Genomic DNA, 57,214 nt, shown 5'->3' with positions numbered 1-57,214 from the left:
CTGGCGGGCCTTCGCACCCGAGCGCACCCACTCGAGCTCCTCCTTGAGCCGCTTGGCGCGCTTGGCGTCCTTGGCCCCCTCGACCTGCAGGCGGGCGGCCTTGGTCTCCAGGTAGGTGGAGTAGTTGCCCTCGTAGGGGTAGGCCCGGCCGCGGTCGAGCTCGAGGATCCACTGGGCGACGTTGTCCAGGAAGTACCGGTCGTGGGTGACGGCGACGACGGTGCCGGCGTACTTCTCCAGGTGCTGCTCCAGCCACGCGACGCTCTCGGCGTCCAGGTGGTTGGTGGGCTCGTCGAGCAGCAGCAGGTCCGGCGCCTCGAGCAGCAGCTTGCACAGCGCGACGCGGCGGCGCTCACCACCGGAGAGGACCGTGACGTCGGCGTCCCCCGGCGGGCAGCGCAGCGCGTCCATGGCCTGCTCGATGCGGGCGTCGAGCTCCCAGCCGTCCTGGTTCTCGATGATCTCCATGAGCTCGCCCTGCTCGGCGAGGAGCGCGTCGAAGTCCGCGTCGGGCTCCCCCATCGCCGCGCTGACCTCCTCGAAGCGGGTCAGGGCGTCGCGCAGCGGCTTGACCGCCTCCTCGACGTTGCCGCGCACGTCGAGGGCCTCGTTGAGCGGGGGCTCCTGCAGCAGGATGCCGACCGTGGCCTCGGGCGCGAGCGTCGCCTCGCCGTTGGAGGGCTGCTGCATGCCGGCCATGATCTGCAGGACCGTCGACTTGCCGGCGCCGTTCGGGCCGACGACGCCGATCTTCGCGCCGGGCAGGAACGACAGGGTGACGTTGTCGAGGATCACCTTGTCGCCGTGCGCCTTGCGCGCGCGGACCATCGTGTAGATGTACTGAGCCACTGGGCTTCGGAGCCTTCCGTCGTGTCGCGTGCGGGGGCGGGCCGGCGTCCCCGGCCCGGCCCCCTTGCGTTCTCACCCCCGATCCTCCCAGCCCGGGCAACCGCTATGCGTGCGCGGGCACCAGGGAGGACTCGGCGGCGTCCATCCCTTCCAACGCCGCGCCGTCCCCGTCGTAGTCCCGGCCGGGCCGCGGTTCGGCCGACGCGCTGGTGAACGGGTCGTCCTGCGGCTCCCCGGCCTGCGGGGTGATCTCCCCCGTCGTCCGGTCGACGTTCTCCGCGGTGCGGCCGGACCTGTCCCGCTTGAAGTCGGCCGTGCCGCGCGACAGGTTGGGCCCGACGGCGAAGGCGCGGATGCGCGGCTTGCTGCGCGGGCCGCTCTCGGACTCCCAGCTGTGCGTGGTCAGCGCACCCTGCACGATGACCGGGTCGCCCTTGCTGATGCTGGCCGCGACGTTGCCGCTCAGCGAGCCCCAGCACTCGACGTCGACCCAGAGGGTGCCGGAGTCGACGTACTGCTGGGTGGCGCTGTCGTAGCGCCGGGCGGTCGAGGCCATGCGGAAGTTGGTGACGGCGCCGTTCTCCAGGCTGACGCGTCGGGGTGAGTCGACGACGTTGCCGACGACGGTGACGGTGGTGTCGTTCACGGTGCTCCTCGGAGGTGCTGCGCCGGAGGGCGCGACCGGCGCGGTGCCGGCGTGCTCCGACCCTGCGGCGCGACGAGGCAGGACGGTGCCCCTCCGGAGGATCTGTGGACCCGCGCCACCCCTGTGGACGACGCCGGGCCCGCACCCGGCGCCCGCCGCGTCCCGGCGATGCGATGATCGGCCCCCGAGCGCCCGTAGCTCAGCGGATAGAGCACCGGACTTCTAATCCGACGGTCGCAGGTTCGAATCCTGCCGGGCGCGCCAACTCCTGAGGCCCGTGTGATTAGGACCACGCGTCACGGGTATCCGCGCCCTGCCACGGGGACGGGTACGACGACGCCACAGGAGTGACGAGGTGCGGAAGCTCATGCGCGTGCGGGGAGCAGACTCGCAGCAGCCGGGGGGCGGGGCACGCAACAAGCACCGGGCCGTGCTGGTGGCCGCGGTGGTCATCGGGTGCGCCGGGCTGGTGAGCGGGGTGAACGCCTCCACCGGCGGCGACGACGAGCTGGAGGAGGTCGACGCCGCCACCAGCACCGAGCGGCAGGACGCGAACGCCCTCTCGCGGGGCGCACCCGACGGCGCCGTCGTCCTGCCCGCGCTGCCGGTCTCGGTCGCCCAGCCGCAACCGGCCACGCCCGCGGTGATCACCGGCCTCGCGGACAACGGCATCCCGAACGTCGCGCTCAACGCCTACCGCGTGGCCGCGAGCCGGATGAACGCCTCCGACCCCGGGTGCGGCATCGACTGGTCGCTGCTGGCCGCCATCGGCCGGGTCGAGTCCAACCACGGCCGCTTCGCCGGCGCCGTCCTCAACGCCGACGGCACCTCGAGCCCCGAGATCCGCGGCCCGGCGCTCAACGGCGTCAAGTTCGCCTTCATCGCGGACTCCGACGACGGCGCCTTCGACCACGACTCCCAATACGACCGCGCAGTCGGCCCCATGCAGTTCATCCCGACCACCTGGCGCTCCTACGCCGTGGACGCCGACGGGAACGGCATGACCGACCCGTTCGACATCGACGACGCCGCGCTGGGCGCCGCCAACTACCTGTGCACCGCGGGCGGCGACCTCCGCTCCGAGGCCGGACAGCGCCGGGCCGTGTTCGCCTACAACCACTCCGACGAGTACGTGGCCCAGGTGCTGGCGCTGGCCCGCTCCTACGCGTCCGGCATCCCGGTCGACTCCCTGCCGCTGCTCGGCGACACCAGCAGCCCCGTGCCCGCGCCGTCAAGCGACTTCCGCAACCCGGCGGCACCCGGGCCGGCCCTCGGGGTGGACGACAGCACCGGCGCGTCCGGCGACACGGTGCTGGTCGGCAGCAGCGCCCCGGCGGCCCCGGCGCCGGCCCCGGCACCGGCTCCGGCACCGGAGAGCGGGAACGACGCACCGGCGGACGACGGCGGTGCCAGCGCGCCGCCGGCTCCGGCCCCCGCCCCCGACCCCGCGCCGGCGCCCGCCCCTGAGCCGGCACCCGACCCGGTTCCGCCGCAGGCCGCCGCTCCGGCGCCCGCGCTGCCGGCCCCGCTGCCCAGCCTCCCGCTCCCGGCAGCCCCGCAGCCCCCGGCACCCGGACCGGCGCCCACGGTCGAGCTCATCCCGGGCGAGACCTGCACCCGCCTGGGGCCCCTGGGGCAGGCGCTGCTGCCCGACCTCCCGGCCTGCCCGGCGGGCACGTGACCCAGCCCTAGGACGACGACGAGCCCCCGACCGCGTCAGGCGGTCTGGGGCTCGTCGCATCTGCGTGCCGGGCGGTGCGGCGCCCCCTGGGGAGCGCCGGTCACCGGCCGGTCAGTACCAGACTTTTCGTCCTCCGACCGCGCGCCCGGTGGCACCGAGCACGTAGAGGACCGCACCCACGACGAGCAGGATGATCCCGATCGTCCAGAGGATGGAGATGTCGAGGAAGAAGCCGAGCAGGAGCAGGATCAGTCCGAGGATGAGCATGCGTCTCTCCGTCCGGGTCTAGAACAGGTGGGCGGACGGTAGCCAGCGGAGCGGAATCGACACCACGACCCGCCGATGATCACCCGTTCGGGCTGGTCCCCACGCCACCCCGGCCCCGGGATCAGGCCTCTGCCTCGTCGTCGCGTCCCCGTCGCGCCGGTGGGCGGAACACCGCGAAGGGGTCGGTCACCGACAGTTCCGGCGTCACGAACCGGTAGAGCGCGGCCGGCCGGCCACCGGCCCGTCCGGGCGGCGCCTGCTCCCCCGTCGGCTCCAGCACGCCCCGGCGCAGGAGCACCCGCTGCAGGTTGGTGGCGGTGACGTCGTAGCCCAGCGCGGCCACGTAGAGCTCGCGCAGCTCCGCGACGGTGAACTCCGGCGGCGCCAGCGCGAACCCGACGTTGGTGTACGAGAGCTTCGACCGCAGCCGGGCCAGCGCCGAACCGACGATCGAGCCGTGGTCGAAGGCGGTCGGCGGCAGGGCGTCGACGGGATGCCAGGCGGTGTCGTCGGGCAACGCGGGGTCGACGTGGGTGGTCACGAGCCCCAGGTAGGCGGTGGCCACCGTCCGCCCGCGGGGATCGCGGCCGGGATCGCTGCGGGTCTCCAGCTGCTCGAGGTGACCCAGGTGCGAGACCTCCACCTTCGCGGCCAGCTGGCGGGCGACCGAGGCACCGAGGGTCTCGTCGGGCCGCAGCGGACCACCGGGCAGCGCCCAGGCGCCGGCGAACGGCTCGTTGGGGCGCTGCCAGAGCATGGCGTGCAGCCGCCGCTCCCGGACCTGCAGCACCACGGCCAGCGCCTGGTGCGGATAGGCCGGGCGATCCGGCGACGACCAGACCGAAACCATGCCGGGAATGCTAGGGTCTTCCCACGAGGTTTTCGCCTGATAGTCAGAAACCCACTCGCCTGGAGGTCCCCGTGACCGCGACGCTCCCCGCCCCCACCGCAGCCGGCTGGACCCCCGCCGAGTGGCAGGCCTGGCGCGACGAGGTGCGCCGGCTCGCCCGCGAGAAGGACGTCGTCATCCTGGCGCACAACTACCAGGCGCCCGAGATCCAGGACGTCGCCGACCACGTGGGCGACTCCCTCGCGCTGTCCCGCCTCGCGGCCGCGAGCGACGCCGGCACGATCCTCTTCGCCGGCGTCCACTTCATGGCCGAGACGGCGAAGATCCTGGCTCCGGAGAAGACGGTCCTGGTCCCGGACGCGAACGCCGGCTGCTCGCTGGCCGACACCATCACCGCCGACCAGCTGCGCGCCTGGAAGGCCGAGCACCCCGGCGCCGTCGTCGTCTCCTACGTCAACACCTCCGCCGAGGTGAAGGGCGAGACCGACATCTGCTGCACCTCGTCCAACGCCGTCGAGGTGGTCGAGTCGATCCCGGCCGACCGGGAGGTCCTCTTCCTCCCCGACCAATTCCTCGGCGCGCACGTCCAGCGGGTCACGGGACGTGCGAACATGCGCATCTGGATGGGCGAGTGCCACGTGCACGCCGGCATCTCCCCCACCGACCTGCGGGCCAGCGTCGAGGCCGCGCCCGACGCCGAGCTGCTCGTGCACCCCGAGTGCGGCTGCGCCACCAGCGCGCTCTGGATGGTGTCCGACGGTCAGCTGCCCAGCGAGCGGGTGCACATCCTCTCCACCGGCGGCATGCTCGACGAGGCCCGGCGGACGACGGCGAAGCGGGTGCTGGTCGCCACCGAGATCGGCATGCTGCACCAGCTGCGGCAGGCCAACCCGACGACGGCGTTCGAGCCGGTCAACTCCCGCGCCGCCTGCCCCTACATGAAGATGTCGACGCCGGAGAAGCTGCTGCGCGCCCTGCGCGAGGGCCGCGACGAGGTCACCGTCGACCCGCAGGTCGCCGCCCGCGCCCGCGCCGCCGTCGAGGCCATGGTCGCCATCGGCACGCCGTCGCCGGTCGGTGAGTGAGGTGCGCACCCTCGTGCCCACCGTCGTCGCCGCCCTGCCCCTCCCCGCCGCGGAACGGGAGCAGGTCACCGAGGTCGTCGTCGTGGGCAGCGGGGCCGCCGGGCTGATGACCGCCGTCGCGCTGGCCGAGGCGGGGCGCACGGTCACCGTCGTCACCAAGGGCCGGCTGGGCGCGGGCAGCACACCGTGGGCCCAGGGGGGCCTGGCCGCCGTCCTCGGTGCCGACGACGACGCCGAGCTGCACGTGCGGGACACCCTGGTCGCCGGCGCCGGGCTCTGCGACGAGCCGGCCGTCCGCACCCTCGTCGCCGAGGCACCGGAGGCGATCGCGCAGCTGCAGGGGCTCGGTGCCCGCCTCGACCTGGACGCCGGGGGCCGGCCCGCGCTCACCCGCGAGGGCGGGCACAGCCGCGACCGGATCGTGCACGCCGGCGGCGACGCCAGCGGTGCGGAGGTCACCCGGACGCTCGCCGCGGCGCTGCGGGCCCGGGGCATCGCGGTGCTCGAGCACACCGTCGCCCTCGACGCGCTGCTCACCGCGGACGGCCGGGTCGGCGGCCTGCGCACCGCGCGGATCGGCGACGGCGGTGCGCTGCGCGACGTCACCGATCTGCGTGCCCGCGCCGTCGTGCTGGCCACCGGGGGCTTCGGCCAGGTGTTCACCGCCACCACCAACCCGGCCGGGGCCACCGGCGACGGGCTGGCCCTCGCGCTGCGCGCCGGCGCGGAGGTCGCCGACGTCGAGCTGGTGCAGTTCCACCCGACGGCGCTGTGGACAGGTTCCGGCGCCCGGGGTCAGCAGCCGCTGGTGTCCGAGGCGGTGCGGGGCGAGGGCGCCGTGCTGGTCGACGCCGACGGCGCCCGGATCATGGCCGGCGCCCACCCACTGGAGGACCTCGCGCCGCGCGACATCGTCTCGGCCACCATCGCCGCGCACCTGCGGGCGACCGGCGCCGACCACGTCCTCCTCGACGCGCGGCACCTCGGCGCGGACTTCCTGGAGCGGCGCTTCCCCGGCATCGTCCGGTCCTGCCGCGACGCCGGGCTGGACCTCGCGCACGAGCCGGTGCCGGTCGTGCCCGCGGCCCACTACGTGTGCGGCGGGGTGCTGGCCGACCTCGACGGGCGCACCTCGGTGCCGGGGCTCCACGCCGTCGGCGAGGTCGCGTGCACCGGCGTCCAGGGCGCGAACCGGCTGGCGTCCAACTCGATCACCGAGGGCCTCGTCGCCGCCCGCCGCTGCGCCGGGGTGCTGGCCGCGGAGCTGCCGGCGCCGGCCGACGTCGTGGCACCGGCGTCCGGCGGCGAGGCGATCGCGCCGGCGGCCCGCGCCGCGATCACCGCGGCCACCACCCGGCACGCCGGCGTCCTCCGCGACGCCGAGGGCCTCACGGAGCTGGCGCGGGCCCTCGCCGCCGTCGACCGGAGCAACGCGCCGCTGGACGTCGCGGCGGTGGAGGTCACGGCGCTGCACACCGTGGCGACCCTGCTGGCCTCGGCCGCGCTCGCCCGCACCGAGAGCCGCGGCTGCCACCGGCGCCTCGACGCCCCTCAGCCCCGCCCGGAATGGCAGGTGCGGCTGGTGCACCGGCTCAACCGCACCGGCCACGTCCGCACCCGCACCGTGCCGGTGCTGGCCGGCGCCCCGGAGCTGGTGGTCGCATGAGCCTGCGCCCCGAGCTCGCCGCGGCGCTGCAGGCCGACGGGCTCGACCCCGCCGCCGTGGAGCGGGTGCTGCGCAGCGCCCTGGACGAGGACCTCGCGTTCGGCCCGGACGTCACGACGGACTCCACCGTGCCCGCCGACGCCGTCGCCACCGGTGACGTGACGCCGCGCCGCGTCGGCGTCCTGGCCGGGGTGCACGTGGCCGCCGCCGCCTTCGACCTGGTCGGTGGTGCGGCCGTGGAGATCCTGGTGCACGAGGCCGACGGCGCGGCGACCGAGCCCGGGCTGCCCGTCCTCACCGTCACCGGGCCCACGCGCTCCCTGCTCACCGCCGAACGGACCGCCCTGAACCTGGTCTGCCACCTCTCGGGCGTCGCGTCGCTCACCCGGCAGTGGGCCGACGCGATCGCGGGCACCGGGGCGGCCGTGCGCGACACCCGCAAGACCACGCCCGGGCTGCGGGCGCTGGAGAAGTACGCGGTGCGCTGCGGCGGCGGGGTCAACCACCGCATGGGGCTGGGCGACGCCGCCCTCGTCAAGGACAACCACGTCGCCGCCGCCGGCGGCATCACGGCGGCGGTCGTGGCGGTGCGGACGACATCGCCGGACGTCCCGCTCGAGGTCGAGTGCGACACCCTCGACCAGGTGCGCGAGGCCGTCGACGCCGGGGTGCAGCTCGTGCTGCTGGACAACTTCTCCCTCGCCGACACCCGCACCGCGGTCGACCTGGTGCGCGGCACGGGGGTGCGGCTGGAGGCCAGCGGCGGGCTCGACCTCGCGCGGGCGGCCGAGGTCGCGGCCACCGGCGTCGACTATCTGGCCGTCGGGGCGCTCACCCACAGCGCGGCGGTGCTCGACCTGGGCTTCGACCTGCGCTGAGCCGGCCGGGCGACGCCGCTTCGGGAGGGTTTCTCGTGCTCTGTGGGTCCTGCAGAACCCGCAGAGCACGAAGAACGCCCGCAGAGCGGGTGCTTGGGTCAGGGCGCGGGCGCCACCTCCACCAGGTCGAGGCGCTCCAGCTTCTCGCGGGACATGTCGCGCACGTCCGCGACGATGTCCTGCTGCAGCCGGCCGATCCGCTCGTCGAGCACCCCGCACAGCCGGAACGCCATGGCGCCCGCGCGCCGGACCGCCGCCGGGTCCACCAGCGGCGTCCGGACCGAGGTCACCGCCACCCCGTTGACCGAGCCCGACGACGCGTCCTGGGCGATCCCGACCGTGTAGCTCTCCCGCGGGCTCCCGCTGGAGTCCGCGTGGTGGTCGCGCAGGTGCAGCATCAGCTGGTGCCAGCGCCGGACGTCCTCGCCGTCCTCCTCCGCGCCGGCGAGATCCCGGGTGCCCAGGGCCGGCCCGCCGTCGCCGTCGGTGAAGGCGCGGGCGTAGGACAGCAGCACCAGCGTCCAGAGCGCCTCCACCGCCACCTCGTCGGAGGTCTCCCCCTCCTCCCCCAGCAGCGTCATGAGGCGCTCGCAGCTGCCGAGGACCGTCTGCATCCCGTCGTAGGCCATCACCAGCCGGGCCAGGCGGGTGGCGTCCTTGGTGTCCAGGCGCCGGATCGAGGTCGGTGCGCTCGGGGTCTCGGGCATGTGCGTCGACTCCTCAGGACGTGGACGGGGGTCGGTCGGTCAGCGGAGGAACGTGTCCCAGAGCAGGTACACGTTGAGAGCGATGATCACGCCGGCCACCGTCGACATCAGGACCGTCGTCCGACGCCGGTTGACCAGGCCACCCATGACGTCGACCCGCCGGCCGAGCAGCAGCAGCGGCACGAGCGCGAAGGGGATGCCGAAGGACAGGACGACCTGGGAGACCACGAGCGTGGTGGTCACCGGCAGCCCGAGCGCGAGCACCGTGAGCGCCGGCACCATCGTCACCGCCCGGCGGGCGAACAGCGGGATGCGCCGCTGGATGAACCCCTGCATGACCACCTGGCCGGCGTAGGTGCCGACGCTCGCCGACGACAGGCCCGACGCGAGCAGGGCGACGGCGAAGGCGATCGCCGCACCACCGCCGGCGAGCCGGAGCAGCCCGTCGTGGGCCGATTCGATCGAGTCGGCCCCGCCGCCGCCGACGCTGTGGAACACCGACGCCGCGACCACCATCATGGTGACGTTGATGAGCCCGGCCGTGCCGAGCGCGACCACCACGTCGACCCGGTAGACCTTGAGCAGCGAGCGGCGCTCCCCGTCGTCCGCGCAGCTGACCCGGTTCTTGGTCAGCGCCGAGTGCAGGTACACGACGTGCGGCATCACGGTGGCGCCGATGATGCCCGCGGCGAGCATCACCGCCCCCGAGTCGGGCAACTGCGGGACCAGGCCGGCCGCGAACTCCGCCGGGCTCGCCCCCACCGTGGCCAGGTCGTAGGCGAAGCCGAGGAGCACCAGGCCGAGCAGCCCCACGATCACGAGCTCGAACTTCCGGTGGCCCCGCTGCTCGAGCGCCAGGATCGCGAAGGCCACCACCGCGGTGATCAGCCCGGCGGGGAACAGCGGGATGCCGAACACCAGGTACAGCCCGATCGCCGCGCCCACGAACTCGGCGATGTCGGTCGCCATGGCCACGATCTCGGCCTGCACCCACAGCGTCCGCGACACCGGTCGGGAGTAGCGGTCCCGGCACAGCTCGGGCAGGTCCCGGCCGGTCGCCACCCCGAGCTTCGCCGACTGGTACTGCACCAGCATCGCCATGAGGTTGGCGCCGACGACCACCCACACCAGGGCGTAGCCGTACTCCGCTCCCGCGGCGAAGTTGGTGGCGAAGTTGCCCGGGTCGATGTAGGCGACGGCGGCGACGAACGCCGGACCGCCGATGAAGAACGCTCCCGGCACCCGCCCTCGGCGCCGCAGCGCACCGAAGGCGGGTGCCGCCGTGGTGGGCGCCTCGGCGACCACGGACGGTTCAGCCGACCGACGGGCCGAGGCCCAGCGACTGCGGCGTGCTGGAGTCCGGCGACGGCTGGTGCAGGCCCTCGTCGAGCTGGCCGAACTCGGTCATCAGGGCCCGGCTGCCACCCCAGGGCGTCTGCTCCTCCGCGATGAGCGTGTTCGTGGTGAGCAGCAGCCCGGCCACCGATGCACCGTTCTCCAGGGCCGAGCGGCACACCCGCAGCGGGTCGACGATGCCCATCTCCAGCATGTTGCCGAACCGGCCCTCGAGGGCGTCGAAGCCGTCGTCGACCCCCATGCCGGCGACCCGCTCGACCACCTCGTGGCCGGCGTACCCGGCGTTGGCGGCGATCAGGTAGGTGGGCTCGCTGAGCGCCCGGCGCACGATGTCCACGCCCACCGCGTAGTCCTTGCCGACGTCGATGTCCTCGAGCGCGGACGCCGCGTGCACCAGTGCGGCCCCTCCGCCGGCGACGATGCCCTCGGCCATCGCGGCCCGGGTGGCGGACAGGGCGTCCTCGACGCGGTGCTGCAGCTCGGTCAGCTCGGCATTGGTGGGGGCGCCGACCTTGATCACGGCGACCTTCCCGGTGAGGGCGCCGATCCGTTCGCTGAGCACGTCCTCGTCGATCCCGAAGGTGGCCCGCTGCAGCTCCGCGCGCAGCTGCGCCACCCGGAACTCCACCGCGTCGCTCGAGCCAGCGCCGCCGATGATCGCCGTCCGGTCCGCGGTGACCTGCACCTGCCGGGCGCGGCCGAGCTGGTCGAGGGTCACCGTCTGCAGGCTCGCACCGGAGTGCCTGCTGATCACCGTCCCGCCGGTGATGGCGGCGATGTCCTCCAGCTTGCGCAGCCGGCGGTCGCCGAAGCCGGGCGCCTTGGTGGCCACGCACTGAATGACCCCGTTGACGTGGTTGTGCACCAGCATGCTCAGCGCCGAGCCCTCCACGGTCTCGGCGATGATCAGCAGCGGCCGCGGGTCGCGCATCACCTTGTCCAGCAGCGGCATCAGCTCCTGGACCTTGGTGATCTTCTCCGCGCACAGCACGATGTAGGGGTCGTCGAGGACGGCCTCCAGGCTGGCCGGGTGGGTCACCAGGTACGGCGACACGTAGCCGTTGTCGTACTCGAACCCCTCGACGAAGTCGACGCTCAGCCCGTGCTCGGCCGCCTCCTCGACGGTGACGATCCCGGCGTCGCCGACGGTGTGCAGCGCCTTGGCGAGGACGGCGCCGACCCGGTCGTCGTCGTTCGCCGAGATCGCGGCCACCCGCGCGTAGTCGGCCTCGGACTCCACCGGGTGGGCGACGCCGTGCAGGTGGGCGACCAGCCGGCTGACGGCGAGGTCGACCCCGCGCTTGACCAGGACGGGGTTCCCGCCCGAGCCGATCGCGATCATGCCCTCGCGGATGATCGCCTGGGCGATGACGGTCGCGGTCGTGGTGCCGTCCCCGACGATGTCGTTGGTCTTGATCGCGGCTTCCTTGACCAGCTGGGCGCCCATGTTCTCGAACTGGTTGCCCAGGTGGATCTCGCGGGCGATGGTCACGCCGTCGTTGGTGACCACCGGCGACCCGGTGATCTTCTCCAGGATCACGTTGCGCCCCTTGGGGCCCAGCGTGGACTTGACGGCGTCGGCGAGCTGGTCGACCCCTGACAGCAGCAGGGTCCGGGCGTCCGCCCCGAACCGCAGTTCCTTGGCCATTGCGTTACTCCTGTGTCTCAGAGTTCCGGGGTTCGGGAGGGGGTCAGGGGACGAGGATCGCCCGGCCGCGCACGAGCCCCGCATCGAGGTCGTCCAGCGCCTGCACCGCGTCGTCCAGCGGGTACGTGCGGGTGTGCAGGGTGACCCTGCCGGCCTGGGCCAGCACCATGAGCTCGGCCAGCTCGTTGTAGGTGCCGACGATGTTGCCGACGATGTTGCGCTCGGTGGAGATGATGTCCAGCGTCGGCACGGTGAGGGTTCCGCCGTAGCCGATCACGTAGTACGAGCCGCCCGGACGGGTCATCGCGAAGCCGTCGTTCTCCGCGCCCTGCTCCGCCACGAAGTCCAGGACGACGTCGGCCCCGGCGCCGTCGGTGAGGGCCTGGACGGCGGCCACCTGCTCGCCGTCGGCCACCACCGTCGCGTGCGCCCCGAGCGACTCGGCCAGCTTCAGCGCCTCGGGGTTGCGGTCGACCACCACGATGCGGGTCGCGGTGAGCGCGGCCAGGCACTGGATGCCGATGTGCCCGAGCCCGCCGGCGCCGATGACGACGCAGGTGGTGCCCGGGTACAGGAGCGGCACCGCCTTGCGCACCGCGTGGTAGGCGGTGATGCCGGCATCGGCGAGCGCGGCGACGTCCTCCGGCCGGGTCGACGGGTCGAGCTTCACGCACGCCCGCGCCGACGTCAGCAGGTAGTCGGCCATCCCGCCGTCGCTGTCCAGCCCCGGGAAGCGGCTGTTGCTGCAGTGCATGTCCTGCCCCGCCCGGCAGGCGCGGCACAGCCCGCAGGTGGGCGTGGGATGCAGGATCACCGTGTCGCCGACGGCGACGTTGGTGACGCCGGCCCCGACCTCCTCCACCCAGCCGGCGTTCTCGTGCCCGATCGTGTACGGCAGACCGGGATCCATCGCGGCGTCCCACTGGCCCTCGATGATGTGCAGGTCGGTGCGGCACACGCCGGCGCCGCCGATCCGCACGATCACGTCCAGCGGACCGGTGATCGTCGGCTCGGGGACCTCGTCGATGACCGGCTTCTGGTGGTAGCCGTGCAGGCGTACCGCTCTCATGACTGCTCCTCGTCGGTCTGGCCCTGACCGCGGGTGGCATAGCGCTCGCGCAGCATGCCGCGGCACATGCTGCTGTTGGCGTCGGCGCCCACGCGGGTCAGCCGGGCGCGCCCGAGGTGCAGCGGGAGCGCGTCCACCCCCACCGCCTCGCCCGTCGTCGGGTCGACGAGCAACGGGTCGGCGAGACCGGAGGGCAGTCCCAGCTCGGCCCGGCGCTGCCGCAGTCGCTCCCGCTCCGGGGACGCCGGCACGTCCCCGAGGGTGAGCGCCGCCAGCTCCTCCGGCCGCCGCCCGCCGGCCAGCAGCGGCCGGCACACCCGGTCGGTCCCGGCCATCACCGCCTTGCGGACGAAGTCGGCGCGCAGCTCCCCCAGCTCGCGCTCGGCCAGCCCGTCGAAGGAGGCGACGAAGCCCGCGCGCGCGGCGACCCCGGAGTTGATCGCGTCGGAGGCGAAGTGGTCCTCCAGCACGACGTCGGCCCCGGTGACGCCGTCCACGGCGATGACCGCGTCCTGGGCGTCGGCGACCATCAGGAAGGCGAAGTTCGGCGCGCAGAAGTACGTCGGCAGCCGGAGCCGCACGTGTGCCACGCCGTCGGAGGAGACGGTGCAGGAGGAGACGAACCCCAGCGTCGTGACCGGCTCGTCCAGCTCCGGGTCCCGCACGGAGCCGAGGGCGGCGAGCACCTCGCCGACCTCGGCCCCGGTCCGCGTCCCGGCCGTCACACCCCGGCCTTGTCGTCCACCAGCTGCGCCTCGTCCCGGGCCGCCGGGATCCCCGCCTCGGGCGGCAGCTGCAGCTCCGCCGGCACCTCGATGTCGTAGAGCTTCGCGGCGTTCAGCCCGAGGATCTTCTTCTTGGTGGCCGTGGTGACCCGCGGGTAGTCGGAGAACTCGTCACTCGGGTAGTCCCAGTCGACGAAGCCCTCGATCTGCCACTTCGGCTCCCAGATGCCGTAGTCGCTCCCGAAGGTCATCTTGTCCTCGCCGACCCAGAAGAGCAGCTCCCCCATCACCTTGGCGAAGAACTTCGGCCGGGCGTGCATGAGGCCGCCGATGACCACCGACAGGCCCGCGTAGACGTTGGGCTCCTGCGTCGCCATGAAGCAGAAGTCCTCGATCCGCGGCAGGCCCACGTGCTCGACGATGAAGTTGAGCTCCGGGAAGTCGGTCGCCGCGTGGTCGACGTCGGACACGTCGAAGGCGTCCTTGTCCAGCGGCCAGATCGTCGGCCCCTTGTGCACGTGGACGTTCTTGATCCCGAGCTCCTGCGCCTTCTCCAGGTAGCGGTAGGCCTCCGGGTCCTTGAGCGTCCAGCCGCGGGAGTCGTCCTTCCACTCCGCGGTGTAGAGCTTCAGGCCGCGGGAGCCCCAGCGCGCCACGTTCTCCTCGAGCTCGCGGAGGCCGGCGTCCCCGTCGCGGGGGTCGAAGCGGGTGTTGACGATGAACTTGCCCGGGTGCTTGAGGGCCAGCTCCCCGTTGCGCTCGGTGGTGTTGAAGCCCTCGGCGTACCACTCCTTGAGGTACGTCGGCTGGAAGACCGCGACGTCGACGTAGCCGTCCTCGAAGACGTCCTTCATCAGGTCGGCCTCGGAGTACTTCTGGAAGTGCTCGAGCGTCCAGTGCGTCTCCGGCGGTCCCAGCCCCTGGTAGGCGTGGAAGCACTCGATCCAGCCCTTGGCGTAGTTCTCGTGGCCGGCCACCCAGTTCGCCGGGCTCGCGTCCCAGTAGTGCATGTGGCTGTCGACGACGAAGTACTTCTCACCATTCTTCTCGTACACGTGTGCTCCTCCGATTCTTGAGAAGGCGGGAACGCGCCGGGTTCAGCGGGACGCGGTGAGGTCGAATCCGAGGTAGGCGGCGGCGTCCTCGGGATTGGCGAACATGATCGTCCGGTCGTCCTCGTGGATCATGCGGCCGTAGTGGGTCGACATGTTCTCCTCGAGCGCGGCGGCGTCGAAGAAGCCCTCCTCCTCGCCCAAGGCCTCGGAGAGCTCGGCGTAGTCGAAGTCCATCCGGTGGATCGCGTCCACCCGGATCATCGACGGCAGCGGCAGGATCGTGACGCCCGGCTTCGTCGCCATGACCTCGGCGATGACCTTGCCGACCTGGTTGTTCATCAGCGTGACGCCGCACTTGTTCGACGACGTGCTGTCGGACTTGAACGGGCTCTCGGCGGTCGTGAAGACGCTCACTGGGTCAGCTCCTTGGGGGTCTGCAGGCGGAGGTCGGACAGGATTCCGGCGAAGCGGTTCTTGGCCCGGTCGAGTCCGTCCTCGAACCGCGGCGGCTTGGCGTCGGGCTGGGACCACAGCGGCTGCAGCTTCCGGGCCGCGGTGATGCACCGGGGCGTCCACTCGGAGAGCCACCGGTCCAGGACGGCCACGTTGTGGTCGGCGAACTCCCGGTCGTCGGTGAGCAGCTCGAACATCGCCCGCGTGTAGCGCAGGTCCCGCTCGGCGTAGTCGTGCTCACCGGCGCCGACGACGGTCGGCGTCACGAAGTCGCCGTTGCCGGGCGCGGCCTGCTGCACGAGGTGGCTGCGGAACAGCTCGCCGACGAGGGGTTCGAAGACGACGTTGGCGACGAAGACCGCCTCGGCCCAGTCGTCGATGGTGGTCATCGCCTCGGCCACCTCGCGCACGCCCTGCCAGGCCGGGTCGGAGTTCCAGGTGGCCACGTGGGCGGTGCCGTCGAAGCCCTCGATCTCCTCGCTGAGCGTGAGGTTGTAGAGCGCCAGGTCCTGGGCGAACCGGATGCGGTGCATGCTGTTCACCGAGATCGCGTTGTTGTGCATGTTGGTCGGTGCGCGGCGCTGCGCGTTCGCGAAGACGTACAGCCCCAGGCCGTGCTCGACGTGCATCCAGGCGCCGACGTTGCGCTCGACGAAGGTGACCCAGTTCGGGGTCCACTGCTCGAACGCCTTGGTCTCGCGGGCGGTCTCGACGTTCTGGTTGATCTGCCGGACGACGTTGCTGTTGTACCGGTAGAAGGTGAGCTCCCACTCCTCGTTGGGGTCGCGGAACTCGTGCCAGCCGTGGGCCGGCCAGTCGTAGCCCTTGCCGCCCGAACCGGGGAAGCGCTCGGGCACGGGGCGGTCACTGCCCCAGGCCTTGAGCTCGGTCCACTCCAGCGGGTAGCCGCCCCGCCCGTCGGAGAACCCGTACAGCCAGCCCTGGCTCAGGTAGTGCCGCGGGTCGGGCTGCACCTCGACGGTGACGTCCTCGTAGTGCGACTGCCGCCGCTTGGCCGGCGTGAAGTAGTTGTACCGGCGGGCGTTGGAATCGGGGAACTCCTGCGCCCCGGCCTCGGCGTCGGTGAAGGCGGGGTGGGGGGCACTGCGCTCCGCGGTGGTGGTCATCGTCGGATCTCCCTCTGGTTCTGTCCGGGGCTGGGTCAGGACGGGCCCGCGCTCGTGGGTCAGGGCGTGCCGGTGGTCGTGAACTTGTCGTAGTAGATGCGCTTGTCAGGGGCGCCGAGGGCGGCCAGCACCTCCATCGCCGCCTCGACCATCGGGGGCGGACCGCAGACGTAGCAGTCGGCTTCGGACAGGTCGGTCTCGTGCGCCTTCACCACGTCGGTGATCAGGCCGACCTCGCCGTCCCACGGGCCGTCGTCGGCGTCCGGCTCGGAGAGCGCCGGCACGAACCGGAAGTTCGGCAGCGCCTCCTCCAGGGCGCGGAGCTCCTTCTCGAAGCACAGGTCCCGTTTGCGCCGGGCGCCGTAGTAGTAGGTCGCCGTGCGGGTGCTCCCCCGCTCGGCGAGCGACCGGAGGACCGAGAGGATGGGCGCCATCCCGGCACCCCCACCGACGAACACCAGGTCGGACTCCCGGCCCTCGCGCAGGGTGAAGACCCCGAACGGGCCGACCACCTGGAGCCGGTCCCCCACCGCGAGCTCGCGGTCGAGGAAGGTGGAGAACAACCCGTCGGGATAGACCCGGATGACGAACTCGAGCCGGCCGCCGCCGGCGGTCGGGGTGCAGGCGACGGAGAACGACCGGCTCTCCTCGGTCCCCGGGACGGTGATGTCGAAGTACTGCCCGGGGAAGTACGCCACCGTCTCCGGCTCCACCAGCTGGAGGACGAGGTGCCGCATGTCGTGGGTGACGGGTTCCTTCGACGTCACCTGGGCCACGGCGTGCTGGATGGGCAGGCCGGAACGGATCATCTCCTCGTCGTAGTTGAGCAGCTCGATCCGCACGTCCTCGTAGACGTGCGCCCGGCACAGGAGGGTGAAGCCCTCCTCGCGCTCGAAGTCGGGCAGCGCGAAGGTGGAGTAGCGCTCCAGCTCGATGTCGTCGCCGTCGAGGACGAAGGACTTGCAGGCCGCGCACTGGCCCTCCTTGCAGCCGTGCATGAGCATCAGCCCCTGCTCGGCCGCCGCGCGCAGCACGGTCTGCGTCTCGTCGACCTCGATCTCGATGCCGACCGGCTCGAACCGCACGACATGTCTGCTGTCGCTCATGGCTCCCTTCCGCACTGCGTCGGGGGACGGCAGGACGGAGGCCCGACGGGCACGTCGGACCTCCGTCCGGAACCGGTCGATCAGGCCGCGGGCGCCGGCCGTCCGGCGGGTCCCTGCCGCACGTAGTCGGCGTGGAAGGCCGCCTGCTGCTCCGGGGTCATCTCGTTGAGCAGCACGTTCGGGCTCTGCAGCGGCGGGCAGCGGCGCAGGTGGTCCAGCGTCCACATCTTCTTGGGATCGAGGTCCAGATGCGGCTGGGCGACCAGCGTCTTGCCGTCGTCGCGGACGTACCCCATGTCGGAGACGACGTCGGCCCAGTTCCAGCCGTGGTACAGCGTCTCCCACTCCCGCTTGCCGATGAGCTGACCCATGTTGGGCGTCTCGCGCCCCTGGTAGGTCGGCCGGAACGCGACCGTGTCGGTCCAGCGGCACGCCTCGTGGCAGTAGGTCCGCATCTGCCCGTCGACCTCGGCCATGACCATGTCCTCACGGACCAGGCAGGGCACCATGCAGGTCCAGCAGCGCGCCGGGTAGACGTAGTCGACGTCCTCGAGGGCGATCGGGTTGTGCCCGTTCGCCACCGACAGCCGGGCGTAGTTCTCCCACCAGGCGCCGTACTTGCTGTACCAGCCCGGGTACTTGTGCTCGAACCACTCGAAGTCCTCGTCGGTCATCGGGTCGATGCGCCAGTAGTTGGCCAGCCAGCCGGTGGCGAAGAACTGCGCCACCTCGTGCACGTAGCCCTCGTTCCAGATCTGGTTCCAGGACTCCTCGATGAGGTCGTGCGGGATGACCAGGCCGTACTTCTCCAGCGGGACGAGGTAGCTGCGGTAGTAGTCGTCGTAGATCCACCGGCGCCACATCTCGGCGTAGCTCTCGCGGTCCTTGCGGCGGTCCTTCGTGCCGTACTCGATGAAGGTGCCGATCGCGGCGTCGACGACGCGGTGGTTGTTCCACCACGCGTAGCGCAGGTCGCGCTCGAGCAGCTGGTGGTTGCCCTCGTCCGAGAGCGCCATCAGCAGGGTGGCGTAGCCGTTGCTGATGTGCCGCGACTCGTCGGACTGGACCGAGTGGAAGACGGTGGGGAGCAGGTAGTCGCCGTTGGCGGCCGCCTCGGCCGGCATCGCGACGAACAGCGTGTTGGTGAACGCGGTCTCGGCGACGATCGTGAGGTAGATGCTCGCCGCGGTGATGGCGTCACCGGTGATGAAGCCCTCGGCGAACTGCCGGCCGATGGTGCCGCAGTAGTCGTTCTGGAAGTTGCGCAGACTGCTGTTGAAGCCGGCCGGGTCGATGTAGTTGTTCATGTACAGGCGCTTGAGGTTCTGCTGGATCGTCGAGTGCCGGACCTCGTCGATCATCTGGATCGCCTGGCCGTTGTGCAGCTCCGGGTTCGGGACCGTGTTGAACAGCAACGGCATCGCGCGGGCGGCGGAGATCTCCGGCAGCGGGATGATGCTCAGGAAGAGCTTCTGCCACTCGAGCCAGCGCGGCTGGACCTGGCGGAACATGTTGCCGCGGATGGCCCCGTCGGACGCCCCGTAGACGCGGTTGTCCTTCTCCTCCTGCATCGGGAAGTAGGACCGCAGCACCTGCTTGAGCGGGTCCTTCTTCTTCGCCTTCTGGAAGGTGTAGTCGGTTCCGTACTGGGACACCGGCGAGTGGTACAGGGGGTCCCACGCCAGCTCCTGGATCTTCTCGTGGGCTTTGGCCACGCTCTGACGGCTCATCGAAACTCTCCTCGAGTCGGCTCGTCGGTCCTCCGTGATCCCACTCCCGGAGGGCTGGAGCGCACGTCTCACTACGAGACAGTCGAGGGCTCAGTCGTCGTCGTCGTCGTCGAAGGCGGTGCGGATCTCGGCCAGGCGCTCGTGCACCTGCTGCCGGACCGCACGGTTGCCCTCGGCGGAGGGCTGGATCCCCAGCGCGGTCAGCAGCGCGCGCGCCGGGACGCCCGGATCACCGCCGTCACCGAGGACGGGGTGCAGCCCCTGCTCGGCCAGATGGCCGAAGACGAGGTTCACGATCGTCCACGGGTTGTAGGTCTCGGCCTGCCCGGCGTCGTCCACGGTCGCCCCCCTCCGGGATGCCCTCCCGCCGGTCTATCCCCCGGGCGGACGCCGTGGCGATCTCACTATGAGACAGCGGCCGGACGCCGCCCCCTCTCCGGGCCTTCCGCCTCTAGGCTGGCGGCGCTTCCGGTCGTCGGCGGTCCGCACCCCGCCGCCGATCCTTCGAACTGTCGAGAGCACGGCGCGACGAAGGCGAGGCGCCATGACCCGAGCCCGTGGCGCCGACGACGACGTCCAGCCGGATGCGCACGGCCTGGCGGACACCAGGATCCGCTTCCTCACCGCCGAGGAGCCCCGGCCGCCGGAGGTGCGGCCGCCGATCCTCGCCTCGTGGCGCCGCTCGCGGTCGCTGAAGGTCGCCGCGGACCGGATCGAGCTCCCCTACGAGCGGGATCCCGATCTGGACACCCCGCTCTCCCGCAGTGCCGACCAGATCCTGCACCGGCTGCACGAGCAGATGTCCGGCCAGCCGATCAGCATCGTGCTCACCGACCCCACGGGGCTGGTGCTCAGCCGGCGCACCGGCGATTCCGGACTGGAACGGCACCTGGACGGCGTCCTGCTCGCCCCCGGGTTCAACTACGCCGAGCAGTTCGTCGGCACCAACGGCATCGGGACCGCGCTCGAGGCCGGCTCGGCGACGCAGGTCTTCGGGCACGAGCACTACGCCGAGAACCTGGAGGACCTGGCCTGCGCCGGGGCCCCCATCCACGACCCGATCTCCGGCCGGCTGGTCGGGCTGGTCGACCTGACCTGCTGGCGCAGGGACGCCGAGACCCTGCTGCTGACACTGGCGAAGAACACGGCCGACCAGATCCAGCACGCACTGCTCGTGCACTCGGAGATGCGGGAGTTCGCCGTGCTCCAGGCCTACCGGCAGACCTGCCGGCGGACCAGCGGCATCGTGTTCGCGGTCTCGCCGGACGCCGTGACGATGAACGACCACGCACGCGCCGAGCTGCAGCCCTCCGACCAGGCGGCCCTGCTCGCCCAGGCCGTCGAGACCGGCGGGACCCTGCCCGCGGGCCGTCGGCGCTCGGTCGAGATCCAGCTGCCGACCGGTGCGCCGGCCCGGATGTACTGCCAGCAGGTCGACGCCGACTCCGAGCTGGCCGGCCTGGTGGTCCACGTCAAGATCGGCAAGCGGGCGTCCGGCTCCCCCGGGCGGTCCGCGTCTCCCGGCCGGATGCTGCTGCCCGGGCTGGTCGGTGCGGCGCCGTCCTGGCAGCGCGCGTGCCGCGAGGTGGAGGCCGCCGCGACCACGGGGACGTGGCTCGCGCTCCAGGGCGAGCCGGGCGTGGGCAAGTCGGCGCTGCTGCGCGCGGTGCAGCTGCGACGGCGGCTCCCGGGGCGGCACACCGTGCTCGACGCCGAGCACGCCCGCGTCGACCCGACGTGGACGGCGACGCTCCGGCAGTCGCTGGTCGGCGACGCGATGGTGGTCATCGCGCACCTGGACGCGCTGGACGCGGGCGAGGTCCGGTCGGTGACGGCCGCCCTGCAGGAGGCGCGCCGGGCACCGGAGGCCGATCGTCCCCAGGTTGCGGTGACCGTGCGGCCCGGGGCGGACCGGGTGCAGCTGGCCCCCCTGCTGTCCTACTTCCCGACCTCGGTGCCGGTCCCTCCGTTGCGGCTCCGGCTGGACGACCTCGCGACCCTGGTCCGCTTCTTCCTCTCCAAGGTCGGTTCGCCCGGGCAGCAGCTGTCCTGCTCCCCCGAGGCCATGCGGCTGCTCATGCGGCACTCCTGGCCGGGGAACGTGCAGGAGCTGCAGACGCTCCTGCACCAGGTGGTCCAGCACCGGCGCAGCGGCTCGATCGAGGCACGCGACCTGCCCCCGGGCCTGCACTCGACCAGCCGCCGCGTGCTCTCCGCACTGGAGTCCATGGAACGCGACGCGATCGTGCGGAGCCTCGCCGACACCAACGGCAACAAGGTGCAGGCGGCCCGCTCGCTCGGCATGTCCCGGGCGACGATCTACCGCAAGATCCACGAGTTCGGGATCATCACCCCGACCTGAGCCCGCGACCGGTCGGGCGGGGAGCGCTCAGCCGAGCAGGAGAGCACCCTCGGCGCACAGCACGCCGGCCACCACGACACCGGAGGCCACGTAGACGTTCGCCGAGTTGGCCCGGATGCGGTCCACCCGCCGTCGTGCGCCCGCCGGGATGAGCAGCGGATCGACGTGCGCCACCACCTGGGTCCAGACCCAGTGCGTGAGCGCGACCAGGACGGCCAGCCCGAGCAGCGCTCCTCCGGTCTGCGTCACCGAGCACCTCCGGTCCTGGCCGCGGCGGACGGGGGCGCCCGCCTGCGGCCACGGTGGCGCCGGACCGGCGGGCGGTGGGTCTCACTTTGAGATTTCGCGTCGGCCGGCGGCGGGCGGTGGCGTCGCAGAGTGAGACGGCGCGGGAGGAACCCCGCGACCACCATGGCTGCCCGTACCCGCCTGCCGACCGCCGGAGGACCACGTGCGATGAGCGAGGAGACGACGTTCCGGTTGATCTACCGGAGCCGTATCAGGATCGCCCCCCAGCAGCGTCCGGCCGAGCTGGGGAAGCTCTTCACCACCGCCCGGTCGAACAACAAGCGCGCCGGGATCACCGGGGCCCTGCTGCTGTCCGACCAGCGGTTCGTGCAGACGCTCGAGGGGGACGAGGCGCGGGTGCGGTCGGTGTTCGCGACGATCGAGCGCGACTCCCGGCACGACGAGGTGTCGGTGCTCGAGGCGGGCCCCGTCGACGGGCGGGCGTTCCCGCACTGGGCGATGGCGCGCGTGTCCCAGGACGGTTCGGCGCCCGACACCTACCTGATCGCCCGCGAGGCGTCGGTCACGCCAGCCACCAGCCGCGGGACCTCCGAACGCCAGGAGGCCGTGCTGCAGGTGATGCGCCAGGCCGCACGGGGCCCGGCACCCGTCGTCTGACCGTCAGCGCCGGTCGGGGTGCACCCAGCCGATCGCCGGGGCGACGTGCTCGACGACGGTCTGCAGCAGCCGGGCGTTGTACTCGACGCCGAGCATGTTGGGCACCGTGAGCAGCAGGGTGTCGGCCTCGCGGACGGCGGCGTCCTTGGCCAGGTCCTCGGCGAGCCGGTCGGGCTCCCCGACGTAGCTCTTGCCGAACCGCGCGCGCACGCCCTCGAGGATGCCGATCTGGTCCTCGCCGGGGTCGCCGCCGAAGTACTGGCGGTCGAGGTCGCTGACGATCGGCAGGACGCTGCGGCTCACCGACACCCGTGGCTCGCGCTCCCACCCCGACTCGCGCCAGGCCTGGCGGAACCGCGCGATCTGCTCGGCCTGGAGCTCGTCGAAGGGCACGCCGGTGTCCTCGACCAGGAGCGTGGAGCTCATCAGGTTCATGCCCTGCCCCGCGGTCCACTCCGCCGTGGCCCGGGTGCCCGATCCCCACCAGATGCGGTCGGCCAGGCCGGGTGACTGCGGCTGGACGGACAGCCGCCCGGGGCGCCCGCCGGTCATCGCCGGGTCGGCGTCGACGACCGGCTCGCCGGAGATCGCCGCCAGGAACAGCCCGGTCTTCTGCCGGGCCAGCTCGGCGTCGTCGCTGCCGGGGGCCGGCACGTACCCGAAGGCCTCCGAGCCGCGCAGCGCCGTCTCCGGTGATCCCCGGCTGACGCCGAGCTGCAGCCGGCCGCCGCTGATCAGGTCGGCCGCGGCGGCCTCCTCCGCCATGTACAGCGGGTTCTCGTAGCGCATGTCGATGATCCCGGTGCCCAGCTCGATGCGGGACGTGCGCGCGGCCATCGCCGACAGCAGCGGGAAGGGCGAGGCGAGCTGGCGGGCGAAGTGGTGCACCCGCACGTAGGCACCGTCCAGGCCGATCTCCTCGGCCGCCTCGGCGAGCTCGACGGTCTGGAGCAGCGCGTCCCGGCCGGTCCGCACCTGCGAGCCGGGGATGGGCTGCCAGTGCCCGAAGTTCAGGAAGCCGATCTTCTTGTCCACGCAGCACCCAGCGCCGCCGCCGCGCGCCGTGTTCCCGGGATGACCCGGGCCCGGGGCGGCGTTGCGCCCGGCAGCGACCGCAGCGGGCGGTCCGACGGGAGGAGATCCCCATGCGCGCCACCGTCAACGGCACCGTCGTCGCCGAGGCCCCGGAGTCCGAGCTCGTCCGGATCGAGGGCAACTGGTACTTCCCGCCGTCGGCCGTGGTCGAGGGGGCGCTCACCCGGAGCGCGACCCCCTACACCTGCCCGTGGAAGGGCGACGCCCAGTACTGGGACGTCGTCACCCCGTCCGGGACGACGTCCGACGGCGCCTGGAGCTACCCCGACCTCAAGCCGTCGGCCGTGGAGCGGGTGGGCACCGACTTCGCCGGCTACGTCGCCTTCTCCCCCGGGGTGACCATCGGCGAGTGACGCCCGGACGCCCAGGGCGGACCCCATGGGCGTGACCTGCCGGGTCCGACGGGCTCTCGTGGGCAGATCCCGCCAGGTCCCGTCGGCGTCTTACGCAGGGTGACGGCACGATCACGACTCTCCGTGGACGAGTTCCGTCATTTCTCGCCTCCGATGCGTAACCCTGACCCGGTGAGCCTTCCCGCCCCCGAGTCGCCGTGGCAGCCCGACAGCCCGCCCACCGCGGCGGCCCGGCAGCGGATGCGGGCGATCGACACGCTGCTCGCCGATCGCGGCCAGCTGTTCCAGGCGCTCTTCCTCTCCGCCCCGATCGCCAAGGCGCTGGTCGACCTGGACGGCCACGTGCTGGTCGCGAACCCGGTCATGTGCGCGCTCACCGGCCGCAGCGCCGACGAGCTGGCCGGCCGGCACGTCGACCTGCTGGCCCACCCCGACGACCCGCCGGTCGGCGACCTCGGCCTGGAGCCCGCCCCCGGCGAGCCCGCCCTCGACCCGAGCCTCCTGCTCGACGGCGAGCGCCGCCTGCGCCGCTCCGACGGCACGGAGCTCTGGGTCGTGCAGGCCCACGAGATCGTCCGGCACAACAACGGCGCCCCGCAGTTCGTGGTGCTCTCGCTGGTCGACGTCACCGACCGCCGCCGGGCCGAGGACGACCTGGTCCGCCGCGCGTTCACCGACCCGCTCACCGGCCTGCCCAACCGCCGCGCGCTCACCGACCGGCTGCGGCACGCCGTCGCGCTGTCCCGCCGCCGCGGCCTGCAGGTCGGGCTGGTGCACCTCAACATCGACCGGTTCCGCGCGGTGAACGACGCCCTCGGCCACGAGGCCGGCGACATGCTGCTGAGCCAGGTCGCCGACCGGCTCCGGTGGAGCACCCGCGTGGAGGACACCGCCGTGCGGCTCGGTGCCGACGAGTTCCTCGTCGTCGCCGAGGACGTCGAGGACCTGGAGGGCCTGCGCGCCCTGGCCGAGCGCCTGCTCAGCGTGCTCGACGAGCCGTTCGTGGTGCTCGACCGCGAGATCACGCTGTCGGCCAGCGTCGGGCTCACGCTCGGCTCCGACATGACCCCCGACGACCTGCTGCGCCAGGCGCAGAGCGCGCTGAACCGGGCCAAGGTCGATGGCAGCCGGGCCCGCGTCGAGGTGCACGAGGGTGCGCTGAGCGACAGCGACGTCGACGCGCTGCAGCTCGAGGTCGACCTCCGGCACGCGCTCGACAACGACGAGCTGCGGCTGTTCTACCAGCCGATCGTGCACCTGGCCGACGAGTCGCTGCTGGGCTACGAGGCGCTCATCCGCTGGCAGCACCCGACCCGCGGGCTGCTCCCCCCGGGCGCCTTCCTGGACGCCGCGGAGAACAACCGGCTCACCTCCAAGCTGGGCGCCTGGGTGCTCCGGCGGGCCTGCAACGACGCCGCCACCTGGCCCGACGAGCTGCGCGTCCACGTCAACGTCTCCGCCCGACACCTCGCCGAGGACGGGTTCAGCGAGCTGGTCGCCGCCGCGCTCGAGGAGTCCGGCCTCGACCCGTCGCGGCTGGAGCTGGAGATCACCGAGTCGACGGCGCTGTTCGCCGCCGAGGCCACGCTGCACTCCGTCGCCGTCGTCACCGACCAGGGCGTGACCCTGGCCCTCGACGACTTCGGCACCGGCTACTCGGCCATCACCGCACTGCACCGGCTGCCCATCCACACGCTCAAGATCGACCGCTCCTTCGTCGCCGACGTCGTGGCCGAGCCCGCGACCGCCGCCCTCGTGCAGGGCCTGCTGCAGCTGGGGCGGGGCATGGGGCTCCAGGTGATCGCCGAGGGCATCGAGGACCTCGACCAGGCCGCCTGGCTCCTCGACCACGGCTGCGCGATGGCGCAGGGCTACGCGTTCGGCCGGCCCGCACCGCTGCCCAGCCCGGCCGACGTGCTCATCGGCGAGGTCACCGACACCCCGGCCGAGGACGTCGCCGGCCCACTCCTCCCCGACGCGCTGGAGATCCCGGTCGTCCCGCAGCCGCGCCCGGCGATGCCCGGTACGCCGCGGCGGGTCGTGCTCGCCACCGACGACACCGGCAAGTTCGGGCTCTTCGACCACCTCGCCGACGAGCCCGAGGACTCCTAGGCCGGGTCGCGCCCGGCCCGCGGCTGCTCTGCACCCCAGCGGCCGAGCGCGACGATCGACTCCCGGAGGGCGAGCCCGCGATCGGTCAGCGCGTAGGCCCGGGTGTTGTGCCGGAGGGGCAGCCGGGTCAGCACGCCGGCCTCCTCGAGCTCGCGGAGTCGGGTCGCGAGCACGTTGGTCGGCACTCCGAGGTCGCGCTGCAGGTCGCCGTAGCGCTGCGGGCCGTCGAGCAGCCGCTCCACGACGAGCAGTGCCCAGCGGGCTCCGACGACGCGGAGGGCGGCGGAGAGGTCGCTCACGCGGTCGGATCGGCGTCCGGCTTCATCCAGAACGGCGACCAGTGGTAGCCGTCGGGGTCGTCGAACTGGCGCTGGTACATGAAGGGGTAATCGTCGGTGTCCCCGATCCGCCCACCGGCGGCGCCGGCGCGGTCGACCAGCTGGTCGACCGCCTCGCGGCTGCCGAGGTCGAACGACACCGTGACCTTCGAGGGTGTGCCGGGCCCCCCGACCAGCTCCTCGGTGCCACCGACGCTCGCGTACATCTCGCGGCTGCCGAGCATGACGTACTGCTCCGGCGCGATCGCGAAGCACGAGACGTTGTGGTCGGACATCTCGGCGTTGAGGGTCCAGCCGAGGGCGGTGTAGAAGGCGGTCGCCCGCGCGACGTCCTCGACAGGGCAGGTGATGAAGAGGCTCACGGCGAGACACTTGCAAAATAGAAGTGCGCCGTCAAGGCCCAGCGGCGGCGAGGGAGGCGGACACCGCCGCGCCGTACCGGGGAGCGCACGCCCCCGTCGTCTGGTCGAATGAGGCCCGGCACCCGGAGCACCGTTCAGCACGTCACTCCGCTGTGCAGGGCCGACGCATCGGGCGTCGGGCCTGCACCCCACTGACGGGACGACCCGATGACGACCGTCTCCCTCCCTCCGACCCGTGCGCGCCGCCGGTGAGGGCCTACGACGCGGTCCACCACCCGCAGCCCCTCGTGCGCCGGCCGGTCGAGCTGCTGGACGGGGAGTGGGAGTTCACCGCCGACCGTGACGCGGCGATGGCGCTGGGCAGCGTGCCCTTCGCCGACCGCATCCGGGTGCCCTTCGCCCCCGAGACGCCGGCGAGCGGGCTGGCGCTGGACGGGCCGGTGCGCCGGGCCTGGTACCGCCGGCCCCTCCCGGCCGCCGCACCGGGCGTCCGGACGCTGCTGCACCTCGGCGCCGTGGACCGGATCGCCGACGTCTGGGTCGGCGGGCAGCACGTCGCCCGGCACGAGGGCGGCTGGACCCCCTGGTCGGTGGACGTCACCGACCAGCTCGGGGACACCGGTGCGGACCTGGTGGTGCGCGCCGAGGACGACGAGCGCGATCTCGACGCACCGCGCGGCAAGCAGGAGTGGCAGCAGGAGCCGCACGCGATCTGGTACCCGCGCACCACCGGCATCTGGCGCACGGTCTGGCTGGAGCAGGCCCCGGCCGTCCGCATCGAGGACGTCCGCTGGTCGGCCGAGCCACGGACGACCACCGTCACCGCGACCGTCCGGATGTCGCCGGACGCCGTCGGCTCCCGGCTGCGGATCCGGCTCTCCGCGGCCGGGCGGGTGCTGGTCGACGACGACGTCCTGGTCACCCGGCCCGAGATGACCCGGACCTTCGCCCTGGGGGACGGCGGTGTCGACGACCGCGTCGCACTGCTGTGGTGGCCGGACCGACCCGTGCTGGTCGACGGCGCGCTCGCGCTGGTCGACCCCCGCGGCCAGGTCGTCGACGAGGTGGACACCTACACCGCGCTGCGCAGCGTGCGCGTGGAGGACGGCCGGTTCCTGCTCAACGACCGCGCCGTCCGGACCCGGATGGTCCTGGACCAGGGGTACTGGCCGTCGACCGGGCTGACGCCGCCGGACGGCGACGCGCTGCGCCGCGACCTGGAGCTCACCCGGTCCCTGGGCTTCCACGGTGCGCGCAAGCACCAGAAGACGGAGGACCCGCGCTACCTCGCCTGGGCCGACCGGCTCGGGATGCTGGTGTGGGCCGAGATGCCGTCGGCCTACCGGCCCGGCGACGTCTCGGCGCGTCGGCTGCTGGCCGAGTGGGCCGACGTCGTCGTCGCCCACCGCGGCCATCCGAGCGTCGTGGCCTGGGTGCCGACGAACGAGTCGTGGGGTGCGCCGGAGGCCGAGCACGACCCGCGGCAGGCCGAGCTGGCGCACGCGCTCGCCGCCGTCGCCGGCGCCCTCGACGGCACCCGGCCGGTGTCGGCCAACGACGGGTGGGAGACCTCCGGCGGGCAGCTGCTGGGGGTGCACGACTACGAGCAGTCACCCGAGCGGCTGGCGGCCCGCTACGCCGACGCCGACGCCCTGTCGCGACGGCTGGCGGCACGGCGGTCCGACGGCCGGCTCGCCGACCTGGACCGGGCGCCGGCGGGCGGGCGTGCGGTCGTGCTGTCGGAGTTCGGCGGCATCTCGCTGGGTGCGCCGGACGAGCTGGTCACCGATCCGCTCGGCGCCACGAGCAGCACAGCGGCCTGGGGGTACGGCAACGCCGGGACGCCTGGAGAGCTGCTCGAGCGCTACCGGGCGATGTGGCGCGCCGTGCACGACTCGGAGGTGCTGGCCGGTGCCTGCTGGACGCAGCTGACCGACACCTACCAGGAGGTCAACGGTCTCCTGCGCGCCGACCGGACGCCCAAGGTCGACCCGGAGCTGCTCGCCGCCGCCACGCGCGGCCGCTAGGCGCGCGGCAACGCCAGGGGCACGGGCCGCTTCGGCGCGCGCCCGTCCCCCGAGGACGTCCCGCGCAGCCGCCGGCCGATCCACGGGCCCACGTGGCCGCGCACCCACGCGGCCTCCTCGGCGACCGCGACCCGGAACGCGCGCGCCGGCTGCGGCGGCAGCGGGATGCGCCACTCGTCGTCCCCGGCGGGCACCCCCAGCGCGCTCGCCGCGGCCAGCGCGATGCGCCGGTGCCCCTCGGGGGTGAGGTGGATGCGGTCGGTGTCCCACAGCCGTGCGTCCTGCAGCCAGCCGGCGCTCCACTGGTCGAGGACGGCGGCACCGGTGCGGGCGGCGACGGCCCAGATGCCGGCGTTGAAGACGGCGATCCGGGCCCGGGCCCGGCGCAGCAGCGGGGTGGCGCGGGGGTCGACGCCGGTGGCCAGCAGCACGTCGGCGCCGGCCTCGCGGAACCGGACGACGGCAGCCTCGAGGGTGGCGGCCAGCGCGTCGGGGTCGGCGCCGGGCCGCATGAGGTCGTTGCCGCCGGCGACCAGGCTGACCAGGTCCGGCCGCGCCTCCAGCGCCACGGGCACCTGCTCCTCGACCACCTGGCGCAGCAGCCGCCCGCGGATGGCGAGGTTGGCGTACTCGACGTCGTCGTCGGTGGCGGCGGCCAGGTGCCCGGCGAGCCGGTCGGCCCAGCCGCGGAACTCGTCGGGCCGCGCCGGGTCGGCGTCGTTCAGCCCCTCGGTGAAGGAGTCGCCGAGGGCGACGTAGCGGTGCCAGGGAGCGGAGGTGGGGACGAACTGCACGTCGCTCACTCCACCACGCCGGGCGGACGGCCCGGTTGTGCCCTCGGGCACACCCGCAGGTGAACGGCTCGTGAGAAGGCCGCGACGGTCGTGTTGCCGCCGGGCGGAGGCCGCGATCCACCGTCACGATGCCCGCATGCGCATCGACGTCGCCGCCTCGCTGTCCCTCTCCTCCCCCGCCCCGGCGACCGCGCTGCTGCAGGTGGCGGTGCCCGCTCCGCTGACCGAGCAGCTCACGGTGGATGCGGGCGGCACGTTCCTCGAGCCGGAGGAGTTCGAGGTCGACGGCGCCCGGGTGCACCGCCTCGAGCTCCCCGCCGGGCGGACCACGATCACCTACTCGGCCGCGGTGGAGGACGGCGGGGCGCCGCGCCCCGTCACCCCGGCCGACTGGGCGGTCGCGCTGCGGCCCAGCCGCTACTGCCCGTCGGACCAGCTCGAGGGCTTCGCGCACGCGGAGTTCGACGCGACGATGCCGCGGGCGCAGCTGGTGCCCGCCGTCGCCGACTGGGTGCACCGGCGGCTGACCTACACCTCGGGATCGAGCCGGCCGGTGGACACCGCCGTCGACACCCTGCTCGTGGGGCAGGGGGTGTGCCGCGACTACGCCCACCTGACCAACACGCTGCTGCGGGCGCTCGAGGTGCCCGCGCGGCTGGTCGCGGTCTACGCGCCCGGCCTGCAGCCGATGGACTTCCACGCGGTCGTGGAGGCCGACGTCGACGGCACCTGGTGCGTGGTCGACGCGACCCGGCTGGCCCCCACGCGCTCGCTGGTCCGCATCTGCGCGGGCCGGGACGCCGCCGACACCGCCTTCCTCACCACGCTCGGCGGCGTCGCGCGCTTCGAGGGCATGACCGTCACGGCGACCACCGCCGGCGAGCTGCCCGCCCCCGACGAGACCCCGTTCCCGCTCCCCTGACGTCGACCTGTCGACAGGTCGATCAGTCGCCGTCCCGCCAGGTCTCCAGCAGCCGCAGCCAGATCTCGCTCATGGTCGGGTAGGACGGGACGGCGTGCCACAGCCGGGAGATCGGCACCTCACCGACGACGGCGATCGTCGCGGCGTGCAGCAGCTCGGCCACGCCCGGGCCGACGAAGGTGACCCCGAGGAGCACCTCGCGCTCGGTGTCCACCACGGCGATCGCCGTCCCGGTGTAGCCGTCGGCGAACAGCGACGCCCCCGCCACGCTGCCGAGCGGGTACTCGACGACGCGGTGCGGCAGCCCGGCCTCGCGCGCCTGCGCCGCGGTGCGCCCCACGCTCGCGACCTGCGGCGTGGTGAACACGACCGAGGGGGTGGCGACGGCGTCCGCGGTGGCCGCGGTCGGTGACCACGCCGCGCCGTCAACCCGCTCGCCGCGGGCCCGGGCGACGATGGCCGCCGCGGCCTGCCGGGCCTGGTACTTGCCCATGTGCGTGAGCAGCTGGCGGCCGTTGACGTCGCCGACGCCGTAGAGCCAGGGCAGGCCTTCGACCTGCAGCGTGTCGTCGACGGTCAGGTACTCCCCCGGCTCCAGCCCGACGGTCTCCAGGCCGACGTCGCCGGTGCGCGCGGTCCGGCCGATCGCCACCAGCACCTCGTCGCCGCGGAACTCCTCGTCGCCCGCCGTCAGCACCACGTCGGTGCCCTCGCGCCGGGCGGCGGTGACGTCGGTGCCGAACCGGACGTCGACGCCGAGCGCGCGCAGCGCCTCGGTGACCGCCTCGCCGGCCTGGGGCTCGGCCCGGGGCAGCAGCCGGTCACCGCGCTGCAGCAGGGTGACCTGCGAGCCCAGCGCCTGCCACGCGGTCGCCATCTCGCAGCCGACGTAGCCGCCGCCGAGGATCAGCAGCCGCCCCGGGGGCTCCTTGGCGCTGGTCGCCTCGCGCGGACTCCACGGCGCGACGTCGGCCAGGCCGTCCACCGGCGGCAGCTTGGCCACCGACCCGGTGCACACGGCGACGGCGACGCGGGCGGTCAGCCGGGTCTCGTTCCCGTCGGCGTCGGTGACGACGACGGCGCGCTCGCCGGCCAGCCGCCCGGTGCCGCGCACCAGGTCGATGCCGGCGCCCTTCACCCAGTCGACCTGGCTCGAGTCGTCCCAGCCGTGGGTGAAGGAGTCGCGGCGGGCCAGGGTGGCGGCGACGTCCTGCTCCCCGGTCACCGCCTGCGTCGCGCCGTCGACGGCGCGCGCCTCGGTGAGCACCTCGGTGCCGCGCAGCAGCGCCTTGCTCGGCATGCAGGCCCAGTACGAGCACTCGCCGCCGACGAGCTCGCTCTCGACCAGCACCGCCGACAGCCCGCCCTTGACCACGACGTCGGCGACGTTCTCGCCGGTCGACCCCGCACCGAGGACGACGACGTCGAAGGCCTGCTCCTGCGCGCTGCTCATGACCCCATCCTGACCCGTGTGCTGGACTGGCGCCCATGCCGGTCGACGCCGCGGAGTTCTCCGCCGCCCTGGGTCAGTACGCCGCCGGGGTGTGCCTGCTGACCGTGAAGGACGGCATCGACGACGTCGGGACGACGGTCAGCTCGGTGATGAGCGTGTCGGCGGCGCCGCCGCTGGTCGCGGTCGGGCTGACCGCCGCGGGCTATCCGGCGGAGGTGCTGGAGGAGGTGGGCAGCTGCGCGCTCACCGTGCTCGCCGCGCCGCACGCGATCATCGCGTCCCGCTTCTCCTCGGCCGGCCGGCCCAGTGCGCGGCACCTGCTCGAGGCCGTGCCGTGGACGCGCGCCCCGGGCAGCGACGCGATCGTGCTCTCCGGCGGGCTCTCGGCCCTGGACTGCCGGCTGGAGCGGTTGGTCGAGGCGGGCGACCACGTGCTGGCGCTGCTGGAGGTGGTCGGGGTGCTGCCCGGCGACCGGGCGGGCGTGCCGCTGCTGCGCCACCGCGGGCGCTACGTCGACCCGAGCGGATCGGCGGCCGGCCGGGCCTGATCGGGGGTCCCGCACGGCAGACTGCGGTGCCGGTGTCACATTCCCGGCCCCGGCGGTGCTCCACCGGTATGGACCTCGTGCGACACCTCCCACCCGGAGCGGCGCTGGCGCTGCCCGCCGGCGTGGTCCCGAGGATCGGAGGGAGGGACGGCGTGCCGGTTCCCGACGCGCCCACCCGCGGCGCGCTGCGCGCCGACCTCGACGTCGTCTTCCGGCGGGAGTACCCGCGGGTCGTCGCGGTGGCCGCCCGCGTGCTCGGCTCGCGCGACCAGGCCGAGGACGTCGCCCAGGAGGTGTTCCTCGCCTTCAACCGCTCGTCGGTGCCCGCGGGCGAGGCCGGCGGGTGGCTGTCGGTGGCCGCGGCGCACACCGCGCTGAACCTGATCCGCTCCGGGCGCCGCCGCGCGTCGCACGAGGAGACCGCGGCCGCCGCCGTCCCGGTCGCCGAGCCCGACGTGGCCGAGGTGGTGGTGACGCTGGAGGAGCGCGGCCGCGTCCGTGCCGCCCTGGCCCGGCTCCCCCGCAAGCAGGCCGTCGCTCTCGTGCTGCGGCACAGCGGGCTGAGCTACGCCGAGGTCGCGGCCGCCCTGGACCTGTCCCCCGGCAGCGTCGGCACCACCGTGCGACGCGCCGAATACGCCCTGCGCGAGGAGTTGACCCGTCATGCGTCATCCCACTGACGGCGTGCTGCGCCGGCTGCTCGACGAGCCCGCCGGCGTGGCCGGGACCGACCGCCGGCACGTCGCCGACTGCGCCCGGTGCCTCACCGCGCTGGCCGCCGCCCGCGAGGACGCCGCGCTGGTCGGCGCCGCCCTGACCGCCGAGGCCGACGTCGACGTACCGGCCGCGTGGGCGCGGTTGTCCGCGGCGGCGTCGGCTCCCGCCCGGACCCCGGCACCTGCGCCGGCGCGGACGGCCCGCCGCGGCCGGTTCGGCGAGCTGGTCCGGCGGCCCGCCACGGCCGCGCTGGCCGTCGGCGTCGTCCTGGCCGGCGCCGGCACCGCGGCCGCCAACGACTGGCTGCCCGTCTTCCGGACCGAGGAGGTCGCCGCGATCGGCCTGGACAGCGCCGACCTCGTGGCGCTGCCCGACCTGGAGGCCTACGGCGACGTCGTCCTGACCGGCGACGACGGGCTGCGCACGGTGGCCGACGCGGCGACGGCCGAGGCGGAGAGCGGCCTGGACGCGCCGGAGGTGGCCGCGCTGCCCGCCGGGATCACCGGCGAGCCGGAGTACCAGGTGGGCGGCGAGGTCACCACCACCTTCACCTTCGACGCCGACCGCGCGGCACGGGCCGCCGCCGAGGCGGGCGAGACCCTGCCGACCCCGCCGGCCGGGCTGGACGGCGCCTCTGTGCGCCTGGTCGCCGGCCCGGGCGTCGCCCAGGTGTGGCAGAGCGGCAGCGGCGCGCCGGGGCTGGTCGTCGGCCGCGCGGTCGCGCCGTCGGCGTCCTCCTCCGGAGTGCCCTTCGAGACCGTCCGCGACTACCTGCTGTCGCTGCCCGGCCTCCCGGAGGACGTCGCCGCGCAGCTGCGCACCTTCGCGGCCGACGGCTCCACGCTCCCGCTGCCCGTGCCCTCGGACTTCGTCAGCACCTCGACCGAGGAGGTCGACGGCGAGCCGGCCACCGTGCTCGCCACCCGCGACCGCACCCTGGCCGCCGTGGTCTGGGTCGAGGACGGCGAGGTGACCGTGGTGGCCGGCGCACTGGACACCGGCGAGGTGCTCGAGGTCGCCCGGGGGCTCCGCTGACCGGGGCGACGACCGGCCGCGACGACGTCCTCCGGGACGCGGCGCGGCTGGTCGCCGAGCTGCCCCCGCCGGCGGCCGTGTGGTGCACCGGGCTGCGCAAGCGGTACGGACGGCGCACCGCGGTGGACGGCGTCTCGCTGGAGGTCGGCCGCGGCGAGGTGGTGGGTCTGCTCGGCCCGAACGGCGCCGGGAAGACCACGGTCATCAAGATGCTGCTCGGCCTGGTGCGGCCGGATGCCGGCGAGGTGCTGCTGCTCGGGCAGCCGGCCGCGGAGCCCGCGGCCCGCGCCCGGGTGGGATACCTGCCCGAGCTCTTCCGCTACCAGCCGTGGCTCACCGCCGCGGAAGTGCTGGCGCTGCACGTGCGGCTCTCCGGTGCGGCGGTGGGCGTGCAGGAGCAGCGCGACTGCCTGGCGCTCGTCGGTCTCGCTGACCGCGCCGGTGACCGGGTCGGGGGCTTCTCGAAGGGGATGCAGCAGCGGCTGGGCCTGGCCGTGGCCCTGGTCGCGCGGCCGGAGTTCGTCGTCCTCGACGAGCCGACCAGCGCGCTGGACCCGCTGGGCCGGGCCGACGTCCGCGACATCGTGCTGTCGCTCAAGGCGCGCGGCATCGCGGTGCTGCTGAACTCGCACCTGATCGGCGAGGTCGAGCGGGTGTGCGACCGGGTTGTCGTCCTCGACCGCGGCCGCGTCGCGGCGTCGGGGTCGCTGGTGGAGCTGCTCGGGCAGCACGAGGTGCGCCTGCACCTCACCGGGATGCCGCCGGCCGCGGAGAGCAGGCTGGCGGGCGCGGGGCGCGTCGAGCGGGAGGGCGACTGGTTCACCGTGGCGTTCCCGGCCGACGACGAGGCCACCGTGCCCGATCTGGTGCGCGACCTCGTGGCGCTCGGGGTGCGCGTGCACGCCGTCGAGCCGGGGCGGATCAGCCTGGAGGAACGGCTGCTGGGCATCCTGCGCGACGGGGCCGGCTCGTGACCCGCGTCGTCCTCACCGTCGCGGGGCTGACCCTGCGCGAAGCCTCCCGCCGGCGGGTGCTCCTGGCGCTGGGGCTGCTCACCCTGGTGCTGCTGGCGCTGAGCGGCTGGGGCTTCTCCCGATTCGCGGCGGAGTCCGGCGGCACGCTGACCAGCGGCGAGGCCCGGCTGACCGCCTCGATCCTGCTCAACCTGGTCATGTTCGGCTACAGCCTCATCGCCGCACTGGGCACCGCGTTCCTCGCCGGCCCAACGCTCGCGGGCGAGACCGAATCGGGCATCGCGCTGGCGGTGCTGGCCCGGCCCATCCGCCGCTCGGCGTTCCTGCTCGGCAAGTGGCTGGGCCTGGTGACCTTCGGCGGGGTGTTCGTGGTGCTCGCCGGGCTGGCGCAGGTCCTCGTCGTGGGCGTCACCGTGGACTACTGGCCGCCGGGGCCCGCCGCCGCCCTCGCTCTGCTCGCCGCGCAGACCACCGTGCTGCTCACCCTCGCCGTGCTGCTGTCCAGCGTGATCTCACCGATGGCGTCGGGCGTGGTCGCGGTCGGACTGTTCTGCACCACCTGGGTGGCCGGCGTGGTCGGGGGCATCGGCGCCGCGGTGGACAACGACGCCGTCGCCCGCGTCGGGTCGGTGTCGCGGGTGCTGCTGCCCACCGACGGCCTGTGGCGGGGTGCGATGCACGCGTTCCAGGACCCGTCGGCGCTGCTGCAGTTCGGCGGCGTGGACGGCGAGGCGTTCCCCTTCCTCAGCGTCGCCCCGTTGAGCTGGGCCTACCTGGTCTGGGCCGCGGTGTGGGTCGCGATGGTGTGGGGGCTGGCCGCGGTCTCGTTCGTCCGCAAGGACCTGTGAGCGTGGGCGCTCACGGCGCCACACCGTGCTCGCGGAGGACCTCGTTGAGGGCGAGCTTGTCGTGCTCCTGCCCAGGCTCGAGGTAGCGGAGGACCAGCAAGCACGGCAGCCCGAAGTCGCCGCCGGGGAAGCTCCTCACCCGGCTCGAGCCGACGCAGACGGCTCGCTCGGGCGCGACTCCGCGGGTGAGTTCGACGCCGGTCTCGGCCTCGAACACTCGCGTGCTGGCGGTGAGGACGGCGCCCGCGCCGAGCTTGGCGCCACGGCGGACACGTGCGCCTTCGACGACCATCGAGCGAGAGCCGATGAAGGCGTCGTCCTCGACCACGACGGGGGCCGCCTGCGGCGGCTCCAGCACGCCGCCGATGCCGACTCCACCGGACAGGTGGACGTTGCGACCGATCTGCGCGCACGAGCCGACGGTCGCCCACGTGTCGACCATCGAGCCGCCCCCGACGTAGCCCCCGATGTTGACGAAGCTCGGCATCAGCACCGCACCCGGCTCGACGTGGCTGCCCCACCGGGCGATCGCACCGGCTACGACGCGCACGCCGGGAAAGCTGGTCTTGAGGGGCATGCGGTCGTGGACGTAGGAGCCGGCGTGGTTCCCCTCGGCCATCGGCAGGACCCGGAACGACAGCAGGATCGCCCGCTTGGCGCGCTCGTCGACCACGACATCGTCGCCTTCGACGCAGGCGACTCGCGCGGCACCTGCATCGAGCAGATCGACGGCGGCGACCACGTGAGCACGGGCCTCCACGTCGGTCGGGTCGAGCGTCGCGCGGTGCTCCCACAGCTCATCGATGACGGGGTCGATGGCGGTCTGATTCATGCCGGGGAGGCTAGCCGGGTGGGCTCCGTTTCCCGGGGCTTCGGCGACCTGCGGCGGAGGCCCGGTTCTCTCGGGCTGGCGGCGGTCGCGTTCGCGTGCACGGACCTCCGAGCACACCCGCACGCAGTCGGACTCTGCCCCCACCGGCGGGGCAGAGCCCGACTGTGCGAGCAACACCTCCTCCTGCCGACGTCCCGACGGTTGCCCCCGCGGGCTAGCGTCGGACCCGCTATGAGCGCACTGCCTGCACCCACCGAGTCCGCCCTACGCCGCGCGCTCACCCGCGCCGAGCGCGGGGTCACCCTCGACGCCGTCGAGGCCGAGACGCTGCTGCACGCCCGCGGCCTGGCCGACGGCGCTCCGCTGGACCGCCTGCTCACCGCCGCCGCGCGGGTCCGGGACGCCGGTCTGGCCTCGGCCGGGCGGCCGGGCGTGGTCACCTACAGCCGCAAGGTGTTCATCCCGCTCACCCACCTGTGCCGCGACCGCTGCCACTACTGCACCTTCGTGACGACGCCGGGCCAGCTGCGGGCGCAGGGTAAGGCCCCCTACCTCTCCCCCGACGAGGTCCTCGACATCGCCCGGGCCGGCGCGGCGATGGGCTGCAAGGAGGCGCTGTTCACCCTCGGCGACCGCCCCGAGGAGCGCTGGCCGGTCGCCGCCGAGTGGCTCGAGGCGCACGGCTTCGACTCGACCCTGGGCTACCTGCGCGCGATGGCGATCCGGGTGCTCGAGGAGACCGGCCTGCTCCCCCACCTCAACCCCGGCGTCCTGTCGTGGGAGGAGATCCAGCGACTCAAGCCCGTGTCGGCGTCCATGGGCATGATGCTGGAGACGACGGCGACGCGGCTGTGGTCCGAGCCCGGCGGCCCGCACTTCGGCTCCCCGGACAAGGAGCCCGCCGTGCGGCTGCGGGTGCTGGAGGACGCCGGGCGCTCCGCCGTCCCCTTCACCACCGGCGTGCTGCTCGGCATCGGCGAGGACTACGCCGAGAGGGTCGACGCCGTCCTGCAGATCCGGGCCGCGGCGCTGCGGCACGGGCACGTGCAGGAGGTCATCGTCCAGAACTTCCGGGCCAAGCCGCGCACCGCGATGCAGGCGCACGACGACCTGGAGCTGCAGGAGTACGTGGCCGCCGTCGCCGTCACCCGGCTGCTGCTCGGCCCGAAGGCGCGCGTGCAGGCCCCGCCGAACCTGTCGGACTCGACCGAGCTGGGGCTGCTGCTGCGCGCCGGCGTCGACGACTGGGGCGGTGTCTCGCCGCTCACGCCGGACCACGTCAACCCCGAGCGGCCGTGGCCGAACATCGACAAGCTGGCGGCCCTGAGCGCCGAGGCGGGCTTCGAGCTGCGGGAGCGGCTCGCGGCCCAGCCGCCGTACGTGCGGCAGCCCGAGCCGTGGCTGGACCCGCGGGTGCGCCCGCACGTCGACGCGCTGGCCGGTCCCGACGGCCTGGCCGTCGAGGGTCGCCTGCCGGTCGGCCTGCCCTGGCAGGAGCCGGACGAAGCGTGGACGTCGTCGGGGCGGGTCGACCTGCACGTCGAGGTGGACACCACCGGCCGCACGTCGGACCGCCGCAGCGACTTCGACGCCGTCTACGGCGACTGGTCGGAGCTGCGCGACCGCACGGAGAGCGCGCGCGACGGGCACTCCACTGCGCTGACCGTCGGCGATCCGGAGGTGCACGCCGCGCTGGCGCACGCCGAGGCGGACCCGGCCGGGCTCTCCGACGCCGAGTACCTGGCACTGCTGGGCGCGGACGGCCCGGACCTCGAGGCCCTGTGCGCGCTGGCCGACTCCGTGCGCCGCGACGTCAACGGCGACGACGTCACCTACGTCGTGAACCGGAACATCAACTTCACCAACGTCTGCTACACCGGCTGCCGGTTCTGCGCCTTCGCCCAGCGCCGCACCGACGCCGACGCGTACACGCTGTCGATGGCGCAGGTCGGCGACCGCGTCGACGAGGCGTGGGCCGCCGGTGCCACCGAAATCTGCATGCAGGGCGGCATCCACCCCGACCTGCCCGGCACCGCCTACTTCGACCTGGCCCGCGAGGTGAAGAAGCGGCAGCCCGGCATCCACCTGCACGCCTTCTCCCCCATGGAGATCGTCAACGGCGCGGCCCGCACCGGGCTCTCGTTCCGCGAGTTCCTCACCGAGCTCAAGGCGGCCGGGCTCGACTCGATCCCGGGGACCGCGGCGGAGATCCTCGACGACGACGTCCGCTGGGTGCTGACCAAGGGCAAGCTGCCGACGGCGACCTGGCTGGAGATCATCGGCACCGCGCACGAGGTGGGCCTGCCGACGACGTCGACGATGATGTACGGCCACGTCGACACCCCCGCGCACTGGGTCGCGCACCTGCGCACCCTGGCCGCGCTGCAGGACCGCACCGGCGGGTTCAGCGAGTTCGTGCTGCTGCCGTTCGTGCACCACAACTCGCCGATCTACCTCGCCGGCGTCGCCCGCCCGGGCCCGACGGTGCGCGAGAACCGGGCGGTCCACGCCGTCGCCCGGCTGCTGCTGCACGGCCGGATCCCGAACATCCAGACCTCGTGGGTCAAGCTCGCCGACGCCGGCACCAAAGCCGTGCTGCGGGGCGGGGCCAACGACCTCGGCGGCACGCTCATGGAGGAGACGATCAGCCGGATGGCCGGCAGCGAGAACGGCTCGTTGAAGACCATCGCCGAGCTGGAGGCCATGGCCGCCGCGATCGGCCGGCCCGCGCGTCAGCGCACGACGGAGTACGGCACGCCGTCGGCCGAGCGCCTGGCGACCGCGCGCTCCGAGGAGGGCGGCCGGAGGCTCACGCTCTCCATCACGCCGTCCTGATCGTTCACGCGACCGGCGCCCCGGCGACCGGCACGCCGTACAGGAGCATGCGGTAGTCGGTGCCGGCGGGAACCCCCCAGGTCCCGGGACCGCGTCTCCGCGGCGGAGCCTGACGGCCGTCATGGGCAGCGGCCCCCTACATTTCCGACATGGACGGCGGCGGCAGGGTGGGACGACGGCGTGGCCTCGTGCTCGTGGCGGCCGGGCTGCTCTGCGGGTGCGGCACCGCCTCGGGGTCGGGTGCGGGACTCGAGCAGGCACTGGTGGTCGAGCTACCGGGGTTCGTCCTCGGGGCCGACTCCCCACTGGACCCGACCGTCTGTGATCCCGAGCCCTCAGGACCGAACGTCCCGCCGCCGGCTCTCCCCGCTGGGATGGGTGCCCCGACGACCGTCTTCTTCCAGCAGGCCTCGGCCACCGTGGAGGCCTACGCCTGGAGGATGACCGATCCCGAACTCACAGCCCGCGACGCCGTCGAGCAGACCCAGGCGACCATGGCGCTCTGCGACTGGAGCCTGACGACAGCCCACGACCTCGACGGCGACGGCGAGCGGGAGACCCCGGCCTCGGAGAGCCAGAGTGTCGAGGACTGGACGGGATCGCAGTGGACCGGCACCCGCGTCCACCGGGTCGTCTCGGACTACGAGCAGGTCGACCGCAGGCTCGTGTACGCCGACGACGTGGTCCTCCAGGTGGTGGTGCGGGCCGACTCGGACGACCCCGCGGACGTCGCGGTGGCAGACGACTACCTCGCGGCGGTCGCCACGAACCTCGGCTGAGCCCGGGCACCGCCCCGACGTGGCCCGCGGCCCCGCGCACCGGCCAGACCCCGGGGATACCACCGCCACGGCGACTCGGAGACGGCGATCCACGTCGTCTCCGGGCACCCGGTGTTCGTCTTCGCTCGCGACGGCGAGGAGGCCGTCGTCGTGATCGCCCGCTCCAGCCAGGAGTCGATCCTGGTCAACCTGCCCGGCGGCCTGACCGGCTGACCCCGCGCCGTCGCTAGCCTCGGCCCGTGGGTCTCTTCGGGAAGTTCGCGTTCAGCGACGGGCGGTGGACCCGGGGCGGGCCGACGGCGGTGCCCTTCCTGCTGGTCGACGTGCACGACAGCCGGATCGCCACCATCGACCACTGGCGGGCCGACGCCAGTGGCGGCCGGTTCTTCCTCGGCTACGAGCCGCGGATCTACTTCGAGGAGCCCGACGCCTCGCCGCCGGTGGACGTCGACGCGGAGGCCGAGGGCTTCGCCGCCTGGGCGCGGGAGGCGACCGGTAGCGAGCTCGACCCGGCCGAGGTCCGCCCCCTGCTCGCCTCGCCCGAGGGTGCGCCGCCGGCCGACGAGTCGGTCGAGCTCACCGTCGACCGGCTGGCCGCTCTGGCCGGGCTGCCGCCCTTGGAGTGGCCGACCGAGGCCGACGGCTACGCGAGCTGACCTCGCGACTCGTCCACGGGGACACGTCCAGTACACGTCGGCTACTTCCGCGCTGGTCAGGCCGCTGGTACGGCAGGATCGACCGACCGCGCGGCAGCTGCGCCGCGCCCGGCCGAGGAGCCCCCGTGCCCGTGCAGGACCGCATGACCCCGCGCAACGTCTACCTCTACCTCGTCTGCCTGGTCGCGCTGCTGGTCGGCCTCTTCGCCGCCGTCCAGCTGGTGCAGAGCGCGATCGGCATCGCCTACCCGGACGCCACGGCCGACTTCGGGTGGACCGCGTACACGCCCCTCGACGAGGCGTCGGGATACCTCTCGGAGGAGCAGACGAACGACGCGCAGCGGCGCTACGAGATCAAGGAGACCGTGACTGCGTGCGTGACGCTGCTGCTGGCCGGCGGCATCCATGTCCTGCACTGGCGCCGCGCCCAGCGGGAGCGGTCGCGCCCGGCCGAGTGAGGGTGCGCCGGGAGGGTAGGGGTGCACCGTGCGCGCCATCTCCTACCGCCGGAGCGGCGGACCCGACGTCCTCGAACTCCTCGACCTCCCCGTGCCCGACCCCGGTCCGGGTGAGGTCCGCGTGCGGGTCGCGTTCTCCGGCGTGAACCCGACGGACTGGAAGAGCCGCAGCACCGCCCAGCCGGGCCCCGAGGGCCAGGTGCCGAACCAGGACGGCGCGGGCACGGTCGAGGCGGTCGGCCAGGGCGTGGACCCGGCGATGACCGGCCAGCGGGTGTGGATCTGGGAGGCCGCCTGGCAGCGCCGCTGGGGTACCGCCGCCGAGCACACCGTCGTCCCTGCGCGGCACGTCGTGCTGCTCGGGGAGGACCCGTCCTTCGAGCTGGGGGCCGCACTCGGCATCCCGTTCCTCACCGCGCACCGCTGCCTGACCGTCGCCGAGTCGCTGCCCGACCGGCTCGGCCCCGGCACCCTGACCGGCCACACCGTCCTCGTGCAGGGCGGGGCCGGAGCGGTCGGCAACGCCGCCATCCAGCTCGCCCGGTGGTCCGACGCGACCGTCATCGCCACGGTCAGCAGCCCGCGCAAGGCGCAGCTCGCGGCGGCGGCGGGCGCCGACCACGTCGTGAACTACAGGGCCGAGGACGTCGTCGCCGAGGTGCGGAAGATCGAGCCCAAGGGTGTGGACGCGATCGTCGAGGTCTCCGCTGCGGTCAACGCCGCCACCGACGCGCAGGTGATCGGCATGCACGGCGCCGTCGCCATGTACGCCGACGACGGCGGCGCGGAGGTGACCGTGCCGGTGCGCGCGCAGATGGGCCCGAACGCCCGCTGGCAGTTCGTGCTCGTCTACACCGAGCCGGAGCGGGCGAAGGTGCTCGGCATCGAGGACGTCGCCACCGCGGTCGCCGACGGCGCGATCCGGGTCGGTGAGGACGCCGGCCTGCCGCTGCACGTCTTCCCGCTCGCGGAGGCGGCCGCCGCGCACCAGGCTGTGCAGGACGGCGCCGTCGGCAAGGTGCTGGTCGACGTCACCGCCTGAGCGCACCGCGCACGCGGGCGTTGACCGCGGGCCCACGGTGCGGTCACGGTGACCGCACCGCCCGCGGAGGTGTGCCATGAGCGTCTCGCTGAACCACACGATCGTCCACGCCCGCGACCGGCACGCCTCCGCGCAGTTCCTGACCGACCTGCTGGCCCTCGAACCGCCGTCCACCTTCGGGCCGTTCGCCGTGGTCCAGCTCGGCAACGGGGTGTCCCTGGACTACGCCGAGGACGGCGCCCCGCACCCGCAGCACTACGCGTTCCTGGTCTCCGAGACCGAGTTCGACGAGATCCACGCCCGGATCACCGCGCGCGGTCTGCCCTACTGGGCCGACCCCTTCCACCGGGAGGAGGGCCGGATCAACACCGACGACGGCGGCCGCGGCCTCTACTGGGACGACCCCGACGGGCACCGCCTGGAGATCCTCACCGTCCCCTACGGCGGCTGGCCCGACTGAACCGCGGAGGCTCAGCCCACCCCGAGGTCGCGGGCGATGAGCATCCGCGCACCTGGCTCAGGATGGCGTGTCAGCGTGATGCCGCTGCGGATGGTGTTGCCGCGCACCAGGCGGCGCAGGACGGCGCCGTCGGCAAGGTGCTCGTCGTCACCTCGTGACCGCGGGTCAGGCCGCGGAACCGGTTCGGCCGCCGTCGCGCATGCCCCAGGCGGTGTAGGCGGCGGCGACCAGCGCGGTCGCCGACAAGAGCCACAGGCCTGGGCGGTAGTTGCCGGTCCAGCCGTAGATGGCACCCATCACCAGCGGTGGGGCGAAGCCGCCCAGCCCACCGGCGGCCCCCACGATGCCGGTCACCGCACCCACCTTGCCGGCCGGTGCGGCGATCGCCACGAGCGCGAAGACCGCTCCGGAGGAGGCTCCGAGCGCCGCGGCCATGCCCAGGAAGGCGATCGTGCCGACCGGCTCCAGCGGGCGCTCGAGCGCGGACACCGCCGCGCATACCGCCACCACGGCGAAGCAGACGACCAGCACCGGCACCGGGTGGAACCGGTCAGACAGCGCGCCACCGATGGGCCGCATGATGACCGCGAGGACGACGAACCCGGCCGTGCGCACCGCGGCGTCCCCGGGTTCGAGCGCGAAGGCGTCGCGCAGGTAGGTGGGCAGGTACACGCTGAAGGCGACGAAGCCGCCGAACCCGACCGCGTAGAGGAACGACAGCTGCAGCGTCACCGGGATCCGGAAGGTGTCCCACGTCCGCCGGAGCAGGCTGCCGGTGGCCGGCGTCCGGCCGGGGGCGTCGCGCAGCACGACGTAGGCCAGCACGGCGTAGCCGGCGAGCAGCACCGCGACCAGCGTGAACGGGAACTCCAGGCTGAAGGCGTCCTTGAGCTGGACGGTGGTGAACGCCGAGATGGCGGTACCCCCCATGCCGGCGCCGAAGACGCCCAGGGCCGTGCCGCGCCTGGCCGGCGGGAACCACGCGTTGACCAGCGGCACGCCGATGGCGAACGTGGTGCCCCCGAGCCCGAGGACGAAGCCGCCGAGCAGCATCATCGCGTAGGAGTCACTGGCCACGTAGCCGATGAAGAGCACCGGCACGATGGTCAGCGCGCTCACGATCGGGAACATCGTCCGCGCCCCGAACCGGTCGGTGAGGGCGCCGACCGGGATGCGGCCCAGCGAGCCGACGATCACCGGGACGGCGACCAGCAGCGACTTCTGGAGGGCGCTCAGCGACAGCGCCTCGGTGTAGAAGGCGCCCAGCGGGCTGATCAGCGCCCACGCCCAGAAGTTGACGGCGAAGCCGAGCGTCGCGACGGCGAGCATGGTCCACGCCTGCCGCGGGACCGCCTCCGCCGGTGGGGTCGCCGTCGTCCCTGCTCCTCGTGTGGCGCTCATCGCCGACCCCCTCCGACGCGTTCCTGCTCCCAGCCGCGTGGCGCTCGTCGGTTGCCCAGCTGTGCGCTCCGGCTGCGGTAGACGATGTAGGGCCTGGTGAAGTAGCCCAGCGGTGCGCTGAAGACGTGCACGAGGCGGGTGAAGGGCCAGATCGCGAACAGCAGCAGCGCCGACAGGGCGTGCAGCTGGAAGCCGAGCCCGGCCTCGGCCATCAGCTCCGGCTGGGGCCGGAAGTAGAAGATGCTGCGGAACCACGGCGAGACCGTGTCGCGGTAGTCGGCCCCCTCGTGCCCGAGCACGCCCAGCACCGTGTTGCTGAGCCCGAGCAGGATCGTGGCGGTGAGGACGACGTACATGAACTTGTCGTTCTTCGTGGTCGCCGAGAACACCGGGCCGACCGTGCGCCGCCGGTAGATGAGGATCGCCAGCCCGGCGAGGGTGCAGAACCCGGCGATGGCGCCCGTGATGACGGCCAGGGCGTGGTAGCCGGTCTCGGAGATGCCCACGGCCTCGGTCCACGACTTGGGGATGCCGAGCCCGGCGATGTGGCCCAGCAGCACGAACAGGATCCCGAAGTGGAACAGCGGGCTGCCCCACCGCAGCAACCGCTGCTCGTAGAGCTCGGTGGAGCGGGTGGTCCAGCCGAACTTGTCGTAGCGGTACCTCCAGTAGTGCCCGATGACGAAGATCGCCAGGCTCACGTACGGGAGGATCACCCAGAGCAGGACGTCGGTGGCGCTCATCCGCGGGCTCCCATCGGCGCGGTCGGACCGGGTTGGGGGATGTACTCGGGCGGGGCGAAGGGCGTGGCGCCGTAGGGGTCCAGGCCGACGTCCTCGGTCGGGGGGCCCTCGCGGGCCAGCCGCAGCACCGCCTCGCGGTCGCCGGCCTCGACCGGCGGCAGGGTGGCGCAGACCGCCCGCAGGACGTCGGCGTACGGCGAGGAGCGCTCCTCGAGCGCCAGCCGGATCAGCTCCACGCCGGCGCGGTACTCGGTGAGCAACCGCTCCCCGCGGCGGACGTCCCCGGTCGCGGCGAACTCGAGCACGACGGCCAGGTGATCGGGCAGCTCGCCCTCGTCCAGGGTCAGCCCGGCGCGGGTGTAGAGGTGCTTGATCTGCAGCAGTGCCATGCCGCGCTTCCGCGTGTCGCCGTAGACGTAGTAGGTCAGGTAGAGGCAGCAGCGCCGGCGCAGGTCGAAGGTCTCCACGTAGTCGGCCTGCAGCCGCGCCTGCGGCGTCGTCTCGACGTGATCGAGCACGTGACCGAGCGGCCCGGCCAGGGCGGCCGGCAGCGGGGCGACGGCGGCGCGCAGCAGCGGGAGCCGGGCGACCAGTTCCTCGTCGGGGTAGCCCAGCAGCAGCGAGGCCGCCTGCCGTGCAGTCGCCGACTCGGCCGGAGTGAGGGTCTCGGAGCGGCGCAGCCTCATGGCTTGGGGTCCGTGACCGCGGGCGAGTCCGGGGGCTCGCCGCCGCCGTCCGGGCGGCCGTGCAGCGCCGCGGAGTCCTCGGGACGCGGCGGGAACATGCCCTCCGGAGCGCCCTTGCCGTCCCAGTTCAGCAGGTTCACGCGTTCGTCCTTGGTCGGCGGCGCGGCCGGGGTGTCGCTGAGCTGCCGGCCGGCGAGCATGTGAAAGTTCTCCACCGCGATCGGGGTGACCCCGCCGGAGGTCTCGCCGAACGGGCCCCACCCGCCCATGCCGGGGCCCTCGTCGTAGTCCAGCGAGCAACCGACGTCGAGCTCCTCCTGCTCCGGCCCCTGCTCGGCGTGCGCCGGAGGGATGACGTAGCGCTCGTCGTACTTCGCGATCGCCAGCAGCCGGTGCAGATCCTGCAGGTCGCGCCCGGTCATGCCGACCGCCGTGGCGATCGACTCGTCGGCGGGCCGGCCGAGGTTGAGGTCGCGCAGGTACGAGCGCATCGCCCCGAGCTTGCGCAGCACCCCCGTCACGCGGGCGGTGTCGCCGGCGGTGAACAGCCCGGCCAGGTACTCGACCGGGATCCGCAGCGCCTCGATGGCGCCGAAGATGTTGCCGGCGTCCTCGCCGTCGTGGCCGGTCTCGGTCAGCGCGTCGACCACCGGCGACAGCGGCGGGATGTACCAGACCATCGGCATGGTGCGGTACTCCGGGTGCAGCGGGAGTGCTACCTCGTAGCGGTTGATCAGCGCGTAGATCGGCGAGCGCTGGGCGGCGTCGATCCAGTCGCGCCGGATACCGGCGGCCGTCGCCGCCCGGATCACCTCAGGGTCGTTCGGGTCGAGGAGAATCGACCGCTGCGCCTCGTACAGGTCCTGGTCGTCCGGCGTCGAGGCCGCCTCGAGCACCCGGTCGGCGTCGTACAGGACGATGCCGATGTACCGCAGCCGGCCGACGCAGGTCTCCGAGCAGACGGTCGGGATGCCCACCTCGACCCGCGGGAAGCAGAAGGTGCACTTCTCCGCCTTGCCGGTGCGGTGGTTGTAGTAGATCTTCTTGTACGGGCAGCCGGTCATGCACATCCGCCAACCCCGGCAGCGGTCCTGGTCGACCAGCACGATGCCGTCCTCGGCCCGCTTGTAGATCGCCCCCGACGGGCAGGACGCCGCGCACGACGGGTTGATGCAGTGCTCGCAGATGCGCGGCAGGTAGAACATGTAGGTCTGCTCGAACTGCTGCTTGACCTGCGCCGAGACCTTCTTCAGCACCGGGTCGTCCGCGGTCAGCTCGGGCGCGCCACCGAGGTTGTCGTCCCAGTTGGCGCTCCACTCGACCTTCATGGGCTTGTCGGTCAGCAGCGAGCGGGGCTGGGCGACCGGTGTGTGCTCCTGGACCGGGGCGTTGAGCAGCGTGTCGTAGTCGTAGGTCCAGGGCTCGTAGTAGTCGGCGATCGAGGGCTGCACCGGGTTGGAGAAGATCGTCAGCAGCCGCTTGAGCCGGCTGCCGGTGCGCAGCCGCAGCCGGCCGCCCCGGCCGACCTCCCAGCCGCCCTTCCACTTCTCCTGGTCCTCGTAGGTGCGCGGGTAGCCCTGACCGGGACGCGTCTCGACGTTGTTGAACCAGACGTACTCGACGCCGCTGCGATTGGTCCACGCCTGCTTGCAGGTGACGGAGCAGGTGTGGCACCCGATGCACTTGTCGAGGTTCATCACCATGCCCATCTGGGCCATGACGCGCATCAGTAGGTCACCTCCTGGGTGCGACGGCGGATCACGGTGACCTCGTCGCGCTGGTTGCCGGTGGGGCCGAGGTAGTTGAAGGCGAAGGAGAGCTGCGCGTAGCCACCGATCAGGTGGGTGGGCTTGAGGAACAGCCGGGTCAGCGAGTTGTGGATGCCGCCCCGCTTGCCCGAGGTCTCCGACAGCGGGACGTCGATGAGCCGGTCCTGCGCGTGGTGCATGTAGACGGTGCCCTCGGGCATGCGCGAGCTGACGATCGCGCGGGCGACGACAACGCCGTTGCGGTTGACCGCCTCGATCCAGTCGTTGTCGCGGACGCCGATCTTCGCGGCGTCCTGGGTGCTCATCCAGACCAGCGGGCCGCCCCGGGACAGCGACAGCATGAACAGGTTGTCCTGGTACTCCGAGTGGATCGACCACTTGTTGTGCGGCGTCAGGTACCGGACCGTGATCCCCAGCTCGCCGGTGTCGCCGAGCTGCGGTTCCCCGAACAGCGTGTGCATGTCCATCGGTGGCCGGAACACCGGGAGGCTCTCCCCCGCCTCGGTCATCCAGTCGTGGTCGAGGAAGAAGTGCATCCGCCCGGTGAGGGTGTGCCAGGGCTTGAGCCGCTCCACGTTGATGGTGAACGGCGAGTACCGCCGTCCGCCGTGCTCGCTGCCCGACCACTCCGGCGAGGTGATCACCGGCGTGGGCCGGGCCTGGGTGTCGGCGAAGGTGACCAGCCGGCCCTCGGACTCGGCGGCCAGGTCGGCCAGCCGCGTGCCGGTGCGCTCCTCGGAGAACCGGAAACCCTGGGTTGCCAGCCGTCCGTTGGTCGTCCCCGACAGCGCCAGGATCGCCTCGCACCAGTGCACGTCCCGGGCGAGCGCGGGCTGGCCCGCGGCGACGCCGTCCCGGACGACGCCGTTCTTGTGCCGCAGGTAGTCGGCCTCCTTGTCCGGCTTGGTCGTGACGCCCTTGACCTGCAGCCCCAGCTTCTCGACCAGCGGGCCCAGAGCGGCCCACTTCTGCGCCACGGCCCCGTAGTCCCGCTCGTGGACGACGAACTTCGGCATGGTCTTCCCGGGGACCGGCTCGCACTCGCCGGCCGCCCAGTCACGGACGACGCCGCGCGGATTCGCCGTCTCGTCGGGGGTGTCGTGCAGCAGCGGCACCGCCTGCAGGTCGCGCCGCACGCCCAGGTGCCGGGCCGCGAGCCGGCTGAACGCCCGGGCGATGGAGCCGAAGGCGTCGAAGTCGGTGCGGGTCTCCCACGGCGGCGCGATCGCCGGGTTGAACGAGTGCACGTACGGGTGCATGTCCGTGGTGTTGAGGTCGTGCTTCTCGTACCAGGTCGCCGCCGGCAGGGTGATGTCGGAGAAGACGGTCGTGCTGGTCATCCGGAAGTCCAGGGCCAGCAGGAGGTCGAGCTTGCCGGTGGGCGCTTCATCCCGCCAGACGACGTCCCGCGGCCGGGCCCCCGGCGGCGCCTCGTCCGCGCGCAGCGAGGAGTCGGTGCCCAGCAGGTGGTGCAGGAAGTACTCGTTGCCCTTCGCCGAGGAGCCGAGCAGGTTGGCCCGCCAGACGGTGAGCACCCGCGGGAAGTTCTCGGGGGCGTCGGGGTCCTCCCCGGCGAAGCGCAGCCGGCCGGCCCGCAGCTCGTCGACGACGAACTGCCCGGGCTCCTTGCCTGCCGCAGCCGCCTCGTCGGCCAGGTCCAGCGGATTGCGGTCGAACGTGGGGTACGACGGCATCCAGCCCATCCGCGCCGACTGGGCCAGCACGTCGGCCGGCGTCCGCCCCGCGAACCGGCCCTCCCCCAGCGCCGAGGCGAACCCGTCCAGGGTGGTCCGGTCGTAGCGCCACTGGTCGGTGTGCAGGTACCAGTACGCGGTCTGGATCATCTGCCGCGGCGGCCTCGCCCAGTCCAGCGCCGAGGCCAGCGTCATCCAGCCGGTGACCGGCCGGCACTTCTCCTGGCCGACGTAGTGCGCCCAGCCCCCGCCGTTGACCCCCTGGCAGCCGGTGAGCGTCGTGAGGGTGAGGAAGGCCCGGTAGATCGTGTCGGAGTGGAACCAGTGGTTGGTCCCTGCACCCATGATGATCATGGACCGGCCGCCGGAGTCCTCGGCGTTCTGCGCGAACTCCCGGCCGATCCGGGCCGCGGCGGCCGCGGACACACCGGTGAACTGCTCCTGCCAGGCCGGGGTGTACGGCTGCGACGGGTCGTCGAGTCCGGCCGGCCACTCCCCCGGCAGCCCCGGCCGGCCGACGCCGAACTGGGCGAGCAGCAGGTCGTAGACCGTCGTCACCATGTGCTTGCCGAGCCGGCGCACCGGAACACCGCGGCGCATCACGGCGCCCTCGCCGCGCGGGGTGTCGAACCGCGCGAGGTCCACCGGCGCGACCTCGGCGCCCTCCCGGTAGAGGGATAGCAACGGGTCGACGTCGCCGAGGTCGAGGTTCCAGCGACCCTTGCCGCTGTCGGTGAACCGGTCGCCGAGCGTGCCGTTGGGCACCGTCGGCCGGTCGGTGCCGGCGTCGACCAGCACGGTCTTGAACTCCGCCCCCTCCTCCAGGTCACCCAGGTCCGCGGCGGTGAGGAACTTGCCGGGCACGTAGCCGGCCTCGGGGGTGTCCCCGCGCGGGGTCAGCGTGAGCAGGAACGGCAGGTCGGTGTAGCGCTTGACGTACTCCGTAAAGCGGGGCACCTGCCGGTCGACGAAGAACTCACTGAGGACGACGTGCCCCATGGCCATCGCCAGCGCGCCGTCGGTCCCGGGGTGGGGAGCCAGCCAGTCGTCGGCGAACTTCGTGGCGTCGGAGTAGTCCGGGCTCATGACGACGACCTTCTGGCCGCGGTAGCGGGCCTCGGTCATCCAGTGCGCGTCCGGGGTGCGGGTGACCGGCACGTTCGATCCCCAGAGGACCAGGTAGGCGGCGTCCCACCAGTCCCCGGACTCCGGGACGTCGGTCTGGTCGCCGAACACCTGCGGGGAGGCGACCGGCAGGTCGGCGTACCAGTCGTAGAACGACAGCATCGGGGCGCCGATCAGCGACATGAAGCGGGCGCCGGCCGCGTGCGACACCATCGACATGGCCGGGATGGGTGAGAACCCGGCGATCCGGTCGGGGCCGTACTCCTTAATCGTGTGCACGTGCGCGGCGGCGATCATCTCGGTCGCCTCGTCCCACGTGGCGCGCACCAGGCCGCCCTTGCCGCGTTGCGACTTGTAGACCCGCGCCTTCTCCGGATCGGAGACGATCTCGGCCCAGGCGAGGACCGGATCGCCGAGGCGGGTGCGGGCCTCGCGGTACATCTGCAGCAGCGAGCCGCGGACGTAGGGGTAGCGCACCCGCGTCGGCGAGTAGGTGTACCAGGAGAACGCCGCGCCCCGGGGGCAGCCGCGCGGCTCGTACTCCGGCCGGTCGGGGCCGGTGGAGGGGTAGTCGGTCTGCTGCGCCTCCCAGGTGATGATCCCGTCCTTGACGTAGACCTTCCAGGAGCAGGAGCCGGTGCAGTTGACCCCGTGGGTCGAGCGGACGACCTTGTCGTGGCTCCAGCGGTCCCGGTAGAAGCTGTCCGCGTCCCGCCCGCCGATCTGGTAGAGCGCCCGCAGGTCGGGACTGACCTCGCCCTTGCGGAAGAACCGCGAGGTGCCGACGAGCGCCTCGCTCAGGCCGCTGTCGAACCCGCCGGCGGAGCCGGTCCCGGGACGGCGCGTGGTGGTCACGCTGCTCCTCTCGTGCCGCGGCGGGTGCCGCGTCCGTCGGACCGATCGGTGCCCTGATGGCCCCGCCGGGTGAGATCGGTGGTGGGCGATGGGATGCCGTCGCGCAGGTCTGGGAGGATGGGCGGGTGGACCCCGCGACCGGCGCGCCCCCCGCGCAGGAGGCCGCCCGGGCCGGGGTCAGCCGGCTGCGGATCCTCGAACTGCTGCGGAGCACCCCGGCAGGGCTCGGCGTCCAGGAGCTCGCCGGCCGGACCGGTCTGCACGCGAACACCGTCCGGTTCCACCTCGACCGCCTGGTCGGCGAGGGGCTCGCCGACCGGCGGGTGGAGGAGCGCGAGGAGCCCGGGCGACCGCGGCTGGTGTTCACCGCGGTCGAGATCGCCGACCCCGCCAGCGACCGGCGCAACTACCGGTTCCTCGCCGAGATGCTGGCCGGGTACGTGCTGGGCACCGCGGCCGACGCCTCGTCGGCCGCCGTCGAGATCGGCCGGACCTGGGGCCGGCACCTCAGCGCGCGCCCGGCCCCGTTCCGCCGCACCACCGAGGACGAGGCGGTCGGCTGCCTGCTGGAGCTGTTGACGGAGATCGGCTTCGCTCCGGAAGTCGCCGCCGAGGCCCCGCGGACGCTGCGGATCCCGCACTGCCCCTTCCGTGAGGTGGCCGCCGAGCACCGGGACGTGGTCTGCTCGATCCACCTCGGGTTGATGCAGGGCGCGCTCGAGGAGATGCGCGCCCCGGTGACCGCCGACCGGCTGGTCCTGTTCGTGGCGCCCGACCTCTGCCTGGCGCACCTCGCGCCGCGAAGCGGGGACGGCGCACCGCCACCCGGCCACTGATCCGGCGGGCGCCCCCGACCCCGGCGCCGGCTGCCCGGGTGCTCCTGCGGCGCGCGTCCGGACCGGCAACCCGGCCGGATGCTGTGCAGCGGCACGACCGCTCCTCGTCACGGCACCCCCGACGTCCCGGCCACACACACCGCTGCTCGGTGTGACCTGGCCCACCTCGAGCGAGTTTCCACCATGCTGCCTGGTAACTACAACTCGATCTGGTTTCACGCGACCGTCCCGCGGGGACAGGCGGACCGGTCACACCCCCCCGCGCCTGCTCCCAGGAGGTCGAGTGCTCTCCGATCGGTCCCGCCCCGTCATCGAGGCCACGCTGCCCGTCATCGCCGAGAACATCGGTGAGATCGCCCAGCGCTTCTACGCGCACATGTTCGGCGAGCGTCCTGAGCTGCTCGACGGCATCTTCAACCGCGGCAACCAGGCCGAAGGCACGCAGCAGGTCGCGCTGGCCGGGTCCGTCGCCGCCTTCGCGACCGCACTGGTCAAGACGCCCGAGCAGCTGCCGGACCATCTGCTGAACCGGATCGCGCACAAGCACGCCACGCTGGGCATCCGTCCCGACCAGTACCAGGTCGTGCACGACCACCTGTTCTGGGCGATCGTCGACGTGCTCGGCGACGCGGTCACCCCCGAGGTGGCGGCGGCCTGGGACGAGGTCTACTGGCTGATGGCCTACGCGCTGATCAACCAGGAGCGCGGGCTCTACAGCGCCCGCGGTGTGCGCCCGGAGACGGTGTGGCGCGAGTGGGAGGTCGCGGAGAAGATCCGGGAGACCGACGACGTCGTCACCTTCCGGGTCAAGCGGATCGACGACCGCCTGGTGAAGACCTCACTGCCGGGCCAGTACGTCACGGTCCAGGCCCTTCTGCCCGACGGCGTGCACCAGCCGCGCCAGTACAGCCTCACCCGTGCCGACGACGGCGAGCACCGCTCGTTCGCCGTCAAGCGGGTGCAGGGCGAGGGCAAGCCGCAGGGTGAGGTGTCGAACCTGCTCCACGACTCGGTGCAGGTCGGCGACGTGCTGACGCTCTCCCTGCCGTTCGGCGACGTCGTGCTCGACGACTCCGGGCGCCCGGTCGTGTTCGCCAGCGCCGGCATCGGCATCACCCCGATGGCAGGAATGCTGTCCCACTTGGTGAACGCAGGCTCGCACCTGGACGTCACCCTGCTGCACGCCGACGTCGACGAGGCCTCCTGGGCGCTCCGGCAGCAGGTGCTCGACGACGTCCGGGCCCTTCCCGACGGCACGGTGCACGTCTGGTTCGAGCTCGGCGCCGAGTGCTCGGTGCCCGTCGACGGCGTGCACTCCGGGGTGATGGACCTCGGCGCGGTCGATCTCCCGGACGGCGCCGTGTACTACCTCTGCGGCCCGCTGCCGTTCATGCAGGCGGTGCGCAGCTCGCTGATCGAGCGCGGGGTGCCGCCGCGCGACATCCAGTACGAGGTGTTCGGGCCCGACCTGTGGCAGGCGGACTTCGTCACCGAGCCGACCCCGAGCGCCATGGGCGCCTGAAACCGGGTCACCGTGGACCTGACCCAGCTCGCCGCCGACCTCCTCGACCGGGCCGCGAGCGAGACCACGCGCCGGGCGGCCAGCACCCTGCCGCACCCGATCGACGGCCTACGGCAGACGGTGATCGCCCTGCTGGGCGGGGCCGAACTCGGCGAGCACGAGAGCCCCGGGCCCGCGAGCCTGCTCGTCCTCCGCGGCCGCGTCCGGCTCGTCGCCGGCGAGGAGACGGTCGACCTGGGTGCGCACTCCTTCAGCCCGATCCCGGATCGGCGGCACAGCCTGCAGGCCGACGAGGACAGCGTCGTGCTGCTCAGCGTCGCGGTCCCCCAGCGCGCCCCCGGGAGGGACTGATCGACGGTGGCGACGGCCCGAGGTGGGGAAACCGTCCCGCCCGCGTCGTCGCCACCGTCTCCGCGTTCTAACCGACGCCGAGGTCCCGAGCGATGAGCATCCGCTGCACCTCGCTGGTGCCCTCGCCGATCTCCAGGATCTTGGCGTCGCGGTAGAAGCGGCCGACCGGGAACTCGTTCATGAAGCCGTACCCGCCGTGCACCTGCGTGGCGTAGCGGGCGTTGTCCATGGCGACCTCGGAGCTGTACAGCTTCGCGATCGAGGCCTCGCGCTGGAACGGCTCCCCGCGCAGCATCTTCTCCGCGGCCCGGTAGTAGGCCAGCCGCGCGGTGGCGGCCCGCACCTCCATGTCGGCGATCATGAACTGGATCGCCTGGTTGCGGCCGATCGGCTGCCCGAACGCCTCGCGCTCGCGGGCGTACTTCACCGACTCGTCCACGCACCCCTGCGCGAGCCCGACCGAGAGCGCCGAGATCGCGATCCGCCCCTCGTCGAGGATGGAGAGGAACTGCGCGTAGCCGCGGCCACGCTCCCCCACCAGGTTCTCCTCCGGCACGCGGCAGTCGTCGAAGGAGAGCTCCCGGGTGTCCGAGGCGTTCCAGCCGACCTTCGAGTACCGCTGGCCGACGGTGAAGCCCGGCGTCCCCGACGGCACGAGAATCGCCGAGATCTCCTTGCCGCCGTCCGGGCGCGTGCCGGTGACCGCGGTGACGGTGACCAGCCCGGTGAGCTCGGTGCCGGAGTTCGTGATGAAGGCCTTCGAGCCGTTGATCACCCAGGAGCCGTCCTCCAGCCGGGCCGTCGTCCGCGTCGACCCCGCGTCCGAGCCGCCGCCGGCCTCGGTCAGCCCGAACGCGCCGAGCACCTCCCCGGTGCACAGCCGGGGCAGCCACTGCTGCTTCTGCTCCTCCGTGCCGAACCGGTAGATCGGCATCGCCCCGAGCGAGACGCCGGCCTCGACGGTGATCGCCATCGACGAGTCGACCCGCGCCAGCTCCTCCAGCACCACGCACAGGTCGAAGTAGGTGCCGCCCCCGCCGCCGTACTCCTCCGGGAGGGGCAGACCGAACAGCCCGAGCTCGCCCATCTGGCGCACGATGTGGACCGGGAACTCGTCGCGCTCGTAGAACTCGCCGATCTGCGGTGCGATCACCTCCCGGGCGAACTCGCGCACCGTCGTCCGCAGGGCCTCGGTCTCGTCGCTGAGCCGGTAGTCGAGCACCTAGTCCTCCTGCCCGGGAGCGGCCGGGGTCACCAGCGCCACCCGCTCGTCCAGCGCGACCGTCTGGCCGGCTGCCACACCGAGTTCGGTCACCGTGCCCGCGATCGGGGCGGTGAGCACGTGCTCCATCTTCATGGCCTCGACGACGAGCAGCGGGGCGCCCGCCTCCACCTCGTCGCCCACCGAGGCCTGCACCAGGGTCACGGTCCCGGGCATCGGCGAGGTCACCGCGCCGTCGCCACCGGTTCCGCCGGTGGACGACGCCAGCCGCTCGTGCTCGCGCAGCGCGGCCACCCGCCCGCCGGCCGCCAACCACACCGTGCCGCCGCTGTGCACGACGACGAAGGACGACGTCCGCCCATCCAGGGTCACCCGCAACCGGTCGCCGTCGCGGACGGCACTCGCCGGGAGCGGGTCGCCGTCGCCCACCGCGACCTGCGCATCGGTCGAGCGGCCACGCACCCGCACGGTCACCGGATCCCCGCCGGGCGCCTGCAGCCGGCGGACCGTCCACGCCGGCTCGCCCAGCCGCCAGCCGTCGGGCACGTCCCACCGGTCGACCAGCGGGCCGGCCGGCTCCGACTCCACCAGGAGCGCCAGCGCGGCGGCGGCATACACCTCGGCCGGGGGCGGTTCGGGCCGCGTGAGCGCCTCCCCGCGGCGCTCGATCAGCCCGGTGTCCAGCCGCCCGGCGACGACGTCGGGGTCGCTCAGCAGCTCCTGCAGGAAGCCGGCGTTGGTCGTCACCCCGAGGACGGCGGTGCGCCCGAGGGCGGCGACCAGGCGGGCGCGGGCAGTCTCCCGGTCCGGCGCCCACGCGACGACCTTGGCCAGCATCGGGTCGTAGTCGGTGCCGACGACGCTGCCCACCGCCAGCGAGCTGTCCACCCGGATGCCCGGGCCCTCGGCCTCCACGAGCCCGACCACGGTGCCGGCCTGGGGCAGGAAGCCCCGGGCGGGGTCCTCGGCGTAGAGCCGGGCCTCGATCGCGTGGCCGTCCAGCGAGACGTCGCTCTGCTCGACCGGCAGCCGCTCCCCCGCGGCGACCCGGACCTGCTGCTCGACCAGGTCCAGGCCGGTGATCAGCTCGGTGACCGGGTGCTCCACCTGCAGGCGGGTGTTCATCTCCAGGAAGAAGAAGTCGCGCGGCCGGTCGGCGTCGACGATGAACTCCACCGTGCCCGCGCCGGTGTAGCCGACCGCCCGGGCCGCCTCGACCGCCGCCCGGCCCATGGACGCCCGCATCGCGGTGTCCAGCAGCGGGGAGGGCGCCTCCTCGATCACCTTCTGGTGCCGGCGCTGCAGGCTGCACTCGCGCTCGCCCAGGTGGATCACCGTGCCGTGGGCGTCCCCGAGCACCTGGACCTCGATGTGCCGGGAGTTGCCGACGTACCGCTCGACCAGCAGCGTGTCGTCGCCGAAGGAGCCGCGCGCTTCCCGCCGGGCGGCCGCGATCGCGTCGGGCAGCTCGGCGGCCGAGTGGACGACGCGCATGCCCTTGCCGCCCCCGCCGGCGCTGGGCTTGAGCAGCGCCGGGAAGCCGACGGCGACGGCGGCGTCGGCCACCTGCCCGTCGGTCATCCCCGGTTCGGTGCGACCGGGGACGACCGGCACGCCGGCGGCCATCACGGTCTGCTTGGCGCGGATCTTGTCGGCCATGGCCTCGATGGCGTCCACCGGCGGGCCGATGAAGACGACGCCCGCCGCCGCGCAGGCCTTGGCGAAGTCGACGTTCTCGGACAGGAAGCCGTACCCGGGGTGGACGGCCTGGGCGCCGGTGCGGGCCGCCGCGTCCAGCACCCGCTCGATCGACAGGTAGCTCTGCGCAGCGGGCGCGGGGCCGATGGGCACGGCGACGTCGGCCAGCCGGGTGTGCAGCGCACCGGCGTCGGCGTCGCTGTGCACGGCGACCGAACGGATGCCCATCGCGCGCAGGGTGCGGATCACCCGGACGGCGATCTCGCCCCGGTTGGCGACCAGGACCGTCTCGAACACCTACGCCACCGCCCCGTCCTGCTTTTCCGCGGAAAAGCCGTCGGCGGATTTAACTGGTCGTCGCAACACCGGCTTGTTGATGTTCGGAGAGTAGTCGGGCGAGGACCTCGGCTGGGGTCTTGAAGCCCAGGGTCTTGCGGGGTCGCCCGTTGAGCTTGGCGGCGATGCGGTCGAGATGGTCGGCGTCGTGGACGGCGAGGTCGCTGCCT

53 protein-coding genes, 1 tRNA gene and 1 pseudogene (1 of these 55 cut by a window edge) are annotated in these 57,214 nt (G+C 73.2%); 25 read left to right on the top strand and 30 right to left on the bottom strand.

Features of this window, described 5'->3' with window-relative positions; all coding sequences use genetic code 11:
- Positions 1–849 carry the 5' portion of an energy-dependent translational throttle protein EttA gene (gene ettA, locus DQ239_RS07640; RefSeq protein ID WP_113833833.1) on the bottom strand. 822 nt of this gene lie to the left of the window's left edge, so 849 of the gene's 1,671 nt are visible here — the first part of the coding sequence; it begins with the start codon at positions 847–849; its stop codon lies off the left edge, out of view.
- A 103-nt stretch (positions 850–952) separates the two neighbouring features.
- Positions 953–1,495 carry a single-stranded DNA-binding protein gene (locus DQ239_RS07635; protein WP_113833832.1) on the bottom strand — a complete coding sequence of 181 codons (543 nt, stop codon included), beginning with the start codon at positions 1,493–1,495 and terminating at the stop codon, positions 953–955.
- 188 nt (positions 1,496–1,683) lie between these two features.
- Between DQ239_RS07635 and DQ239_RS07630 the strand changes: the two genes are divergently transcribed.
- Positions 1,684–1,759 (top strand) — tRNA-Arg (locus DQ239_RS07630).
- A gap of 109 nt (positions 1,760–1,868) precedes the next feature.
- Positions 1,869–3,176, top strand: coding sequence for a lytic murein transglycosylase (locus tag DQ239_RS21270; RefSeq protein WP_147252034.1), 1,308 nt, complete (start codon positions 1,869–1,871; stop codon positions 3,174–3,176).
- Between the two features lie 111 nt (positions 3,177–3,287).
- Here DQ239_RS21270 and DQ239_RS20595 read toward each other — a convergent pair whose 3' ends face one another.
- On the bottom strand, positions 3,288–3,443 hold the full coding sequence (locus DQ239_RS20595) for a DUF6131 family protein (RefSeq protein ID WP_199582758.1): 156 nt from the start codon (positions 3,441–3,443) through the stop codon (positions 3,288–3,290).
- A gap of 121 nt (positions 3,444–3,564) precedes the next feature.
- A complete protein-coding gene (locus tag DQ239_RS07620) occupies positions 3,565–4,293 on the bottom strand; it encodes an NUDIX domain-containing protein (RefSeq protein ID WP_113833830.1) in 729 nt (242 codons plus the stop codon).
- Positions 4,294–4,364: 71 nt separating this feature from the next.
- Between DQ239_RS07620 and nadA the strand changes: the two genes are divergently transcribed.
- From nadA to nadC, 3 genes are read left to right on the top strand one after another with little or no spacing between them, the layout of a single operon-like run.
- On the top strand, positions 4,365–5,378 hold the full coding sequence (gene nadA / locus DQ239_RS07615) for a quinolinate synthase NadA (RefSeq protein WP_113833829.1): 1,014 nt from the start codon (positions 4,365–4,367) through the stop codon (positions 5,376–5,378).
- A 13-nt stretch (positions 5,379–5,391) separates the two neighbouring features.
- Positions 5,392–7,044, top strand: a complete 1,653-nt coding sequence (locus tag DQ239_RS07610) for an L-aspartate oxidase (RefSeq protein WP_233488887.1) — start codon at positions 5,392–5,394, stop codon at positions 7,042–7,044.
- Positions 7,041–7,922, top strand: a complete 882-nt coding sequence (nadC, locus tag DQ239_RS07605) for a carboxylating nicotinate-nucleotide diphosphorylase (protein WP_199582756.1) — start codon at positions 7,041–7,043, stop codon at positions 7,920–7,922. The genes DQ239_RS07610 and nadC overlap by 4 nt, the downstream gene beginning before the upstream one ends.
- 98 nt (positions 7,923–8,020) lie before the next feature.
- Here the strand turns inward: nadC and DQ239_RS07600 are convergent, their stop codons facing one another.
- The 11 genes from DQ239_RS07600 to DQ239_RS07550 form a co-directional block, all read right to left on the bottom strand.
- Positions 8,021–8,629 (bottom strand): hypothetical protein, encoded by a 609-nt coding sequence (locus DQ239_RS07600; protein ID WP_113833826.1) that lies wholly within the window; start codon positions 8,627–8,629, stop codon positions 8,021–8,023.
- A 39-nt stretch (positions 8,630–8,668) separates the two neighbouring features.
- A complete protein-coding gene (locus DQ239_RS07595) occupies positions 8,669–9,934 on the bottom strand; it encodes an Nramp family divalent metal transporter (protein WP_113833825.1) in 1,266 nt (421 codons plus the stop codon).
- Positions 9,935–9,941: 7 nt separating this feature from the next.
- Positions 9,942–11,633, bottom strand: coding sequence for a chaperonin GroEL (groL, locus tag DQ239_RS07590; protein WP_113833824.1), 1,692 nt, complete (start codon positions 11,631–11,633; stop codon positions 9,942–9,944).
- A gap of 43 nt (positions 11,634–11,676) precedes the next feature.
- A complete protein-coding gene (locus DQ239_RS07585) occupies positions 11,677–12,702 on the bottom strand; it encodes an NAD(P)-dependent alcohol dehydrogenase (protein WP_113833823.1) in 1,026 nt (341 codons plus the stop codon).
- A complete protein-coding gene (locus DQ239_RS07580; protein WP_113833822.1) occupies positions 12,699–13,427 on the bottom strand; it encodes an iron-sulfur cluster assembly protein in 729 nt (242 codons plus the stop codon). The genes DQ239_RS07585 and DQ239_RS07580 overlap by 4 nt, the downstream gene beginning before the upstream one ends.
- The gene (locus tag DQ239_RS07575) at positions 13,424–14,482 is read right to left on the bottom strand and encodes an amidohydrolase family protein (RefSeq protein WP_113833821.1); all 1,059 of its coding nucleotides are present in this window, start codon (positions 14,480–14,482) and stop codon (positions 13,424–13,426) included. Before DQ239_RS07575 ends, DQ239_RS07580 begins: the two co-directional genes overlap by 4 nt.
- A gap of 42 nt (positions 14,483–14,524) precedes the next feature.
- On the bottom strand, positions 14,525–14,896 hold the full coding sequence (gene mimD / locus DQ239_RS07570; RefSeq protein ID WP_113833820.1) for a propane 2-monooxygenase effector subunit MimD: 372 nt from the start codon (positions 14,894–14,896) through the stop codon (positions 14,525–14,527).
- Entirely contained in the window at positions 14,893–16,062 is a 1,170-nt protein-coding gene (locus DQ239_RS07565; protein WP_113833819.1) for a toluene hydroxylase, read from the bottom strand. The genes mimD and DQ239_RS07565 overlap by 4 nt, the downstream gene beginning before the upstream one ends.
- A gap of 59 nt (positions 16,063–16,121) precedes the next feature.
- Complete coding sequence (locus tag DQ239_RS07560; protein WP_113833818.1) at positions 16,122–17,168, bottom strand: 2Fe-2S iron-sulfur cluster binding domain-containing protein; 1,047 nt, start codon at positions 17,166–17,168, stop codon at positions 16,122–16,124.
- 80 nt (positions 17,169–17,248) lie between these two features.
- On the bottom strand, positions 17,249–18,898 hold the full coding sequence (locus DQ239_RS07555) for a methane monooxygenase (protein ID WP_113833817.1): 1,650 nt from the start codon (positions 18,896–18,898) through the stop codon (positions 17,249–17,251).
- A gap of 90 nt (positions 18,899–18,988) precedes the next feature.
- Positions 18,989–19,237, bottom strand: coding sequence for a hypothetical protein (locus tag DQ239_RS07550; RefSeq protein WP_113833816.1), 249 nt, complete (start codon positions 19,235–19,237; stop codon positions 18,989–18,991).
- 205 nt (positions 19,238–19,442) lie between these two features.
- Here DQ239_RS07550 and DQ239_RS07545 point away from each other — a divergent pair, with 205 nt between their 5' ends.
- Positions 19,443–21,260: a helix-turn-helix domain-containing protein gene (locus tag DQ239_RS07545; protein WP_113833815.1), complete on the top strand. Its 1,818-nt coding sequence runs from the start codon at positions 19,443–19,445 to the stop codon at positions 21,258–21,260.
- A 27-nt stretch (positions 21,261–21,287) separates the two neighbouring features.
- On the opposite strand, the gene DQ239_RS07540 is transcribed toward DQ239_RS07545, so the two are convergent.
- The gene (locus tag DQ239_RS07540; RefSeq protein ID WP_113833814.1) at positions 21,288–21,509 is read right to left on the bottom strand and encodes a hypothetical protein; all 222 of its coding nucleotides are present in this window, start codon (positions 21,507–21,509) and stop codon (positions 21,288–21,290) included.
- Positions 21,510–21,716: 207 nt separating this feature from the next.
- On the opposite strand from DQ239_RS07540, the gene DQ239_RS07535 reads away from it, so the two are divergent.
- Positions 21,717–22,166 carry a BLUF domain-containing protein gene (locus DQ239_RS07535; RefSeq protein ID WP_158544797.1) on the top strand — a complete coding sequence of 150 codons (450 nt, stop codon included), beginning with the start codon at positions 21,717–21,719 and terminating at the stop codon, positions 22,164–22,166.
- A 3-nt stretch (positions 22,167–22,169) separates the two neighbouring features.
- On the opposite strand, the gene DQ239_RS07530 is transcribed toward DQ239_RS07535, so the two are convergent.
- Positions 22,170–23,201, bottom strand: coding sequence for an LLM class flavin-dependent oxidoreductase (locus DQ239_RS07530; RefSeq protein ID WP_113833812.1), 1,032 nt, complete (start codon positions 23,199–23,201; stop codon positions 22,170–22,172).
- 110 nt (positions 23,202–23,311) lie between these two features.
- On the opposite strand from DQ239_RS07530, the gene DQ239_RS07525 reads away from it, so the two are divergent.
- Positions 23,312–23,614, top strand: coding sequence for a DUF427 domain-containing protein (locus DQ239_RS07525; protein ID WP_113833811.1), 303 nt, complete (start codon positions 23,312–23,314; stop codon positions 23,612–23,614).
- Positions 23,615–23,785: 171 nt separating this feature from the next.
- A complete protein-coding gene (locus DQ239_RS07520; protein ID WP_233488886.1) occupies positions 23,786–25,726 on the top strand; it encodes an EAL domain-containing protein in 1,941 nt (646 codons plus the stop codon).
- On the opposite strand, the gene DQ239_RS07515 is transcribed toward DQ239_RS07520, so the two are convergent.
- Both DQ239_RS07515 and DQ239_RS07510 read right to left on the bottom strand, forming a co-directional pair.
- Positions 25,723–26,025 carry a helix-turn-helix domain-containing protein gene (locus tag DQ239_RS07515; protein WP_113833810.1) on the bottom strand — a complete coding sequence of 101 codons (303 nt, stop codon included), beginning with the start codon at positions 26,023–26,025 and terminating at the stop codon, positions 25,723–25,725. The genes DQ239_RS07520 and DQ239_RS07515 overlap by 4 nt on opposite strands.
- Complete coding sequence (locus tag DQ239_RS07510; protein ID WP_113833809.1) at positions 26,022–26,426, bottom strand: VOC family protein; 405 nt, start codon at positions 26,424–26,426, stop codon at positions 26,022–26,024. Before DQ239_RS07510 ends, DQ239_RS07515 begins: the two co-directional genes overlap by 4 nt.
- A gap of 248 nt (positions 26,427–26,674) precedes the next feature.
- On the opposite strand from DQ239_RS07510, the gene DQ239_RS07505 reads away from it, so the two are divergent.
- Positions 26,675–28,453, top strand: a complete 1,779-nt coding sequence (locus DQ239_RS07505) for a glycoside hydrolase family 2 TIM barrel-domain containing protein (protein WP_113833808.1) — start codon at positions 26,675–26,677, stop codon at positions 28,451–28,453.
- Here the strand turns inward: DQ239_RS07505 and DQ239_RS07500 are convergent.
- A complete protein-coding gene (locus DQ239_RS07500) occupies positions 28,450–29,256 on the bottom strand; it encodes an SGNH/GDSL hydrolase family protein (protein ID WP_233488885.1) in 807 nt (268 codons plus the stop codon). The genes DQ239_RS07505 and DQ239_RS07500 overlap by 4 nt on opposite strands.
- Before the next feature lie 127 nt (positions 29,257–29,383).
- Between DQ239_RS07500 and DQ239_RS07495 the strand changes: the two genes are divergently transcribed.
- A complete protein-coding gene (locus DQ239_RS07495; RefSeq protein WP_113833807.1) occupies positions 29,384–30,169 on the top strand; it encodes a transglutaminase family protein in 786 nt (261 codons plus the stop codon).
- A 22-nt stretch (positions 30,170–30,191) separates the two neighbouring features.
- Here the strand turns inward: DQ239_RS07495 and DQ239_RS07490 are convergent, their stop codons facing one another.
- Positions 30,192–31,622 carry an NAD(P)/FAD-dependent oxidoreductase gene (locus DQ239_RS07490; RefSeq protein WP_113833806.1) on the bottom strand — a complete coding sequence of 477 codons (1,431 nt, stop codon included), beginning with the start codon at positions 31,620–31,622 and terminating at the stop codon, positions 30,192–30,194.
- 35 nt (positions 31,623–31,657) lie between these two features.
- Between DQ239_RS07490 and DQ239_RS07485 the strand changes: the two genes are divergently transcribed.
- The 5 genes from DQ239_RS07485 (at position 31,658) to DQ239_RS07465 (ending at position 35,744) form a co-directional block, all read left to right on the top strand.
- A complete protein-coding gene (locus DQ239_RS07485) occupies positions 31,658–32,170 on the top strand; it encodes a flavin reductase family protein (RefSeq protein WP_113833805.1) in 513 nt (170 codons plus the stop codon).
- A gap of 152 nt (positions 32,171–32,322) precedes the next feature.
- On the top strand, positions 32,323–32,850 hold the full coding sequence (locus DQ239_RS07480; RefSeq protein ID WP_233488884.1) for a sigma-70 family RNA polymerase sigma factor: 528 nt from the start codon (positions 32,323–32,325) through the stop codon (positions 32,848–32,850).
- Positions 32,834–33,922: a hypothetical protein gene (locus DQ239_RS07475; protein ID WP_113833803.1), complete on the top strand. Its 1,089-nt coding sequence runs from the start codon at positions 32,834–32,836 to the stop codon at positions 33,920–33,922. Before DQ239_RS07480 ends, DQ239_RS07475 begins: the two co-directional genes overlap by 17 nt.
- Positions 33,923–33,999: 77 nt before the next feature.
- A complete protein-coding gene (locus tag DQ239_RS07470; RefSeq protein ID WP_233488883.1) occupies positions 34,000–34,896 on the top strand; it encodes an ABC transporter ATP-binding protein in 897 nt (298 codons plus the stop codon).
- The gene (locus DQ239_RS07465; RefSeq protein WP_113833802.1) at positions 34,893–35,744 is read left to right on the top strand and encodes an ABC transporter permease; all 852 of its coding nucleotides are present in this window, start codon (positions 34,893–34,895) and stop codon (positions 35,742–35,744) included. Before DQ239_RS07470 ends, DQ239_RS07465 begins: the two co-directional genes overlap by 4 nt.
- Positions 35,745–35,754: 10 nt before the next feature.
- On the opposite strand, the gene DQ239_RS07460 is transcribed toward DQ239_RS07465, so the two are convergent.
- Positions 35,755–36,576 carry a 2,3,4,5-tetrahydropyridine-2,6-dicarboxylate N-succinyltransferase gene (locus DQ239_RS07460; protein ID WP_113833801.1) on the bottom strand — a complete coding sequence of 274 codons (822 nt, stop codon included), beginning with the start codon at positions 36,574–36,576 and terminating at the stop codon, positions 35,755–35,757.
- A gap of 231 nt (positions 36,577–36,807) precedes the next feature.
- Here DQ239_RS07460 and DQ239_RS07455 point away from each other — a divergent pair, with 231 nt between their 5' ends.
- The 6 genes from DQ239_RS07455 to DQ239_RS07425 all read left to right on the top strand — a co-directional run bounded on the left by DQ239_RS07455 (position 36,808) and on the right by DQ239_RS07425 (position 42,806).
- On the top strand, positions 36,808–39,411 hold the full coding sequence (locus DQ239_RS07455; protein WP_113833800.1) for a bifunctional FO biosynthesis protein CofGH: 2,604 nt from the start codon (positions 36,808–36,810) through the stop codon (positions 39,409–39,411).
- Between the two features lie 149 nt (positions 39,412–39,560).
- Positions 39,561–40,190: a hypothetical protein gene (locus DQ239_RS20105; protein WP_147252032.1), complete on the top strand. Its 630-nt coding sequence runs from the start codon at positions 39,561–39,563 to the stop codon at positions 40,188–40,190.
- Positions 40,191–40,429: 239 nt separating this feature from the next.
- Complete coding sequence (locus DQ239_RS07440; RefSeq protein ID WP_113833798.1) at positions 40,430–40,846, top strand: hypothetical protein; 417 nt, start codon at positions 40,430–40,432, stop codon at positions 40,844–40,846.
- A gap of 125 nt (positions 40,847–40,971) precedes the next feature.
- Positions 40,972–41,304, top strand: coding sequence for a hypothetical protein (locus DQ239_RS07435; RefSeq protein ID WP_113833797.1), 333 nt, complete (start codon positions 40,972–40,974; stop codon positions 41,302–41,304).
- A gap of 28 nt (positions 41,305–41,332) precedes the next feature.
- Positions 41,333–42,346 (top strand): NADPH:quinone reductase, encoded by a 1,014-nt coding sequence (locus DQ239_RS07430; RefSeq protein WP_113833796.1) that lies wholly within the window; start codon positions 41,333–41,335, stop codon positions 42,344–42,346.
- 76 nt (positions 42,347–42,422) lie between these two features.
- Positions 42,423–42,806: a VOC family protein gene (locus DQ239_RS07425; protein WP_113833795.1), complete on the top strand. Its 384-nt coding sequence runs from the start codon at positions 42,423–42,425 to the stop codon at positions 42,804–42,806.
- A 165-nt stretch (positions 42,807–42,971) separates the two neighbouring features.
- On the opposite strand, the gene DQ239_RS07420 is transcribed toward DQ239_RS07425, so the two are convergent.
- The 5 genes from DQ239_RS07420 to DQ239_RS07400 are packed head-to-tail and all read right to left on the bottom strand — an operon-like array spanning position 42,972 to position 51,079.
- Positions 42,972–44,207 (bottom strand): MFS transporter, encoded by a 1,236-nt coding sequence (locus DQ239_RS07420; protein WP_113833794.1) that lies wholly within the window; start codon positions 44,205–44,207, stop codon positions 42,972–42,974.
- Positions 44,204–44,950, bottom strand: a complete 747-nt coding sequence (gene narI, locus DQ239_RS07415) for a respiratory nitrate reductase subunit gamma (RefSeq protein ID WP_113833793.1) — start codon at positions 44,948–44,950, stop codon at positions 44,204–44,206. Before narI ends, DQ239_RS07420 begins: the two co-directional genes overlap by 4 nt.
- The gene (gene narJ / locus DQ239_RS07410) at positions 44,947–45,636 is read right to left on the bottom strand and encodes a nitrate reductase molybdenum cofactor assembly chaperone (protein ID WP_113833792.1); all 690 of its coding nucleotides are present in this window, start codon (positions 45,634–45,636) and stop codon (positions 44,947–44,949) included. Before narJ ends, narI begins: the two co-directional genes overlap by 4 nt.
- A complete protein-coding gene (gene narH, locus DQ239_RS07405) occupies positions 45,633–47,363 on the bottom strand; it encodes a nitrate reductase subunit beta (protein ID WP_113833791.1) in 1,731 nt (576 codons plus the stop codon). Before narH ends, narJ begins: the two co-directional genes overlap by 4 nt.
- On the bottom strand, positions 47,363–51,079 hold the full coding sequence (locus DQ239_RS07400) for a nitrate reductase subunit alpha (RefSeq protein WP_113833790.1): 3,717 nt from the start codon (positions 51,077–51,079) through the stop codon (positions 47,363–47,365). Before DQ239_RS07400 ends, narH begins: the two co-directional genes overlap by 1 nt.
- A 125-nt stretch (positions 51,080–51,204) precedes the next feature.
- On the opposite strand from DQ239_RS07400, the gene DQ239_RS07395 reads away from it, so the two are divergent.
- The 3 genes from DQ239_RS07395 (at position 51,205) to DQ239_RS07385 (ending at position 53,788) form a co-directional block, all read left to right on the top strand.
- Positions 51,205–51,915 (top strand): helix-turn-helix domain-containing protein, encoded by a 711-nt coding sequence (locus DQ239_RS07395; RefSeq protein ID WP_233488882.1) that lies wholly within the window; start codon positions 51,205–51,207, stop codon positions 51,913–51,915.
- 283 nt (positions 51,916–52,198) lie between these two features.
- Entirely contained in the window at positions 52,199–53,437 is a 1,239-nt protein-coding gene (locus tag DQ239_RS07390; RefSeq protein WP_113833788.1) for a globin domain-containing protein, read from the top strand.
- A gap of 12 nt (positions 53,438–53,449) precedes the next feature.
- Entirely contained in the window at positions 53,450–53,788 is a 339-nt protein-coding gene (locus tag DQ239_RS07385; protein ID WP_113833787.1) for a hypothetical protein, read from the top strand.
- Between the two features lie 67 nt (positions 53,789–53,855).
- On the opposite strand, the gene DQ239_RS07380 is transcribed toward DQ239_RS07385, so the two are convergent.
- The 3 genes and pseudogenes from DQ239_RS07380 to DQ239_RS07370 all read right to left on the bottom strand — a co-directional run.
- Positions 53,856–55,010, bottom strand: a complete 1,155-nt coding sequence (locus DQ239_RS07380) for an acyl-CoA dehydrogenase family protein (RefSeq protein WP_113833786.1) — start codon at positions 55,008–55,010, stop codon at positions 53,856–53,858.
- Positions 55,011–57,005, bottom strand: coding sequence for a biotin carboxylase N-terminal domain-containing protein (locus DQ239_RS07375; RefSeq protein WP_113833785.1), 1,995 nt, complete (start codon positions 57,003–57,005; stop codon positions 55,011–55,013).
- Positions 57,006–57,054: 49 nt separating this feature from the next.
- Positions 57,055–57,214 (bottom strand): annotated as a pseudogene (locus DQ239_RS07370) (IS30 family transposase); the annotation flags it as partial.

The organism is Blastococcus sp. TF02-09 (assembly GCF_003319105.1).
Taxonomy (GTDB): domain Bacteria; phylum Actinomycetota; class Actinomycetes; order Mycobacteriales; family Geodermatophilaceae; genus Blastococcus.
This window is presented reverse-complemented; position numbering and strand designations above follow the sequence as displayed.

What these genes read in the sequence shown, in the direction of transcription:
- DQ239_RS07545 (WP_113833815.1), top strand. Translation starts at nt 19,443, where the DNA reads ATGACCCGAGCCCGTGGCGCCGACGACGACGTCCAGCCGGATGCGCAC.
- DQ239_RS07535 (WP_158544797.1), top strand. Translation starts at nt 21,717, where the DNA reads ATGAGCGAGGAGACGACGTTCCGGTTGATCTACCGGAGCCGTATCAGG.
- DQ239_RS20595 (WP_199582758.1), bottom strand. Translation starts at nt 3,443, where the DNA reads ATGCTCATCCTCGGACTGATCCTGCTCCTGCTCGGCTTCTTCCTCGAC.
- groL (WP_113833824.1), bottom strand. Translation starts at nt 11,633, where the DNA reads ATGGCCAAGGAACTGCGGTTCGGGGCGGACGCCCGGACCCTGCTGCTG.
- DQ239_RS07560 (WP_113833818.1), bottom strand. Translation starts at nt 17,168, where the DNA reads ATGAGCGACAGCAGACATGTCGTGCGGTTCGAGCCGGTCGGCATCGAG.
- DQ239_RS07425 (WP_113833795.1), top strand. Translation starts at nt 42,423, where the DNA reads ATGAGCGTCTCGCTGAACCACACGATCGTCCACGCCCGCGACCGGCAC.
- DQ239_RS07525 (WP_113833811.1), top strand. Translation starts at nt 23,312, where the DNA reads ATGCGCGCCACCGTCAACGGCACCGTCGTCGCCGAGGCCCCGGAGTCC.
- narH (WP_113833791.1), bottom strand. Translation starts at nt 47,363, where the DNA reads ATGCGCGTCATGGCCCAGATGGGCATGGTGATGAACCTCGACAAGTGC.
- DQ239_RS07420 (WP_113833794.1), bottom strand. Translation starts at nt 44,207, where the DNA reads ATGAGCGCCACACGAGGAGCAGGGACGACGGCGACCCCACCGGCGGAG.
- DQ239_RS07455 (WP_113833800.1), top strand. Translation starts at nt 36,808, where the DNA reads ATGAGCGCACTGCCTGCACCCACCGAGTCCGCCCTACGCCGCGCGCTC.
- DQ239_RS07485 (WP_113833805.1), top strand. Translation starts at nt 31,658, where the DNA reads ATGCCGGTCGACGCCGCGGAGTTCTCCGCCGCCCTGGGTCAGTACGCC.
- DQ239_RS07460 (WP_113833801.1), bottom strand. Translation starts at nt 36,576, where the DNA reads ATGAATCAGACCGCCATCGACCCCGTCATCGATGAGCTGTGGGAGCAC.
- DQ239_RS07475 (WP_113833803.1), top strand. Translation starts at nt 32,834, where the DNA reads ATGCGTCATCCCACTGACGGCGTGCTGCGCCGGCTGCTCGACGAGCCC.
- DQ239_RS20105 (WP_147252032.1), top strand. Translation starts at nt 39,561, where the DNA reads ATGGACGGCGGCGGCAGGGTGGGACGACGGCGTGGCCTCGTGCTCGTG.
- DQ239_RS07565 (WP_113833819.1), bottom strand. Translation starts at nt 16,062, where the DNA reads ATGACCACCACCGCGGAGCGCAGTGCCCCCCACCCCGCCTTCACCGAC.
- nadC (WP_199582756.1), top strand. Translation starts at nt 7,041, where the DNA reads ATGAGCCTGCGCCCCGAGCTCGCCGCGGCGCTGCAGGCCGACGGGCTC.
- narI (WP_113833793.1), bottom strand. Translation starts at nt 44,950, where the DNA reads ATGAGCGCCACCGACGTCCTGCTCTGGGTGATCCTCCCGTACGTGAGC.
- DQ239_RS07600 (WP_113833826.1), bottom strand. Translation starts at nt 8,629, where the DNA reads ATGCCCGAGACCCCGAGCGCACCGACCTCGATCCGGCGCCTGGACACC.
- DQ239_RS07495 (WP_113833807.1), top strand. Translation starts at nt 29,384, where the DNA reads ATGCGCATCGACGTCGCCGCCTCGCTGTCCCTCTCCTCCCCCGCCCCG.
- narJ (WP_113833792.1), bottom strand. Translation starts at nt 45,636, where the DNA reads ATGAGGCTGCGCCGCTCCGAGACCCTCACTCCGGCCGAGTCGGCGACT.
- DQ239_RS07585 (WP_113833823.1), bottom strand. Translation starts at nt 12,702, where the DNA reads ATGAGAGCGGTACGCCTGCACGGCTACCACCAGAAGCCGGTCATCGAC.
- DQ239_RS07555 (WP_113833817.1), bottom strand. Translation starts at nt 18,898, where the DNA reads ATGAGCCGTCAGAGCGTGGCCAAAGCCCACGAGAAGATCCAGGAGCTG.
- DQ239_RS07620 (WP_113833830.1), bottom strand. Translation starts at nt 4,293, where the DNA reads ATGGTTTCGGTCTGGTCGTCGCCGGATCGCCCGGCCTATCCGCACCAG.
- DQ239_RS07490 (WP_113833806.1), bottom strand. Translation starts at nt 31,622, where the DNA reads ATGAGCAGCGCGCAGGAGCAGGCCTTCGACGTCGTCGTCCTCGGTGCG.